The organism is Aurantimonas sp. NFXS3 (genome assembly GCF_049132005.1).
Taxonomy (GTDB): Bacteria; Pseudomonadota; Alphaproteobacteria; order Rhizobiales; family Rhizobiaceae; genus Aurantimonas; species Aurantimonas coralicida.
In genome coordinates, this window is record NZ_JAGDDZ010000002.1 from 225,677 (window position 1) to 283,097 (window position 57,421).

The 57,421-nt window shown below is 66.2% G+C and carries 50 protein-coding genes (1 of these 50 only partly in view); 24 read left to right on the top strand and 26 right to left on the bottom strand.

From position 1 onward, the window contains the following. Positions 1–318 precede the first annotated feature (318 nt). The 4 genes from J3367_RS06260 (at position 319) to J3367_RS06275 (ending at position 3,858) form a co-directional block, all read left to right on the top strand. Positions 319–831, top strand: coding sequence for a hypothetical protein (locus tag J3367_RS06260; RefSeq protein WP_421460503.1), 513 nt, complete (start codon positions 319–321; stop codon positions 829–831). A 109-nt stretch (positions 832–940) separates the two neighbouring features. After that, positions 941–1,705, top strand: a complete 765-nt coding sequence (locus tag J3367_RS06265; RefSeq protein ID WP_421460505.1) for a hypothetical protein — start codon at positions 941–943, stop codon at positions 1,703–1,705. Between the two features lie 227 nt (positions 1,706–1,932). After that, a complete protein-coding gene (locus J3367_RS06270; RefSeq protein ID WP_421460506.1) occupies positions 1,933–2,109 on the top strand; it encodes a hypothetical protein in 177 nt (58 codons plus the stop codon). A gap of 528 nt (positions 2,110–2,637) precedes the next feature. Further along, on the top strand, positions 2,638–3,858 hold the full coding sequence (locus tag J3367_RS06275; RefSeq protein WP_421460508.1) for a hypothetical protein: 1,221 nt from the start codon (positions 2,638–2,640) through the stop codon (positions 3,856–3,858). Positions 3,859–3,948: 90 nt separating this feature from the next. Here the strand turns inward: J3367_RS06275 and J3367_RS06280 are convergent, their stop codons facing one another. Beyond that, the gene (locus J3367_RS06280; protein WP_421460510.1) at positions 3,949–4,425 is read right to left on the bottom strand and encodes a tyrosine-type recombinase/integrase; all 477 of its coding nucleotides are present in this window, start codon (positions 4,423–4,425) and stop codon (positions 3,949–3,951) included. Positions 4,426–4,657: 232 nt separating this feature from the next. Here J3367_RS06280 and J3367_RS06285 point away from each other — a divergent pair, with 232 nt between their 5' ends. Further along, a complete protein-coding gene (locus J3367_RS06285) occupies positions 4,658–5,914 on the top strand; it encodes a helix-turn-helix transcriptional regulator (RefSeq protein WP_421460512.1) in 1,257 nt (418 codons plus the stop codon). A gap of 29 nt (positions 5,915–5,943) precedes the next feature. On the opposite strand, the gene J3367_RS06290 is transcribed toward J3367_RS06285, so the two are convergent. Further along, positions 5,944–6,930, bottom strand: a complete 987-nt coding sequence (locus J3367_RS06290; protein ID WP_421460514.1) for an integrase — start codon at positions 6,928–6,930, stop codon at positions 5,944–5,946. A gap of 167 nt (positions 6,931–7,097) precedes the next feature. On the opposite strand from J3367_RS06290, the gene J3367_RS06295 reads away from it, so the two are divergent. From J3367_RS06295 to J3367_RS06310, 4 genes are all read left to right on the top strand, one after another. Beyond that, entirely contained in the window at positions 7,098–7,523 is a 426-nt protein-coding gene (locus J3367_RS06295) for a hypothetical protein (protein ID WP_421460516.1), read from the top strand. Positions 7,524–7,786: 263 nt separating this feature from the next. After that, positions 7,787–8,752, top strand: coding sequence for a COG2958 family protein (locus J3367_RS06300; RefSeq protein ID WP_421460517.1), 966 nt, complete (start codon positions 7,787–7,789; stop codon positions 8,750–8,752). 340 nt (positions 8,753–9,092) lie between these two features. Then, positions 9,093–9,725: a DUF1326 domain-containing protein gene (locus J3367_RS06305; protein WP_421460519.1), complete on the top strand. Its 633-nt coding sequence runs from the start codon at positions 9,093–9,095 to the stop codon at positions 9,723–9,725. Between the two features lie 66 nt (positions 9,726–9,791). Then, positions 9,792–10,577, top strand: a complete 786-nt coding sequence (locus tag J3367_RS06310; protein WP_421460522.1) for a DUF2182 domain-containing protein — start codon at positions 9,792–9,794, stop codon at positions 10,575–10,577. A 463-nt stretch (positions 10,578–11,040) separates the two neighbouring features. Here the strand turns inward: J3367_RS06310 and hrpB are convergent, their stop codons facing one another. The 4 genes from hrpB to J3367_RS06330 form a co-directional block, all read right to left on the bottom strand. Further along, the gene (gene hrpB / locus J3367_RS06315; RefSeq protein WP_024350777.1) at positions 11,041–13,527 is read right to left on the bottom strand and encodes an ATP-dependent helicase HrpB; all 2,487 of its coding nucleotides are present in this window, start codon (positions 13,525–13,527) and stop codon (positions 11,041–11,043) included. Continuing rightward, positions 13,524–14,186: an ATP-binding cassette domain-containing protein gene (locus J3367_RS06320; RefSeq protein WP_024350776.1), complete on the bottom strand. Its 663-nt coding sequence runs from the start codon at positions 14,184–14,186 to the stop codon at positions 13,524–13,526. The genes hrpB and J3367_RS06320 overlap by 4 nt, the downstream gene beginning before the upstream one ends. After that, on the bottom strand, positions 14,183–15,913 hold the full coding sequence (locus J3367_RS06325; RefSeq protein ID WP_421460524.1) for an ABC transporter permease: 1,731 nt from the start codon (positions 15,911–15,913) through the stop codon (positions 14,183–14,185). Before J3367_RS06325 ends, J3367_RS06320 begins: the two co-directional genes overlap by 4 nt. Positions 15,914–15,980: 67 nt before the next feature. Next, a complete protein-coding gene (locus J3367_RS06330; protein ID WP_024350774.1) occupies positions 15,981–17,222 on the bottom strand; it encodes an ABC transporter substrate-binding protein in 1,242 nt (413 codons plus the stop codon). A gap of 147 nt (positions 17,223–17,369) precedes the next feature. On the opposite strand from J3367_RS06330, the gene J3367_RS06335 reads away from it, so the two are divergent. Next, complete coding sequence (locus J3367_RS06335) at positions 17,370–18,125, top strand: SDR family NAD(P)-dependent oxidoreductase (RefSeq protein WP_024350773.1); 756 nt, start codon at positions 17,370–17,372, stop codon at positions 18,123–18,125. A 9-nt stretch (positions 18,126–18,134) separates the two neighbouring features. Here the strand turns inward: J3367_RS06335 and J3367_RS06340 are convergent, their stop codons facing one another. The 9 genes from J3367_RS06340 to J3367_RS06380 all read right to left on the bottom strand — a co-directional run bounded on the left by J3367_RS06340 (position 18,135) and on the right by J3367_RS06380 (position 28,798). Continuing rightward, positions 18,135–18,782 carry a hypothetical protein gene (locus J3367_RS06340; RefSeq protein ID WP_024350772.1) on the bottom strand — a complete coding sequence of 216 codons (648 nt, stop codon included), beginning with the start codon at positions 18,780–18,782 and terminating at the stop codon, positions 18,135–18,137. 1 nt (position 18,783) lies between these two features. Further along, positions 18,784–19,389, bottom strand: a complete 606-nt coding sequence (locus J3367_RS06345) for an HdeD family acid-resistance protein (protein ID WP_024350771.1) — start codon at positions 19,387–19,389, stop codon at positions 18,784–18,786. A 92-nt stretch (positions 19,390–19,481) separates the two neighbouring features. Beyond that, the gene (locus J3367_RS06350) at positions 19,482–20,066 is read right to left on the bottom strand and encodes an NADPH-dependent FMN reductase (RefSeq protein ID WP_009211266.1); all 585 of its coding nucleotides are present in this window, start codon (positions 20,064–20,066) and stop codon (positions 19,482–19,484) included. Then, the gene (locus J3367_RS06355) at positions 20,063–20,704 is read right to left on the bottom strand and encodes a class I SAM-dependent methyltransferase (RefSeq protein ID WP_024350770.1); all 642 of its coding nucleotides are present in this window, start codon (positions 20,702–20,704) and stop codon (positions 20,063–20,065) included. Before J3367_RS06355 ends, J3367_RS06350 begins: the two co-directional genes overlap by 4 nt. A gap of 30 nt (positions 20,705–20,734) precedes the next feature. Further along, positions 20,735–21,361, bottom strand: coding sequence for a class I SAM-dependent methyltransferase (locus J3367_RS06360; RefSeq protein ID WP_024350769.1), 627 nt, complete (start codon positions 21,359–21,361; stop codon positions 20,735–20,737). A 118-nt stretch (positions 21,362–21,479) separates the two neighbouring features. Next, positions 21,480–22,622, bottom strand: coding sequence for a molecular chaperone DnaJ (gene dnaJ, locus J3367_RS06365; protein WP_024350768.1), 1,143 nt, complete (start codon positions 22,620–22,622; stop codon positions 21,480–21,482). Between the two features lie 150 nt (positions 22,623–22,772). Then, on the bottom strand, positions 22,773–23,855 hold the full coding sequence (locus J3367_RS06370) for an acyltransferase family protein (protein ID WP_421460527.1): 1,083 nt from the start codon (positions 23,853–23,855) through the stop codon (positions 22,773–22,775). Positions 23,856–24,093: 238 nt separating this feature from the next. Next, positions 24,094–26,022 carry a molecular chaperone DnaK gene (gene dnaK / locus J3367_RS06375; protein WP_024350766.1) on the bottom strand — a complete coding sequence of 643 codons (1,929 nt, stop codon included), beginning with the start codon at positions 26,020–26,022 and terminating at the stop codon, positions 24,094–24,096. Between the two features lie 508 nt (positions 26,023–26,530). Further along, positions 26,531–28,798, bottom strand: a complete 2,268-nt coding sequence (locus J3367_RS06380) for a transglycosylase domain-containing protein (protein ID WP_024350765.1) — start codon at positions 28,796–28,798, stop codon at positions 26,531–26,533. 396 nt (positions 28,799–29,194) lie between these two features. On the opposite strand from J3367_RS06380, the gene J3367_RS06385 reads away from it, so the two are divergent. After that, complete coding sequence (locus tag J3367_RS06385; protein ID WP_024350764.1) at positions 29,195–29,989, top strand: SDR family NAD(P)-dependent oxidoreductase; 795 nt, start codon at positions 29,195–29,197, stop codon at positions 29,987–29,989. A gap of 94 nt (positions 29,990–30,083) precedes the next feature. Here J3367_RS06385 and J3367_RS06390 read toward each other — a convergent pair whose 3' ends face one another. From J3367_RS06390 to J3367_RS06405, 4 genes are all read right to left on the bottom strand, one after another. Continuing rightward, positions 30,084–30,917, bottom strand: a complete 834-nt coding sequence (locus J3367_RS06390; RefSeq protein ID WP_024350763.1) for a MipA/OmpV family protein — start codon at positions 30,915–30,917, stop codon at positions 30,084–30,086. Positions 30,918–31,199: 282 nt separating this feature from the next. Then, complete coding sequence (locus J3367_RS06395) at positions 31,200–32,591, bottom strand: M20/M25/M40 family metallo-hydrolase (protein WP_024350762.1); 1,392 nt, start codon at positions 32,589–32,591, stop codon at positions 31,200–31,202. A 169-nt stretch (positions 32,592–32,760) separates the two neighbouring features. After that, the gene (gene fghA, locus J3367_RS06400; protein WP_024350761.1) at positions 32,761–33,597 is read right to left on the bottom strand and encodes an S-formylglutathione hydrolase; all 837 of its coding nucleotides are present in this window, start codon (positions 33,595–33,597) and stop codon (positions 32,761–32,763) included. Beyond that, the gene (locus J3367_RS06405) at positions 33,597–34,706 is read right to left on the bottom strand and encodes an S-(hydroxymethyl)glutathione dehydrogenase/class III alcohol dehydrogenase (protein ID WP_009211254.1); all 1,110 of its coding nucleotides are present in this window, start codon (positions 34,704–34,706) and stop codon (positions 33,597–33,599) included. Before J3367_RS06405 ends, fghA begins: the two co-directional genes overlap by 1 nt. A gap of 636 nt (positions 34,707–35,342) precedes the next feature. On the opposite strand from J3367_RS06405, the gene polA reads away from it, so the two are divergent. From polA to phaZ, 5 genes are all read left to right on the top strand, one after another. After that, positions 35,343–38,273, top strand: coding sequence for a DNA polymerase I (polA, locus tag J3367_RS06410; RefSeq protein ID WP_024350760.1), 2,931 nt, complete (start codon positions 35,343–35,345; stop codon positions 38,271–38,273). Between the two features lie 92 nt (positions 38,274–38,365). After that, on the top strand, positions 38,366–39,613 hold the full coding sequence (locus tag J3367_RS06415) for a PAS domain-containing protein (RefSeq protein WP_024350759.1): 1,248 nt from the start codon (positions 38,366–38,368) through the stop codon (positions 39,611–39,613). Continuing rightward, positions 39,610–40,326 (top strand): orotidine-5'-phosphate decarboxylase, encoded by a 717-nt coding sequence (gene pyrF, locus J3367_RS06420; RefSeq protein WP_024350758.1) that lies wholly within the window; start codon positions 39,610–39,612, stop codon positions 40,324–40,326. The genes J3367_RS06415 and pyrF overlap by 4 nt, the downstream gene beginning before the upstream one ends. Before the next feature lie 72 nt (positions 40,327–40,398). Beyond that, positions 40,399–40,692: a DUF1330 domain-containing protein gene (locus tag J3367_RS06425; RefSeq protein WP_024350757.1), complete on the top strand. Its 294-nt coding sequence runs from the start codon at positions 40,399–40,401 to the stop codon at positions 40,690–40,692. Between the two features lie 256 nt (positions 40,693–40,948). Continuing rightward, positions 40,949–42,919, top strand: coding sequence for a polyhydroxyalkanoate depolymerase (phaZ, locus tag J3367_RS06430; protein WP_024350756.1), 1,971 nt, complete (start codon positions 40,949–40,951; stop codon positions 42,917–42,919). 206 nt (positions 42,920–43,125) lie between these two features. Here phaZ and J3367_RS06435 read toward each other — a convergent pair whose 3' ends face one another. Then, positions 43,126–45,297, bottom strand: a complete 2,172-nt coding sequence (locus J3367_RS06435) for a malate synthase G (protein ID WP_024350755.1) — start codon at positions 45,295–45,297, stop codon at positions 43,126–43,128. A 188-nt stretch (positions 45,298–45,485) separates the two neighbouring features. On the opposite strand from J3367_RS06435, the gene J3367_RS06440 reads away from it, so the two are divergent. Further along, a complete protein-coding gene (locus tag J3367_RS06440; protein ID WP_009211248.1) occupies positions 45,486–46,436 on the top strand; it encodes a TAXI family TRAP transporter solute-binding subunit in 951 nt (316 codons plus the stop codon). Positions 46,437–46,743: 307 nt separating this feature from the next. Next, a complete protein-coding gene (locus J3367_RS06445; RefSeq protein WP_024350754.1) occupies positions 46,744–47,574 on the top strand; it encodes a lytic murein transglycosylase in 831 nt (276 codons plus the stop codon). Positions 47,575–47,656: 82 nt separating this feature from the next. On the opposite strand, the gene J3367_RS06450 is transcribed toward J3367_RS06445, so the two are convergent. Then, entirely contained in the window at positions 47,657–48,388 is a 732-nt protein-coding gene (locus J3367_RS06450; protein WP_421460533.1) for a glutathione S-transferase, read from the bottom strand. Between the two features lie 173 nt (positions 48,389–48,561). Between J3367_RS06450 and J3367_RS06455 the strand changes: the two genes are divergently transcribed. From J3367_RS06455 to vapC, 5 genes are all read left to right on the top strand, one after another. Next, the gene (locus J3367_RS06455; RefSeq protein WP_024350752.1) at positions 48,562–48,780 is read left to right on the top strand and encodes a hypothetical protein; all 219 of its coding nucleotides are present in this window, start codon (positions 48,562–48,564) and stop codon (positions 48,778–48,780) included. Between the two features lie 751 nt (positions 48,781–49,531). Next, a complete protein-coding gene (locus J3367_RS06460) occupies positions 49,532–50,794 on the top strand; it encodes a GNAT family N-acetyltransferase/peptidase C39 family protein (RefSeq protein WP_024350751.1) in 1,263 nt (420 codons plus the stop codon). A gap of 9 nt (positions 50,795–50,803) precedes the next feature. After that, positions 50,804–52,324 carry a RimK family protein gene (locus J3367_RS06465; RefSeq protein ID WP_024350750.1) on the top strand — a complete coding sequence of 507 codons (1,521 nt, stop codon included), beginning with the start codon at positions 50,804–50,806 and terminating at the stop codon, positions 52,322–52,324. 96 nt (positions 52,325–52,420) lie between these two features. After that, a complete protein-coding gene (locus J3367_RS06470; RefSeq protein WP_024350749.1) occupies positions 52,421–52,630 on the top strand; it encodes a type II toxin-antitoxin system VapB family antitoxin in 210 nt (69 codons plus the stop codon). Then, on the top strand, positions 52,627–53,016 hold the full coding sequence (vapC, locus tag J3367_RS06475) for a type II toxin-antitoxin system VapC family toxin (protein WP_024350748.1): 390 nt from the start codon (positions 52,627–52,629) through the stop codon (positions 53,014–53,016). The genes J3367_RS06470 and vapC overlap by 4 nt, the downstream gene beginning before the upstream one ends. Before the next feature lie 15 nt (positions 53,017–53,031). Here vapC and J3367_RS06480 read toward each other — a convergent pair whose 3' ends face one another. Genes J3367_RS06480 through J3367_RS06495 form a run of 4 tightly spaced genes read right to left on the bottom strand, consistent with a single transcriptional unit; the run spans position 53,032 to position 56,162 of the window. Then, on the bottom strand, positions 53,032–53,952 hold the full coding sequence (locus J3367_RS06480) for an SDR family oxidoreductase (RefSeq protein ID WP_024350747.1): 921 nt from the start codon (positions 53,950–53,952) through the stop codon (positions 53,032–53,034). Positions 53,953–53,956: 4 nt separating this feature from the next. Continuing rightward, complete coding sequence (locus tag J3367_RS06485; protein WP_024350746.1) at positions 53,957–54,286, bottom strand: hypothetical protein; 330 nt, start codon at positions 54,284–54,286, stop codon at positions 53,957–53,959. Then, the gene (gene queG / locus J3367_RS06490) at positions 54,267–55,412 is read right to left on the bottom strand and encodes a tRNA epoxyqueuosine(34) reductase QueG (protein WP_024350745.1); all 1,146 of its coding nucleotides are present in this window, start codon (positions 55,410–55,412) and stop codon (positions 54,267–54,269) included. Before queG ends, J3367_RS06485 begins: the two co-directional genes overlap by 20 nt. 57 nt (positions 55,413–55,469) lie before the next feature. Next, a complete protein-coding gene (locus J3367_RS06495; RefSeq protein WP_009211238.1) occupies positions 55,470–56,162 on the bottom strand; it encodes a glutathione S-transferase family protein in 693 nt (230 codons plus the stop codon). A 313-nt stretch (positions 56,163–56,475) separates the two neighbouring features. On the opposite strand from J3367_RS06495, the gene J3367_RS06500 reads away from it, so the two are divergent. Next, positions 56,476–57,369: an undecaprenyl-diphosphate phosphatase gene (locus J3367_RS06500; protein ID WP_024350744.1), complete on the top strand. Its 894-nt coding sequence runs from the start codon at positions 56,476–56,478 to the stop codon at positions 57,367–57,369. A gap of 22 nt (positions 57,370–57,391) precedes the next feature. On the opposite strand, the gene J3367_RS06505 is transcribed toward J3367_RS06500, so the two are convergent. Next, a protein-coding gene (locus J3367_RS06505) for a sulfite exporter TauE/SafE family protein (protein ID WP_029703179.1) crosses the window boundary here: on the bottom strand, positions 57,392–57,421 show its final stretch. Its footprint extends 720 nt past the window's final position; only the last 30 of its 750 coding nucleotides appear in the window; the start codon falls outside the window, past its right edge — the gene reads right to left on this strand; it ends in the stop codon at positions 57,392–57,394.

Genomic DNA, 57,421 nt, shown 5'->3' on the forward strand with positions numbered 1-57,421 from the left:
AACGCGTCGCCGTGACTCAGGAAGGATCGCTGGCGAGCTCTTTAGAGTGCAGGGCTATGATCCTGCATTCTATCCCAAACGCTTGCTGGTGAGTCGCTATGGCGATCCGCTCAAGACCTAGATTGTTCGATCGTTCGCCGTGTTCGAGTGCGGCAATGACGGCGTCCGGTGTGCTCCGTTTGCTGCTGGCCGGAGAGCACGATGGCGAAGGCATCCGCCCAAATCCCAACACGCCGTTATCATTTAGCCAGCTAGTTATTGTTACGTATAACGATAACGAAAACTGACGTATCAACACGCTCAGAAAGGAGCACGGGAATGGCAATGACAAATGCGGAGCGCCAGAGGCGCTATCGGGAAAGGCGGCTGGCAACCCAACGCGATCAAAAGGACTCGGCGGATCGATACTTGAAGCGGTCCTTCGCGACTTTCTTCTTGGCCGACATCGAGGATGACGCCGGAGATTGGAGCAGCGTTCAGCAGACCTTTGACCTCGCCGGCGTGACGCTTCCTGACTTCGAGAGAAACGAGTGGCCTGAGTATGACGAGTTCGAGCTGGAGGGCTCAGGAACTGAAAACCGCTTGTCACTCGGCAAGGCGGAGATGCTCGCGGACGCCATGCAGGATGGTCTCCGAATTCTGGCCGAGAAGATCTCGCGCTTCAAACGGGAGGAGGTCGAGGCCCGCATCGCCGAACTCGAGGCAGCAGAACTACCGGACGCGGCAGCAAGAAAGCAGGCGCTGGACGACATCGTCGAATTGAACCGGATCCAGGCACGACTGGCGAAGAAAGCCCGGCTGACCTTCCCGGCATACGAGATCAAAGGCTGAACAGCCGTTTGAAAGTGGTCCGACCGGCAATCGTGTTTGGAAGCCGCTGCCGATCGGACTTGCCATCAGCGCCTTCGGCAAGCGCATCAACGACGAAAGGATACCATCCATGAATGTTACTTCAACCTCTACCGAGATTCCGGGCCTTCACGCCAGCCTGAAGCCATATGTCTCCAAGACAAGATTCGGCCTCAACATCTCTTCTCCGCTGGTCCAAATTCTGCATTTGGAGCTCGCCGCACGCGAAGCCGGGCTGTCTATGGCTGAACTCGCAAATAGGTTGTTGAAGGACAAAGAGGACAGCTTGCTCCTCGCCAAAGCCCAAGGCGATTGGGAAAATTACGTTTGTCTTCATGAACGTGCATATCGCGTTGATGCCTTGGTCTCAGTTATCGAGCAGCACTCATCCAAAGGAGGGACGCACCCAGAGCTGTCAATCCAACTTGGCGAGATCGCTTCGGAAGTCTGGTATGATGCAAAATATCCTTGGCAATCTCTTGAAGATTGGCGGTTTGTCTTTCAGACGCTCGATGCAAATAAACAGTCATTGATGTCGAAATCAGAGCGCCGTGCGCTTCGTAAAATGCCAAGCGAGTTCACGGTCTATCGTGGCGTGTCGGCAGTCGATCATATGGAAGCTGAAGAAGCAGCATTCGGGCTCTCATGGACAACCCAGCAGTCTAAGGCCGAATGGTTCGCGCGACGTTTTGCGCTGGACGATTCACAAGCCTTTGTCATCGAAGCGACCATCTCGAAGAAGGCAGTCATCGCCTACCTCACAGGTCGTGAAGAAAGCGAGATCCTGATCGATCCGGACAATATCTACGAGATGAAGATTGAGGAGTTGGAGCGGGAGATGGTCGAAGCGGCGTAGGCGGTAGCGGCCGATCGCGTCGAGGTGGTCAGTTTCTATTCTTGAACTGACATGGCCGCGACCGTTACCGAGAATCAGCGAGGCCCTCAGCGGCCTCGCTGACGTCGGCCAACTCGAACGAAGCATCAATTATCCGCTTTGTATGGCGATCTGCGAGCCCAGATAGCTAAATTGTCCCCGTCCATCCGTGCTGCTGTTTAATCTTGGCAGGCACTGAGGAGGCGGCGATGACGAGTAGGATCGAGATCCAGATTGGGCACAGGTTGATGATCCGGGCGGTCGGTAGCTTCGCCGTGCTGGCGACTGTGCTCGGGCTGCTCGCTGTCGTTACGCTCATCGACAAACGGTTAGATCGGGCGAGCCCGATGCTGATTTCGGAGAACGCACGGCAGGCAGCTCGCTGAGGCGTCTCATAGGCCGGCAACCAGGTCATCGGCAGTTCGGGTAGGGACCGCCGGCCGGAGGAAAGGATAGGATCCGGGACCGCCGTGCGCACAGTTTCGGAGCGCCTTTTCGAACGCTATCTCATCCTTCGAGTATATCGAGAAGTGTGGACTTAAGGCGCGCCGTGCAGGCGGCTGAATGTGAACACCTGGAGAAAAAATCCCTCACAGGCCAGAGGGTTAATGTTTGTTAATGCCGAACCCTAGGAACGTGTAACGGACGTGAATGCCGAACGTGAACGAATGTAAACACCCCGACCCCAAAGGCTTGAAGCCGAAGCCAAGGATAGGCGGCCGGAGGTGGGCCGACACAGGACGCATCCCCCTACCGAAATCGCAGTCAACCTAGGACTTCGTTCCTTTTCCCACGCCCCAATCGCTTCAGCTGGAGCTGACACCCATCGGCTGATTCAGCACCCATGTGATGGATCGGCACGTCCAATAGATGATCGTCGTCGATGGAAACGCCAATGCAGCGAGGAATTCGAGTTGCCGAGTAGCACCATCAACATCGAGTTCGCCAAGAGTTCACGACCGCCGGTGCCTCTCGCTTACAATGCGGTCCGAATTCCTGGAACGCAGGCGCGATTCAGGGGCCGGTATGCACTCGCGCCGGCGATCTCCTTGCAGTCCTTTCGTCGCCAGGCCGTCATCGATTGGCTCGACGTCGGGGTGATCCTTCCGGCGCCAAGCCAAGCGATCCACGTCAAAAGGATGGTTGACGCCGCGCTCGGTGGGAATTGCTACGTGGAGCTCTTGCACGAGAACGATGCCGAAGAGGAGGCGCGAACCGGCAAGGCCTTCGCCGTCCGGCTGCAAGAGCCGCGGATCGCGGATGTGGTGAAACTGGAAGCCGCGCTACAAGATGCACGGCAACTGGAAATTCCTTTGTTCCTGCGGAAGATGGAAGTGAGCATCGACTTCTACCCGCGCGCACCGTCAGCAGATGCGCGCTCCCAATTGTTTGCGGTGCTGCACCGGCACCACTGGCCCCATAGAGACGTGCTGACAGACCGGACAGAACGCCCACGCTTTTCATGGGGCGAGGGCAGCGATCGAACAGCCGCTGTCTTACCCATAGCGAAATCGCCGGGACGCGCACGAAACCTCGTGAGCAGCGCTTCTGGCGATCGGACTGCGTTCGGCGACTCGACCTACTACGTGGGCAGCCGAGACGGGCCGGTCCTCTGGAGAATCATGGACAAAGAGGTCGACCGGCAGAACAGATCAGCCGGGAAGGCGCGGAACCTGGCAGAGAGCGAGAAGCGTGTTCGCATAGAGGTGACCCTCGGCTCCAGCGAACTGGACCATCTAGGCCTGATCTGGCCGGATGATTTGATGAGGTTTCGGTTTGAAAAGCTGCAGAGCCGCTATTTCGCTTTCAAGCAGCCAACCTTCAGGCGAACTGGAGCCGGGCAGCCTGTCCCGGCTTGGCTAGAACGACAACGACAAGAGAAGTTTCTAACATCCGGGATCATCGGGCTTCGGGCGATGGACGAAGCAGATGCGCAACAGAAAGCTGCTGGACGACGGGACCTTCTCCGTCATCTGAAAAACGCTGGCCGGAAGCCGCGACCGCTCAGACGCACCGGCACTGGGAGCGCGCTGACTTTTGTTGCCTATGAGGAGATGAACAAGGCTTTCGAGACAGCGCTCCGGCATCTGAGGGAAAGAGAGGAAGCAGAGATGAGGAGAGTAGGGGTCAGGTAGGGTGAGAGTGCTGTGGTTGGCTAGGTAGATGAACAAGTTATTAGACCGACAACCGGGCTTCGACCCGGCGGACCTGAGGCTGCTTGGCCTTCAAGCCCAGCCAGTATCGATCCGGCGCCGGAATTTGGTGGGATAAACTTGCTGTGGATCGGCGCCAGCCGTAGTTGGGCTGAACATCAGCGGCACCTGCCGAGCGCTGCCGTTCTTGGTAAGGTCCAAGGACGCGCCCCCTCGCTCGGGCGCTAGCTCCGACCACCGAAGCCCGAGGAGCTCGCCCCGGCGCATTCCCGAGCCACCAGCGACGATCAAGAGCGCCTTCATGCACGCAATCCATCCAATGTTGCATGCAGCGAGCAGTCGAGCCTCTTCATCATCCTGCAGAAGACGCTCTCGTGCGTCACTGACTTGGGGACGTCTGATGGCCTTCGCCGGATTGCGCGCCAGCCGCATCCCCCAATCACGCATCGCGACCTCAAGGACGTGACTCCGGATTGCGATCTCCCGGAGCGCCGTTGCGGGACTGACCGTCTGGAGGCGTTCATCACGATAGACGGGTCCATACCCCATCTACGGTATGCGTCAGGTAATTGTTTTTGCTGACGTAGTTCCGTTTGCATCACGGAAGATCCGTCATGCAGACCAACAACTGGAACTCGGTCGCTCCCAACGGCCGGGTTCCAGTATCTACCCATACCCGTCTGCCCATCATTGCAAACAATTGATCGGGACAGAGGAGACGAAGAAGGTTGCTAAAGAAACTAATTGTCGATCTAGTGTCGTTTGGCATGACTTGTGTTTCTTGAGCTTGTTCGTCTTCTATCTTACGTTTAGAGATAGGGCATTCGCGGTATTCCGGTGGAGCAAGGTCATCACAGCGCAGCAGGACCCGGATCATGTCATTATTCGGGAAATATACGATAGCGTCGTCAAGCCGGGGCTTTGGCCTAATATATTAGAGCGTGTTGCCGATTCTATCGGGGCGAGAGGCGCGTTCATGCTCGATATACATACCGTATCGAGCGAAAGGCGCGTTGTCCCTAAACACTTCACGTCGAATTATGATGCCGATGCGGTGGGGCAATATTTTCGGGATCACAATCAACGCGAGCTTGCCGATCAGGACGTGCTTACGAGCATTGTTGGGCGTGGGGACGATATCGATCTGGTTCCCGATACCGTTCTGCAGCGGCAAGAAGGCTCAATGAACGATGTATGGCGGACAATTGATAGACGCCTAGACTGGCGCGCAGCAGCTATTCTCACCAAAGACTGTCACGACAGAGGACGATTGGCATTCCAGTTCACAGGCGACGCCAACCGGACTAAGGAATGGCACCTTCGCCGCGCTGCCATTTTCCTTCCCCATATTGCAAAGGCAATGGATCTCGGCAGGTCGATTTCGGAAGCGCAGCAAGAGAAGCGACAGCTCTCGGAGACGCTGGAAAGTCTCTTGGTCGGCGTAGCTATCATGGACGCCCGTGGGCGGATGACGTTCTGCAATACCGAGTTCCGACGTCATCTAGATGCAGCTGGCTCTATTCGCTTGGACAGGCATGGTGGACTACTGATTAGTTTCGGCTCCGAAGTCGCGAGGATTGACCACCTGTATGGGAGCCTTGGATCCCATGGACGCTTCGGAGGCCGCCCACGAAAAGAAGCTGTGATTCTGAACGCTACAGGAGCTCAGCATCTGATTGTCGAGGTAATGCCGCTCTGTAGCGCACCCCAATTAGACCACTCCGACTCCGGCGGACACATTATTTATTCGATCGACATGACGCGGGCTTTTGCAATCGATAGGGCGAGAATGACGCGCCTGTTCGGGCTCACACCTGCGGAGGCCGATGTGATGGCACATCTAGCCGAGGGCTTAACGAGTGAGCAAATTGCAGATCGGCGCGACACGTCAGTGATGACTGCCCGCACGCAGCTGAAATCGATCTATTCGAAACTCGGTGTCTCAGGCCGAATTCAAGCAGTGCGCGTCGCTGCGAATAGCAGCAACGCTTTCATACTATCGGAGAAAGACCGAGATCGGACCGCCGCTGATCGGTAGGGAACCCGTAAGTCCACCAACAAGGTCCATCACCCCAAGCGCTCGACCAAGTCGACTGCCTTCAGGTGGCTGTAGCGCTGCAACATCCGGAGCTCCTTGTGGCCGGAGATCGTCGCGGTCTCGATCACGTTGAACCCGCGCTCCAGCAGCCGGGTCACTGCCTCATGGCGAAGGTCGTGGTAGCGAAGATCAGGGATGCCCGCACGAGTCCTCAGATGGCCCCAGGCTTGCTCTACGGCGCTCTTGGTGGTCTCGACCACCCTATCGCCCGAACGCTCGCTGGCGAGGCTCCTGAGCGTTTCTGTCGCGCGTTGGGACAGGGGAATATCTCGACTGTCGCCATTCTTTGTCATCGGTAAATGGGCGACGCGGCGATCAAGGTCGACGTTGTCCCAGGTCAGCGCCAGGATCTCGCCCTGACGCATCGCTGTCTCAACGGCGAGGATGATCATGGCGCGCATGAACGGGTTACGGCCAGCGTCGGCGGCTTCCAGCAGGCGCTGTTCCTCGCCATCTTCTAGGCGGCGATTGCGGCCGCGCGGTGGGACTGGGCGACGGATCATCCGGCACGGGTTCTGTGCAAGGTGAATGCCCCACTCCTTCCGGCCGATGTCGATCGCGTGCCCGAGCGTGTTCAGCTCCCGGATGACGGTCGCCGGCGCGACTTGGGCGAGACGCTCATCGCGGTATTTCGCGACGTCGGCGGGCGTGAGCATTGCGAGCGTGCGAAAGCAGATCGAGCGCGTCAGCATTCCTCGAATCCGATACGTCTCCGACGAGGCGCTGCGCTTGGCTGGCGTGATCTCGGCGACGTAGCGCTCGAGGAGTTCGCGGACTGTCATCTTTTCGGCGACGCGCGTGTCGGGCAGGTTGCCGCAGCGATCGAGTTCGGCCTCGAGGCTCCGGGCCCACTTCTCGGCGTCTGTCTTGGCGTCGAAGCTCTTGGCACGCGGCTGCAGACCTTTGCGGCGAACCATCGCCTGCCAGCGTCCCCGTAATTTCCGTATCGTCGCCATGAAAGTGCTCCTCGTCTGCACCTCCACGCGTAGGAGACCGGTGACTCGGCGCCAAGGATGAATCCCGGTTATTCCGAGCGGCGCAGGGTTGCAGCCGAGCCTGCGCACCTTCCCGCATCAGTTGCCCTCGGTTAGCTTCGGGCTCTTGGGAAATCGACAGGAGGGTAATGATGCTGATTGGCGGAGTCGTGCTGTATCTTCTCGTGGCCGCAGGCGTGCTGGCTATGGCTGCCAAATACGCTTTCGGGCCAGCCCCGGCCGTGCATCACGCCCAAGCGCTCGAAGCCGACGGGATGGAGCCTACGGTTGCGATGCAGATCGTGCTGCGCGCCGTCTACGTCCCCATGGCGGCAGCCTGCGCGGCCTTAACCGTCGTCGTCGTTGTGCTCGCCCTCGGTCCGATCTGGGATGGCGAGCTTTGGGCCTGCGTCACAGCCACCGTGGCGGCTTTGGTGCTCGGCGTGCCGACTTCAGCGTCTTCGTGGTGGTTTGAAAAGCGCACCGGCGTGCGTGGCCCATATCGTCAGGCGATGGCCCTGACGGCGCTTAACGTCGTGGCCTTCTTGCTCGCAGGCTCGTCAGCAAACGCCTAACGTTAAGAGCTCGGCCAACGTCTCTTCAGTGCCTTCGGCGGTGATGTGCCGCGATTGTGCCGATCCGCTATCGGCGCGAGCACGATCTCATCAATCGACGTCGCGGACGTCTGGCTGGCAAGGATCTCCTGGCGATAGTCAGCCCAGAGAGTGCTGCTCTGTGATGGCAGCCTACGTTCGCAGGCTCACAGCGTTGCGCCTAGCTTTCGTTGAAGGACATGCTCAGCTAGCATTCGAGCAATTGACCTGGAGCTCCGATACGAATGCCAGCGCCGACCCTGCAACTGTCCAAGACCGTCCCGCAGCTCTTGCAGGAGAAGCCGCAGCAACGTTTCAAGGCTCGTGAGTTGGCGCTTATGATTTTTGAGCGCTACCCCGAAGCTTGTCGCACAAAGATGGAGAAAAGTGCGGCGCTGAAAAATGATGATGACCTGATCCAACAGATCGTGGCTGAGATTGGCGCTCAACGTCCAAAAATTCAGGCGAGATATCCAGAAGTCCGAATTACAGAAAGTCGGCCGAGACGATTCTTTTGGTCCGACAAAAGTCTTGAGTCAGAGGTGGAAGACGCTGAAGCTGAAAAATTGCCCCTACCGTCTGCGCCGGTAATTGCAACGATCAAGCCCGAACTTGTCGAAAGCTCTCTCTCGGAGCACGATCTTTACCCCCTGCTGGGCGATTATCTATCGACCGAGTTTTCAGTGGATGTCATGAGAATCGACGAAAGGCGATCTTCGAATAAGAGGGGCTACAACGGAAATCGTTGGCTCTACCCGGACGTTGTCGGCGTTGAGGATCTCACGAAGGGCTGGAATGACGAGCTGAAGCTCTGTGTCACCCAGACCGGCGACCCTCGTGCGCGTCTGTGGTCTGCAGAAGTGAAGCGACTTATCAATCGATCGAACGTCAGAGAGTCTTATTTCCAGGCAGTTTCGAATTCGTCTTGGTCAAACATCGCGTATCTCGTGACCGCAGAGATAGAGGGCACCGACACCATGCAAGAGCTGAGAATGCTCTATGCGCTGCACGGCGTGGGGCTGATCCAGCTAGATACCGAAAACCCCTCCGAGAGTCAGGTCATTATTCCCGCCCGCGAAAAAGCCTCGGTTGACTGGACGACGTGCAACCGACTGGTCCATGAAAACAGCGACTTCAAACTTTTCATCAAACGAGTCCGCCAATTCTATCAAACCGGAGATCGTCAGTCTGGATGGTCGCTCAGAAGCTAACTGGTGGCCGGACGGTGCCGATCAACTAAAATCGACTGAGCTCCGCTCGAAAAATGCGCCGGAAGACTGTAATACAGAAAGAACTGGACCGAATGACGTTACGGGCGTAGGCTGCAGGCAGGCGCTACGGTTGCGGCGGTGGATCATATTGGTTCGTATCATTATGATAATACGACGATATCCATGTCGGAGCGCACAGTAAGAGTTTGTTATTTTTATCTTTAGGAAAGTAACCTAAACGCAGAGGCTGCGATAGGATTCCGATGCGGACAAGTTTCGTATCGATAAAGCAGAAACATGCAGGGTCCGCTCTATTCCGGAGCCAAATGGAGGACCTACTATGGCGAATACCAATTGGCGTCTCGAAGGTGATTGGATCAAGAATTGCAATTGCGCTTTTGGGTGCCCGTGCGATTTCAACGCAAAGCCCACACAGGGTGAATGCGAAGGTCTTTTAGGGATGCGAATAGCCGAAGGACATTTCGGCGATACAAATCTTGCCGGCCTAACGTTTCTGGTGATTGTTCACTGGCCCGGCCCGCTTCATGAAGGCAATGGTCAAGCGCAGCCAATCATTGATGAGCGGGCTACCACAGAGCAGCGCGACGCACTCTTCGCGATCATGTCGGGACAAAACTCCGCAGAAGGGACGCTCTTTCATATTTTCAGTTTGATCGTCAGCAAGCACCACGACCCAATCTTCGCGCCTGTGGAGTTCAAGTTTGACAAGGAAGGTCGAACCGCAAGCGTAATCGTCCCCGGCGTGCTGGAAACCGACGTCGAGCCGATCAAGAATCCCATCACAGGCGCTGAGCATCGCATCCAGGTAGTGATGCCTAACGGCTTCGAACATATCGAAGGCGAGGTAGCCTCCTCCAGCATCAAAAGCACGGGGGCGATCCGTTTCGAGACCAAAAATTCGCACAGCACACTCGCCTACGTAGTGCAGACGCCCGAGGGTGTAGCAGCATAACCCAAAGGAGGCGCTCCGTGCTGCTGGACTAGCGCGAAGGGTTTGCCGGAACCGGGAGAGATTACTATGCTCGGGACCTCTCCACTCATCTTCCTGCTACGCCGCGACAGAGCCGTCGTAATCACCAGCCTTGTGGGTATCATCACGCTGGCTTGGCTCTATATTCTGCACGGTGCGGGGATGGACATGCGAGCGATCGCTGACATGGCCATGCCGACGGCCACGATGGCCTGGCGACCGGACTATTTCGCGCTCATGTTAATCATGTGGGCGGTGATGATGGCGGCGATGATGCTTCCGAGCGCAGCCCCAACGATCCTGCTTTATACCGTTATCGCGCGGAAACGACGAGAACAGGGTGAAATCGTCGCGTGGACTGGGATATTCGCTCTTGGATATGGCGCAGTATGGCTCGCATTCAGCCTTGCTGCTACAACACTGCAATGGCGCTTGGACGCAGCTGCTCTGCTTTCGCCTATGATGATGATCACAAATGCTGCAGTCGCTGGATCGGTGCTGATCGCGGCAGGTTTCTACCAGTGGTCGCCATTCAAGCTGACATGTCTTCGCAAATGTCAGTCGCCCTTTACTTTCTTTCTCGAAAACTGGCGTGAGGGCGCTTGGGGAGCACTTAGTATGGGGCTACGCCATGGTCTGTTCTGCGTTGGCTGCTGCTGGGTGCTCATGCTGCTGCTTTTCGTTGGCGGCGTGATGAATATCGTTTGGATAATCGGCCTCTCACTGTTCGTTCTGGCGGAGAAGACGATGCCGCCAAGCGATTGGCTCCGTCGTGCAGCTGGAACTATATTCATCATCTGGGGTGGCGTGACACTGATGAAGGTCGCCATCTAACAGCGGATCTCAAGTGTCTGAGCCGATCCCAGCCGTCTGCCTGCGGAAAGGCTAGCGATAGAGCGCACCAACATCAGGACGTGTTTGGGTGCCGCTACCGTGGCTATCCGCAATCCGGTAACCGGAATTGGCTCGAAAGGCGAGGGGCGGTAGCTATTTGGAAGATTCCGCTCGGACGCTTCGGAGGGCAGCGCTCTATCCAGCTGAGCTACGGGTGCCCGGGTCGCGGGCGGGATCCGGCGAACGGATCGGCATGACCGAAATCTCCCTAACCGATCCGGGGGCGCACGGCAAGGAGCGATGGTGCGCTGGTGGAGCCTGACGCGGCCCAAGAACGAACTTCGGCTCATCGAGCGATCCGGACGGCGCCGCGCGTCGCCGTCATTCCCTCCCGCTCTTCAGATGCGTCGTGCGCCTGCCGGTTGCCGCGGCACCGTCGCGATGGCTGCAGCGCCCCAGGCTCCTATTGTCCGCGGGGCTTGGCCCGGGCGGTGGGGTGTGCGCTGGCCGGGTCTTCCGGCCAGGCATGGCGGGGATAGCGGCCGCGCAGGTCGGCGCGTACGTCGGACCAGGAGCCGGCCCAGAAGCCGGGCAGGTCGCGGGTGATCTGGATCGGGCGATGGGCCGGCGACAGGAGCTCGACGGTCAGCTTCAGGCAACCATCGGCGATGGTGGGGTGCTGCGACAGGCCGAAGAGCTCCTGCACACGGATCGCCAGCACCGGCTGGTCGGCTTCGTAGCGGATCGGCACGCGCGAGCCGGTCGGCGCCTCGTAATGGGAGGGCGCCAGCGCTTCCAGCCGGTTGGCCGCCGCGTGCGGGACGAGGCTGCGCAGCGCCTCTGAGATCTGCCCGGGCGTGATCTGGGCGAGCCCGGTGACGCCCGGCAGATAGGGCATCAGCCAGTCCTCGAGGCTGGCGAGCAGCGCGGCGTCGGAAAGGTCCGGCCAGGGCGGGCCATAGGCGGCGGCCAGGAAGCGCAGGCGGCGCAGCAGCCGCTCGTTGTCCTTGCCCAGCGGCAGGGCGGCGAAGCCGAGACGGCGCAGGCCGTCGGCCAGCGCGCGCGTCGTCGCCTCTCCGGTCGGGGTCGGCAGCGGCGCTTCGGACAGGGTGGCGCGGCCGAGCCGGCGCACCCGGCGGGCGCGCACCTGCCTCGACGCCGTGTCGAAGGTCACGACGTCCTCGCTGACGCCGCGTTCGGCAACGAGGCGCTCCATTGCGTCGGACGACAGGCGCGCGGCCGAGAGAATGCGCCCGGCCCGGGCCTGGCCCTGAAGTTCGGCGACGACGAGGAATCGTTCGCGGGCGAGACTCGACGCCGCGTCCACGACGCCGCCGCGGCCATTGGCCAGCACGAAATGGCCGTGCGCCCCGCGGGCGATGGCGATGCGGTCGGGATAGGCGAGCGCCAGCAATTCGCCGGGCTCGGTGGCAGGCTCCGCCGAACGCGGCGGCGCGGTCGCCCTGGCATCGCTGGCGATCCGGCCGGCAAGACCGGCGGCGGCCTTGGCGCGCGGCGAGCGGTCGCCGCCCAGCCGGCGCAGGCGTTCGCCGAGATCGATGTCGGTGCCGCCGAGGCCGCGTTCGGTCAGGAGCACCGCCAGCAGCGCCGCGTCGCGTCGCGCCGTATCGCCGGCCGCCACCACCATATGGGCCAGCCGCGGCGGCAGCGGCAGGCCGCGCATGGCCTCGCCCGTCGGCGTCAGCCGACCATCGGTGTCGAGCGCGCCGAGCTCGGTCAGGAGCGCGCGCGCCTCGGCGACGGCGGGGCCGGGCGGGGGATCGAGAAAGGCCAGGTCGGCCGGCTCGGCAACACCCCAGGCAGCGCAGTCGAGGACGAGACCCGACAGGTCCGTGGCGAGGATTTCCGGCCGGTCGAAGGGGGCGAGCGCCGCCGTCTGCTCCTCGCGCCAAAGGCGAATCGCGGTGCCCGGCGCGGTGCGTCCGGCGCGGCCGGCGCGCTGGTCGGCCGCGGCCCTGGAGATGCGCACGGTTTCCAATCGCGACAGGCCTGTCGCCGGCTCGAAGACCGGCTGGCGGCGCAGCCCGGCATCGACGATCATCGACACGCCGTCGATGGTCAGCGAGGTCTCGGCGATGGAGGTGGCGAGCACCACCTTGCGCCGTCCTTCCGGGGCCGGGCGCACGGCGCGATCCTGGGCGGCGCCTTCCATGGCCCCGTATAGCGGAGCGACATCGACCTTTTCTCCCACCAGCGGTCGCAGGCGCTCGGCGACCCGCTCGATCTCCCGCTGGCCGGGCAGGAAGACTAGCAGGCTGCCGCACTCCTCGGTGAGCGCGGCGCGGATCGCGGCGACCACGGCGTCCTCAACGGGCTCGGTGCCCGGCCGGTCGCGATAGTGCAGGGTCACCGGGAAGGCGCGGCCATGGCTTTCGACGACGGCGACCGGGTCGCCCGCCGTATCGCCCAGAAGCGTCGCCACGCGGGCGCCGTCCAGCGTCGCGGACATGACGAGGAGCTTCAGATCCTCGCGCAGGGCCGAAGCGACGTCGATGGCCAGCGCCAGGCCGAAATCGCCGTCCAGCGAGCGTTCGTGGAATTCGTCGAAGAGGACGGCCGAAACGCCGGCGAGCTCCGGGTCCGACAGGATCATGCGGGTGAAGACGCCTTCGGTGACAACCTCGATGCGGGTCCTGCGCGACACCTTCGTGTCGAGCCGCATGCGCCAGCCGATCGTGTCGCCGACCGCCTCGCCGAGAAGGTCGGCCATGCGCCGTGCGGCGGCGCGGGCGGCGAGGCGCCGCGGCTCGACAAGGATGATCTTGCCGTCGCCCAGCCATGGCTCGGCCAGGAAGGCGAGCGGCACCAGCGTCGTCTTGCCGGCGCCGGGAGGCGCGACGAGGACGGCGCGGCCGCGCGCCGCCATCGCCGCCGACAAGTCGCTGAGAACGTCCTTGACCGGGAGATCGGGCAGGGGCACGGGCGTCACGGTGCGGCTCCGGCTCCGGCGCCGAGATCGACGATCGGCCCGCCGGCGGCCTCGGCGTCGGCCCGGTCGTGGGTGACCAGCAGTGCCGGGATCTGCCGCTCGGCGACGAGATCGAAGACCAGCTGCCGCACGGTCTGGCGCAGGTCCGTGTCGAGCCGCGAGAAGGGTTCGTCGAGAAGCAGCGCCTCGGGGTCGGCCAGCAGCGTGCGGGCAAGAGCCACCCGAGCCGCCTGGCCACCCGACAGCGTCGCCGGATCGCGGTCGAGATGGCCGGGCAGGCCGACGCGCTTCAGCATCGCCTCGGCGGCGGCGCGGCGGCGGCTGCGGCCCTTCACCTGCGCCGACAGGCCGAAGAGCAGATTGCCGCCGACCGACATGTGCGGATAGAGCAGCGCGTCCTGAAAGAGCAGGCCCACCCGGCGCCGCTCCGGCGGCAGCCCGGTCAGGTCGCGGCCGTTGAGAAGCGCCCGCCCGGTCGCGGTGAAGGCGGGATCGAGGAAGCCGGCGATCAGCGCGAACAGCGTCGACTTGCCGGAGCCGGACGGTCCCATGACGCTGAGCGTCTGGCCCGGTGGCACCAGCCGGTCGAGGGTGAGGAGCCGGCGGGTTCCAAGGCTGATCTCGACCGCGTCGAGGCGCAATCCTTCGTCTGTGGTCATGGCGCCCTCATGCCGCGACGGCCGCGCGCAAGCAAGACCGGCACGAGACTGGCGGCGGCGAAGGCGAGGAAGGGCAGTGCGGTCTGCAGGAGGGCATAGGCGCCGATGACCCGCCGGTTGCCGCCGGCGGCCAGCGCCACCGCCTCGGTGGTGATCGTCGGCAGGCGTCCGGCGCCGATCAGCACAGTCGGCAGATACTGGCCGATGGAGACGGCAAAGCCGATGGCCAGTGCGGTCAGGATCGGCGCCGTCAGCATCGGCAGGCGGACGCGGAAGAAGATCGCCCGGCGCGACCGGCCGAGCCCGGCTGCGACCCGCTCGTAGCGCGGGTCGAGGGCGAACCACGGATCGGCCAGCGCCAGCGCCGCATAGGGCGCGACGAAGATCAGATGGGCGGCGACCAGCAGCGGCACCGAGGGCGTCAGTCCGGCAACGAGGATCAGCACCTGCAGGCCGAAGACGAAGGCGATCTGGGGGACGATCAGCGGCAGGTAGATCAGGCCGGCGATCGCCGAGGGCAGGCGGACCTCGCCGGCACGCGCGGCGGGGAACCGCCGGCGACGGGCTTCCAGGAGGGTCACGACGAGCCCGAGGGCTATCGTCGTCGCGGCCAGCGCGACGGCGAAGCTCGTCCACAACGGCCCGCTGGCGGCATCGACGGCGCGGCGCCAGCTTTGGAGGTTGAGGGTCGGCGGCAGGAGATCGGGAAAGCCCCAGAAGCCGGCGACCGACCACAGGAAAAGGAGCGCAAGCCCGACGAACACCGCGAGAGCGGCGAGCGGCACGGGCAGGGCGGCAAGGCCGCGCAGCGCCGCGTCGGAGGCATGGCGCCGGCCCTTCGCCGCCTCGCGGCGAATGAGCCAGCCACCGACCCGTTCGAGGCCGAGCCAGGCGAGGATGACGGCGAGCGTCACCACCAGCTGCACCAGCGCGCCGGCTGAGGCCTGGAAGCGCATCGCCAGATCGGGATCGTTCATCCAGCCGATCAGTCGGACGGCGAGCGGCGCTGGCGTCGAGGGTCCGAGGATCAGCGCCACGTCGACGACGGCCGAGGCGAAGGCAGCGACCGCGATCACCGGCAGCCGGATCTGGCGATAGACCGATGGCCAGACGATGAGGAGAAAGGCGGCCATCCGCCCATAGCCGAGCGACCGGCCGAGCCGCTGCCGGCGCTCGGGATCGGCCTGCGGCAGGGCCGCGAAGGCGACCAGCATCAGGAAGGGCATCTCCTTGGCGACGAGCGCCGCCATCATCGACAGGGCCAGCGGATCGCCGACGATCAGAAGGTCCGGCGGACGCTCGAGGCCGAGCGGCACCGCGGCAAGGCGGAAGAGAAGGCCGGAGGGCGCGATCAGGAACAGAATGCCGAAGGCCGCCGCCGCATGGGGAACGGCCAGAAGCGGCGCCAGCGCCTGCCGCACCACGCCCATGCCCCGGCTACCGGAAAAGGCGGCGAGGAACAGCGCGACGCCGACGACCGACACGGCCGTGGTCAGGAGCCCGGCCGCGAAGCTGAGCCCGACGGAGACGCCGATGCCCGGCGCGGCCAGAACGGCCCGCAGCGGTTCGAGGGAGACGGCGTTGCCGCCGAGCGCCGGCAGATAGCCGAAGGCCGGCAGCGCCACCCCGGCCAGCCCGACGGCGACGGGCGCGGCAAGGAGCAGCGTCAGAAGCGCCGGCAGGATCGCCGTGAAGCACAGCCGGCAGGGGGGCGCGTCGCCCTTCATGGCGTCAGGCCGCCGAGCGCCCTTCGAGGCGGACCGGGTGTTCGGGCAGGGGCATCCGTGCGGGTCATCAGCCGCCGTAGCGGCGCTTCCACTCGTCCTCGATGCGGGTCATCCAGGAGGCGTGGGGTTCCGGCAGGACCGGACCGAGCTCGGACGGAGGCAGCGTGGCGACACCCCGGTCGATGGCGGCGAAGGCCTCGCGATCGGCCGCATCCAGCCGGTCCACGGCGAGAACCGTCGGGTCGCCCCAATAGGCGGGGTCTTCCTTGCGCAATTGCGCTTCCGGCGAGATCAGGAAGTCGGCGACCACCATCGCCCCGGCCTTGGCCGAAGAGTTGTAGGGAATGGCAACGAAATGGGTGTTGCCGAGCGTGCCGCCGGGAAAGGTGAAGGAGCGCACGGTGTCCGGCAGTTCGCCGGCGGCGATACCGGCCGAGGCCTCGGACGGGTTGAAGGCGAAGATGATGCCGAGTTCGCCGTCGCCCAGAAGCTGCTTCATGGCCGGGTAGTTCTGCGGATAGTCGCGCCCCTCGCGCCACAGCACCGGGCGGATCGCGTCGAGCCAGGCCCATAGAGGCGCCGTCGTTTCGGCGAAATTCGCGTCGGTCGCGGCCTGCTGCAGGACGGCGGCGTCGGGTGCCTGCTCGATCAGCACCTGCTTCAGGAGGCTCGAGCCGATGAAGTCCGGCGGCGCCGGATAGGAGAACTGGCCGGGATGGGCCTTGGCCCATTCCAGCAAGGCGTCGGTGTCCTGCGGCATGTCGGCGATGGCGCCGCTGCGGGCGGTATCGGCGAAGAACACCATCTTGGCGCCGCCCCAGGGCGATTCCTGGCCCCTGGTCGGCACGGTGAAGTCGGTGGTCACGCTGGGATTGTCGGTATCGACGAATTTCCAGTTGGGCAGGGCGGTGGCGAAGCCATCGGCCAGGAGGCCCTCACCCTGCATGGAGACGAAGTTCTCGCCATTGATCCAGATCAGGTCGACCGAGCCGCCCGTATCCTTGCCGGCGGCCTTTTCCGCAACGACGGCGGCGACGGCGTTGGCGGTGTCGTCGAGCTTGACGTGCTGCAGGGTGACGCCGAAGCGGTCCTTTACCGTGTCGGCGACCCAGCCTATGTAATCATTGATGTTCTGCGAGCCGCCCCAGGCGTTGAAATAGACGGTCTGCCCCTCAGCCGCGTCGAGAACCGCGGGCCAGTCGGACGGATCGGGATCGGCCGCACGGGCAGGCGCTGCCAGCAGCAGGGCCGTCGCCAGAGCAGCGACGCACTGTCTTGCGACGAGACGAGCATTTTTGCCGACACGCATCATCAATTGTTCGTCTCCGCTTCCCGGATCGCCTATGTGCATCGGCGAACGTGCTAGAAGCAACCGCATGTCGCGCGCCATCGGACAAGTTGATCATTCCGTGATCGCCGGGCGCGGGAATTCGAGTTTCGAAGAGGGCCTCTACCAATGGCGGACACCCCGCAGGACGACCGCAAGACGCTGGTTCTGACCGGCGCGTCGCGGGGCATCGGTCACGCGACCGTAAAGCGCTTCTCCCGCGAAGGCTGGCGGGTGATCACCTGCTCGCGTCAGGATTTCTCCGACGACTGCCCGTGGCCGGCCGGCCCCGAGGATCACATCCGGGTCGATCTATCGGACCAGGAGGATGTCGGCTTCGCCGTGTCGGAGATCCGGCGCCGACTGGAGGCGAACGGCTCGGAGCTGCATGCGCTGGTCAACAACGCGGCGATCTCGCCCAAGGGCGAGGGCGGCTCGCGCATGGATTCGATCCGCACGCCCATGCATGCGTGGCGGGACGTGTTCCAGGTGAACTTCTTCGCCCCGATCATGCTGGCGCGCGGCCTGTTCAAGGAATTGTCCAAGGCACGGGGCTCGATCGTCAACATCACCTCGATCGCCGGCGGCCGGGTGCATCCTTTCGCCGGGACGGCCTATGCCACGTCGAAGGCGGCGCTGAACTCGCTGACCCGCGAGATGGCCCATGATTTCGGCCCGGCCGGCATCCGGGTCAACGCCATCGCGCCGGGCGAGATCGAGACGGCGATCCTGTCGCCGGGCACCGAGAAGATGATCGACGACATCCCGCTGCGCCGCCTCGGCCAGACCGCGGAAGTCGCCGACGTGATCTACTTCCTGTGTTCGGGGCAGGCGTCCTACGTCACCGGCTCCGAGCTGCACATCAATGGCGGCCAGCACGTCTGAGGCCGGGGGTCAGCCCTTCGCGATCTCGTCGAGCGCCTTGTCGAGATCGGCCTTGAGAAGCGCGGCCAGGAGCGCCGGAAAGCGTGGCTTCGGCACGAGGCCGGCCAGGGTCTCGGCATCCTTGCCGAGGCCGAGCTCTTCGGCAGCCTTGAGCGCGCGCTTGTCGGCGAAGGGATAGATCTCGTCCCAGGCGATCTGCGCCTCGCGGAAAAAGATGTCGACGCCGACATCGCCGATGCCCTTGAAGGCTTTCAGGAGCCGGCGCTCCTCGGCCGGGTCCTCTCCGGCCGCCGCGCGCAGCTTGCGCAGGTCGCCGTCATATTCGGCGAGGCAATGGTCGGCCATGTCCTGCAGGAAGCGCGAGGTCTTCTCGTCGAAGCGCGCATAGCCGTTGCGGTTGAGGATGACGACGCGCTCCTTCCAGGTCGCGTCGGCCATGTGCTGCGCGGTCGTCAGCCCGGCATCCTTGAGGGCCCTGGCCGCGCGCAGCGCCTGATCGGCGGAAATGCGCGCCGACGACAGGTTCGCGGCGACCAGCCACAGGAACAGCCCCATCGGCTCGTTGCGGCCAAGATCGACGCCCAGATCGTCGGCGAAGGTCGCGCCGCCGCTGCGCTCCAGAAGGCGCGCGACCAGATCGTCCTGCGACCGGCTCATGTCACACCCCCCGGCTGGGCGCGTTGTTGCGCGCGTCGAGCGCCGAGAACAGGAGCGCCATGCCCGACGTGATCAGCGAGATGCCGAGGAACAGGCCCACCGCCCAGACCGCGGTGCCCGGCAGGCCGAGAATCAGGAAGACCGCCAGCACGATGTCGACGAGGCCGGAGACCACCAGCAGCCAGAACCGCCCGGTCGACGGCTGGAAGGCGCGGGCGATGGAGAAGTTGAACACGCCGGACAACAGGAAATAGAAGCTCAGCATCCAGGTCAGGGTGATCGAGCCGGCCACCGGATCGTAGATGATGACGGCGCCCAGCACGACCGCGAGCAGCGACAGGAGGAGGCTCGACCAGAAGCCCGGTGCGCCCTTCGCCCGGAACGCGCTGACGGCACCGACGATGCCGGCGAAGATCAGCAGCCAGCCGAACAGCAGGGTCGTCGCCAGCGTCGCCGCGAAGGGGGCGAGGATCGCCAGGACGCCGACGACCACCATCAGGCCGCCCTGAAAGGCGTAGGATTTCCAGTGATCGTGGAGATGGCGTTCCACCGTGCGCTGGAGATCCTGCGGACGCAGCGTCTGCGGATGGTCCGGGTCGATGCTCATGTCGCGTTCCCTTGCCGTCGCCTGTTCGAACCGGAATTCGCGGCGCCCGTGCCCGGTTCCAAGCCGCAGCGTTCGACGCTCGGCGGAATGAGTCAGCCGCGGCGGCTGAGGCTGCGCGAGGTATCGAGCAGCTTGTCGACCAGCGATTCCAGCGAGGTGCGGGCGATGTCGTCGGACAGGCGGCCGTTCTCGTCGAAGCCATTGGCCGCGTCGGCGACGCTGCATTGCTGGGTGAGCACCTCGGCGCCCAGCGCCCGCATCACCAGCCGCAGCGCTTCGAGGCCCCGCGCGCCGCCGAAGCGGCCGGGCGAGGCCGAGGCAAGGCCTACGACCAGCCCCTTGAAGGGCTGCACGGGCCGGCCCTGCACCTTGCGCACGCGGCTCGCCCAGTCGATGGCATTCTTCAGCACTGCCGGGATCGAGTGATTGTATTCGGGGCTGACCAGAAGCAGCCCGTCCTGCACCGCGATACGGTGGGCGAGCAGCACGGCGTTCTCGGGAATGCCGTTGTCCTGTTCGTGGTCGCCGTCATAGAGAGGCAGCGGATAATCGGCGAGATCGAGCCGGGTCACCACTGCGTCGGACAGCGCCAGCATGCGCGTCGCCTCGGCGGCCAGCTTGCGATTGTGCGAGGCGAGCCGCAGCGAGCCCGGCAGGACGAGGATGTTGGCGCTCACGAAGCCGTCGCCGCATTCTCAGCCGGCGCCGTGTCCTGCGAGTAGATCCACACCCGGGCGGGCGGGATGTTGTTCCAGACCCGCGGCGAGGACGACACCGAGAACACGCCCGGAACCGGCCGGACGGGCGGGGTGAGCATGTAGGACAGTTCCGTCAGGTTTCCGCCGGGCATGAGCCGCGAGAGATAGTCGGTGAACAGCGCCTGGCGCTTTTCCTGCGAGAAGCTGACGATCGGGATGGCCATCAGGATCGCGGCGAATTTCTCGTCCCGGCGGTCGCCGAGGGTCCGGTCAAGGTCGAAGCCGTCGCCGTTGATGACGTTGACGCCGGGAAAGCGGCGCTGGAGCTGCCGGGCGAAATCGGAATCATACTCGATCGAGGTGATGCGCTCGGGCGCGACACCATGCTCGAGCAGGGTGCGGGTGACGACGCCGAGGCCGGGTCCCAGTTCCAGGATCGGTCCGTCGAGATCGATCGTGGCGTGGCGGACCATCATGTTGCAGTAAGCCCGGCTGGACGGGGCGACCGCGCCCATCTTCACCGGATGGCGAACCCAGTTGGCGAAGAAGCGCGCCCAGTCGCCTTCGTAGCGTTCACCTGCCTGCGTCGTCTCGCCCCGTGCGCCGTTGCCCGCCATCTGCCGTCCTCTCCCGTGATGCTGCCGCCGTCAGGCGGATCGATACACCAACACGCGGGCGGGCGGCAGGTTGCGCTTGATCCACGGGCTGGTGATCAGTTCGGCGCCGATCCGCTCGGGTTTCACCGGCATGGTCAGCGCATAGGAAAACTGGATGAAGGGCGCGCCGCGGGCCATGCGCGCCAGCGAACCGCCGATGACGGCCTCGCGCTTGGCGTCCGGCTTGGTGAACAGCGGCAGGCTGGAAACGACGGCTTCCAGGCGCTTTCCCTCCATTGCCCGGCTCACCGCGGCGCTGGGCGCGTAGGCATCGCCCTGGATGACCAGCGCGGCGGGAAAGCGGGCCCGCAGGAGGATGCAGAATTCGGGAGAATATTCGACGAGGACGAGGGCGGCTTCCGGCACGCCCCGGTCGACGAGGCACTGGGTGACGACGCCGGTGCCCGGGCCCAGTTCCAGAACGCGGGAATCGGCGTCGAAACCGGCGGGATCGGGCACATAGGCGGCCATCGCCCGGCCGAGCGTGCGCGAGGAGGGCGACACCGCCCCCATCACCAGCGGCCGCTGCAGCCATCCCCGGAAGAAGCGCGCCTCGTCGCTGACCTTCTTGCGCTTGCGCAACGGGTTGGTCTGACGCGGCTCCGGGGTTCCCAACACTCGTGTCCTCCAGTCCGGCCCGACGGCCGAGGTCCGGCAACACGTGATGCCGTGCCTGTGTAACGGCTTTACGACGCAGCCGTCGATGCGCTCTGCGTCTCACTAAACATGTCGCGGATCAATTTTCACTCAACCCCTCGAAGAACTCCTTCATCCGCGAGAAGAAGCCTGTGGACTGGGGAGAATTGTCGGAAGAGGAAATCTCCTCGAATTCCTCCAGGAGTTCGCGCTGACGACGCGACAGGTTCTGCGGCGTCTCGACGGAGACCTGGATGAACAGGTCGCCGACCTGCGGCGAGCGCAGCACCGGCATGCCCTTGCCCTTCACCCGGAACTGCTTGCCGGTCTGGGTGCCCTCCGGCACCTTCACGCGGGTGGTGTTGCCGTCCAGCGTCGAGACGTCGAAATGGCCGCCCAGCGCGGCCGTCACCATGGACAGCGGCACCTGGCAGAACAGATCGGCGCCGTCGCGCTGCATGAATTCGTGCGGCTTCACCGACAGGAAGATGTAGAGATCGCCCGGCGGCCCGCCGCGCAGGCCCGCCTCGCCCTCGCCGGCGAGGCGGATGCGGGTGCCGTCCTCGATGCCGGCCGGGATGTTGACCGACAGGTTGCGCTCTTCCGGCAGCCGGCCGTCGCCGCCGCACTTGCCGCAGGGGTCGGCGATGACCTGGCCGCGACCCTGGCAGTTCGGGCAGGTACGCTCGATGGAGAAGAAGCCCTGAGCGGCCCGGACGCGGCCGACACCGGCGCAGGTGGGGCAGGTCTTCGGGCTGGTGCCGGGCTTGGCGCCGCTGCCGGTGCATTCGTCGCACTGGATCGTCGTCGGCACGCCGATCTCGGCAGTCTTGCCGTCATAGGCCTCTTCGAGGCTGATCTCCATGTTGTAGCGCAGGTCCGAACCGCGCTCGCGGCCGTTGCCGGGCTGGCGTCCGGCGCGGGCGCGCCCGCCCATCATCTCGCCGAAGATGTCGTCGAAGATGTCGGCCATGGAGGAGGAGAAATCGCCGCGGAAGCCGGCATTGCCGCCGCCGCCATTCTGGAAGGCGGCATGGCCGAAGCGGTCGTAGGCGGCCCTCTTCTGCCCGTCCTTCAGGACCTCGTAGGCTTCACCGAGTTCCTTGAACTTCACCTCGGCGTCCGCGTTTCCGGGATTGCGGTCGGGGTGGTATTGCATCGCGAGCTTGCGAAACGCGGACTTCAGCCCCTTTTCGTCGACATCGCGGGGCACGCCGAGCATCTCGTAGTAATCGGCCTTCATTCAGGACTTCCATGGGTTCTGGACAGACGATTTGCGCGGCAGCAGGGGCTCTCGCCCGCCGCGCCCGCGACAACATGCCTTCGATGTAGGAACGGCTGGGGCGCGATACCATAGCGGCGTCCCGAAAGGAACCGCGGCTTCCTTTGCGGCTCAGGCCGAGGCCATGCGCGCAGGCTTGCCCTCGGGCCGGCGCGGACCGGCGATCCAGCCGCCGAGCCGGCGCTCGACGAAGCGGTCGGAGAGCATCGCCACGGCGACCGTCGCGACCATCGGCAGGGTCCAGTAGACGTAGAAATCGATGATCCCGAGGGGCTCCAGCACACGCTGCCAGATTACCGTCAGGAAGACGAACTCCATGACGGGATGCAGGAGGTAGATCCCGAAGGAGACCCGCGTCACCGGCATCAGCGGCGCCAGCATGGCAGTGGAGTCCGGCCGGGCGGTCTCGGCCAGCGCCGTGGCGGTCAGCGCCAGCGCCAGGAGCAGGAGGGTCGGGTAGGGCGGCGCCTGCAGGATCATCGCCGCGACGGCGGCGACGCTGAGGACGATGCCGGGCCAGTGGGCGGTGATGGAGATCATCCGTCGCCCGACGACGACGGCGATCGCCGAGCCGGCGATGAAATCGGCAAAGGCGCGGTAGGCGCCCATCGTGTCGGCGCCGGTCCAGTGGCCGGAGGGAAAGAGGCCGCGCCAGGAGGCGTATTCCAGCCCGCCGACCCAGACGGCCAGCAGCGCGAACAGTCCGGCGAGCCCCTTCCAGCGGAACGCCAGGAGGATGACCGGGAACAGCGCATAGGCGAAGAATTCCGCACTCACCGACCAGGACGGATAGTTGAGCGCCAGCTCGTCCGTCGTGCCGAGGCCGTGGAGGGCGAGAAGGTGCAGCGGCAGCGCCGCCAGGTCGCGGGCCCAGGGATGGTGGGCCGAGCCGACGAACAGCGCCACCAGCGCGATGGCGGCGAAGAACATCGTGGTCAGGAAATGCAGCGGATAGAGCCGCGCGATGCGCCGGCGCATGAAATTGGCGTAGTCGGCGACCGAGGCGATGCGGGTCGCGTAGCGGCTGGCGATCAGGAAGCCGGAGATCATGAAGAACATGTCGAGCAGCGGCAGCAGCCGGTGCAGGAATTGCGTACCGGCTTCGACGCCGTAGGGCGCGAAGAACAGGAAGTGATAGGCCATGATCAACATCGCGGCGGTCAGACGCCAGCAATCGAAGACACGGAAGTGCATGGCTGCTCCTGTCGCGACCCGATCGGAACGGGCGGGCCTTGCGCCGCGCGCCCTGTCCGCCGTGCCCATAGGCGCGCGAGACACCGCAGCCTGCAAGCCAAGGATGAATTAACGGTAAACGCCGTGCTTGTTGGAGCGGCGCGACCTCAAACGACAAAGCCCCGGCGCGAGGGCCGGGGCTTTGCAGGTCTTGGCGATCGGCGGGCAGGCCGATCCGGCCCGCCCGCTGCCTGTTGGATCAGGCCGACTTCTTCTGGTCCGCGTCGTCGTTGACTTCCTCGAAGTCCGCATCGACGACGTCGTCCTTGGCCGCTTCCGACGCATCGGCGCCGTCCTCGCCCTCGGGCTGTTCGGCCTGGGCGGCCTCGTACATGGCCTGGCCGAGCTTCATCGACGCTTCGGCGAGCCGGTCGCTCTTGGCCTTGATGGCCTCGGCGTCGGCTTCCGGCTTCTCGACTTCGGCCTTCAGGTCCTCGATCGCCGCGCTGATCGCAGCGCGATCTTCCTCGGAGACCTTGTCGCCGTAATCCTCGAGCGACTTCTCGGCCGAATGCAGCAGGCTCTCGGCCTGGTTCTTCGCCTCGACGGCCGCGCGACGCTTCTTGTCGGCGTCGGCATTGGCCTCGGCGTCCTTGACCATCTGCTCGATATCGGCGTCGGACAGACCACCGGAAGCCTGGATGGTGATCCGCTGCTCCTTGTTGGTGCCCTTGTCCTTGGCCGACACGTTGACGATGCCGTTGGCGTCGATGTCGAAGGTGACCTCGATCTGCGGCACGCCGCGCGGTGCCGGCGGGATGCCCTCGAGGTTGAACCGGCCGAGCGACTTGTTGTCCTGCGCCATCTCGCGTTCGCCCTGGAAGACCTGGATGGTCACGGCGTTCTGCGAGTCCTCGGCGGTGGAGAACACCTGGCTCTTCTTGGTCGGGATCGTCGTGTTGCGATCGATCAGGCGAGTGAACACGCCACCCAGCGTCTCGATGCCGAGCGACAGCGGCGTCACGTCGAGCAGCAGCACGTCCTTGACGTCGCCCTGCAGCACGCCGGCCTGGATGGCGGCGCCCATCGCGACGACCTCATCCGGGTTGACGCCCTTGTGCGGCTCCTTGCCGAACAGGTTCTTCACCGCTTCCTGGACCTTCGGCATGCGGGTCATGCCGCCGACCAGAACGACCTCGTCGATGTCCGACGCGGTGACGCCGGCATCCTTGAGGGCCGCCTTGCACGGATCCATCGTGCGCTGCACGAGGTCGTCCACCAGGCTCTCGAACTTGGAGCGGGTCAGCTTCATGGTCAGGTGCTTGGGACCCGACGCATCGGCGGTGATGAACGGCAGGTTGATTTCGGTCTGCGAGGCCGAGGACAGCTCGATCTTGGCCTTTTCGGCGGCCTCCTTGAGGCGCTGCAGGGCGAGCTTGTCGTTCTTCAGGTCGATGCCCTGGTCCTTCTTGAACTCCGAGGCGAAGTAATCGACCAGACGCATGTCGAAGTCTTCGCCGCCGAGGAAGGTGTCGCCATTGGTGGACTTCACCTCGAAGACGCCATCACCGATCTCCAGGACCGACACGTCGAAGGTGCCGCCGCCCAGATCGTAGACCGCGATGGTCTTGCCGTCGTTCTTGTCGAGGCCGTAGGCCAGCGCCGCCGCGGTCGGCTCGTTGATGATGCGCAGGACGTCGAGACCGGCGATCTTGCCGGCGTCCTTGGTCGCCTGACGCTGGGCGTCGTTGAAGTAGGCCGGAACGGTGATGACCGCCTTCTCGACCTTCTCGCCGAGATAGGCCTCGGCGGTTTCCTTCATCTTCTGCAGGATCATCGCCGAGATCTGCGAGGGCGAATATTTCTCGCCGGCCGCCTCGACCCAGGCGTCGCCATTGTCGGCATTGACGATCTTGTAGGGGACCATGCCCTTGTCTTTTTGCGTCGTCGGATCCTGGAAGGTCCGGCCGATCAGGCGCTTGATCGCAAACAGCGTGTCTTCGGGATTGGTCACCGCCTGGCGCTTGGCCGGCTGGCCGACGAGGCGCTCGCCATCGTCGGTGAAGGCCACCATGGAGGGCGTGGTGCGCGCGCCCTCGGCATTCTCGATCACCTTGGCGTTCTTGCCGTCCATGACCGCGATGCAGGAATTGGTCGTGCCAAGGTCGATTCCGATTACCTTCGCCATGCATAGTCTCCTTGTTTAGCGAGCCGCCCGGGACCCTCGAAGAGGCATTCCGGATTGGGCAGCCCCTGGAAATTCTGGGATGAACCGCAGGGCCGAAACGACTGCGTCGCCGGCTTCGGCGGGGCTGGCGGGTATATATGAAGTGGCATTTGGGGGTGCAAGACGGATGGTCGCGCTTTCGTGAGTTCGCGTCCTGCGGGCCTTGCGGGCGGCTGAATCCGAAAATGGTTGGAACCGCAACGGACGGTCGGGACTTACCCCACCGAATACGCCGGCGCGCGGATGGTCCGCCTCCTGCCGGTCTGAAGGAGACAAGCCATGAACAGCATCATCTATCTCGTCGGCCTGGTCGTCGTCGTCGCCATCGTCCTGTCGCTGCTCGGCGTCCTGTAAGGACTCGACGCGACGCGTCCACCTCACGCGGCCCCAAGGGTCGCGGAAGGTCCTCGAACGCGCAGAACCGAGAAAGACAGCCGGCGGACAGGCCGCCGGCCAATGCAAGGGCCGGTCAGCCCCCGAAGATGCTTCTGAACAGCGAGCGGTCGCTGGAGCGGCCCCGGGCCGGCCCCTCGACGGTCACCCCCGGCGGCGGTGCGCTGTCATAGACGCGGCCGCCCCCTTCGGCCGGCAGACCCTGCGGCGGGATAGGCGCCTCGCCGTTCTGACGGTAATAGGGATCGGCCGATTCCCCCTCGTAGAACCCGCCATCCGAATAGCCGCTATCGGCCGTCAGCGGCGCCTGCGCCTCGCCGATCCGGTAGTCGCCGGGCAGCGGGATCGGGTCGAGCCCCTCATGGGCGGCCGTCATGAAATCGTGCCAGGCCTCGGCCGGCAGCGAGCCGCCGGTGACCTTGCGCATCTTGGCGCCATTGTCGTTGCCCAGCCACACGCCGGTGGTGAGATTGGCCGTGTAGCCGACGAACCAGGCGTCCTTGAAGTCCTGGGTCGTGCCGGTCTTGCCGGCGGCCTGCCAGCCGTCGATCGCCGCCCTGCGCCCGGTGCCGGCCGACACGACGCGCGTCAGCATGGCGTTCATCATGCCCACGATCTCCGGTGAGACGACGACAGGCGGCACTTCGGCGCCCCGTTCCCACACCACCTTGCCCTGCTCGGTGACGACGCGGTTCACCAGATGCGGCGTCGCGCGGTAGCCGCCATTGGCCAGTGCCGTGAAGGCACCGGTCAGTTCGACCAGCGAGACTTCCGAGGTGCCGAGCGCGATGGAGGCGTTGTCGACGAGGTCGGACTTGATGCCCATGCGATGCGCCGTCTCGATCACCGCGTCGGCGCCGGCGCTGTCCACCAGCCGCGCCGCGACGGTGTTGAGCGACTGGCGCAGGGCGTCGGCGACGGTGACCGGACCGCGGAACTTGTTGTCGTAGTTCTGCGGCGACCAGTTTCCGATCCGCACCGGGGCGTCGTCGATGATCGATTCCGGCCGCCAGCCCTTTTCGAGAGCGGTGGCGTAGACGAAGGGCTTGAAGGTCGAGCCCGGCTGGCGCTTGGCGTCGACCGCGCGGTTGAACTGGCTCTGGGCATAGTCGCGGCCGCCGACCAGCGCGCGGATCGCACCGGTGCCGTCCACCGCCACGAGGGCGCCCTGGCTGACATTCTGCGAGGCGCCGTCGACGGTCTTGCGCACGACCTCCTCGGCCTTCTTCTCGAGGGCGAGGTCGATGGTGGTCTCGACGATGACGTCCTGGTCGATGTCGCCGACCAGCTGCTTGATGTCGCGCATCACCAGATCGGCGGCGTAATGCTCGCCGCCCGTCCAGTAGCTCTTGGCATTGGTCGGCTTCTGGGCCTTGGCGTCGGCATATTCGGCCTGGCTGATGAAGCCCTCGTCGCGCATCGCCGCCAGCACCACTTCGGCCCGCGCCTTGGCGGCGGCCGGATCGTTGGCCGGCGACAGCCGCGAGGGCGCCTTCAGGAGGCCCGCCAGCAGCGCTGCCTCACCAAGATTCACCTCTTCGGCCGGCTTGTCGAAATAGCGCCGGGACGCTGCCTCGACGCCGGTCGAACCGGAGCCGAAATAGACCCGGTTCAGATACATCTCGAGGATCTGGTCCTTGGTGAATTTCTGCTCCAGCCACAAAGCCAGGATCGCTTCCTGTATCTTGCGGCGGATGGTCTGGTCGGGATTGAGGAAGACGTTCTTGGCGAGCTGCTGGGTCAGGGTCGAGCCGCCCTGCACGGTTTCGCCGGCCGCCATGTTCTGCATGAAGGCGCGGGTGATGCCGATCGGATCGACGCCCCAATGGTCGTAGAAGCGCCGGTCCTCGATGGCGATCACCGCCTGCGGGATATAGGGGCTCATCTCGTCCAGCGAGACTTCCTTGCCGCCGGTCAGGCCGCGATTGGCCATCAGCTCGCCGGCTACCGAGACGATCTTGACGTTGGGCGGCCGGTCCGGGATCGCCCAGGCTTCCTGCGGCAGCTTGACGGCCATGTAGCCGACCACGGCCGCCACCGTCAGCCCGCCGACGACGCCGAGCATCAGGAACAGCCGGAAGACATGGCCGAGGAAGCTGCGCCGGCGGCGTCCTCCGCCACGGCCCGAGCCACCGCCGCCCTGCGTCTTGCCGCGGCCGCGCCGGCTGGAGGCGGCGGGCTTGGCCGTCTTGCGGTCGTTGACGGGTTTCTTCGCGGTCTTGCGGCGCGGACCGCTGGAAGCGTTCGGAACGGCGCGATCGTCGGCGCTGATGCGGAAGTCGTCGTCGCCGAGTTCGGAACCGCCGAAGCTGGGTTCGATGCGCTCGTGCCGTCGTGCCGCCATTCGGACGTCTTTCCCTCACGAACCGGCAGGGCCGGTCCTGTTCGTTACGCGAAGGCCGTTGCGCGTCGCGCGCGGATCGGCCTCCAACCCCAAGTGTCGCGCAGGAGACGTCGCCCGGCCGGATCGCCGACTTGCGTCGGACCGGTCCATGCGCCAACCGACCGGGCCCCCAAGCCCCGTCGCAAACGTCTCCGCAGATCCGCGATGCAGCTTAAATGCGGCGAATTAACGGGGCATTAAGCAATGCGGCAGCGGCCGGAACGCCGCGAACCCCCACCTGCCAGCCGTCGGGCGCGCCCCGAGACCCCATTGATGCGCCCGAAGCGCTGCGCCATGTCCCGCCGAAACGGGGACGCCTGGCGCCCCGACCCGGAGATTTGCGAGAAGGAAGACGCCATGAACATCGACCTGTCCGGCAAGCGCGCCGTGGTCACCGGTTCGACCGGCGGGATCGGTCTGGCCGCGGCCATCGGCCTTGCCCGTGCCGGCGCCAGCGTGGTGGTGAACGGGCGCGGCGAGGACCGGGTGGAGACCGCCGTGCGCAAGGTGGTCGACGCCGTGCCGCGCGCCGACGTCTCGGGCGCCGCCGCCGACCTGATGACCGCCGACGGCTGCAAGGCGCTCGTCCGCGCCGTGCCCGACCCCGACATCGTCGTCAACAATGTCGGGATCTTCGGGCCGAAACCCTTCTTCGAGATCGGGGACGATGTCTGGGAGGATTTCTTCCAGCTCAACGTCATGTCCGGCGTGCGCCTGTCGCGGGCGTGGATGCCGGCCATGATGGAGCGCGGCTGGGGGCGCTTGGTGTTCCTGTCGTCGGAATCGGCGCTGAACATTCCCGCCGACATGATCCATTACGGCTTCACCAAGACCGCGCTGTTGTCGGTTTCGCGGGGGCTCGCCAAGCTGGCCGGCGGCTCCGGCGTCACCGTCAATTCGGTGCTGCCCGGACCGACCATGTCGGAGGGTGTCGAGGGGATGCTGGCGGAGATGGCGTCGGAACAGGGCATCTCGATCGAGGAGGCGGGCGTCGCCTTCGTCAAGGCGGCGCGGCCGAGCTCGATCATCGGCCGACCCGCGACGGTCGAGGAGGTCGCCAACATGATCGTCTATGCCTGCTCGAAGGAGGCGTCGGCGACCACCGGCGCGGCCTTGCGCGTCGATGGCGGCGTGGTCGACACCATCGCCTGACGATTAAGCTACCGGCGCGCGGCGCCCGATACGAAAAGGGCCCGGTCGCTGGCGACCGGGCCCTTGAAGAGAAAAGCGCTGAAAGCCGGCCGTCCTACCAGAGGTCGAGCGAGAAGCGCTTGGAGACGCCGAGGCCGAAGAAATACTGGTTCTCGTCGCCCGCCTGCACGATCGGGGAATCCTTGGCGTCGCCGACCAGCCGGTCGTATTTGGCGTCGGCATTGATGAACCAGTCGGTGAAGATCTCGTAGCGCGCCGAAGCGGCGACGCCGACGCTCTTGAAGCCGCCATCGGGATCGTAGGCGCCAAGGCGGAAGCCGGACGCAACCGATTCGCGGGCGCTGACGCCGAAATAGGAATCCATGTAGTCGCTGGAGGCGAAGCTGGCGGTCGGACCGGCCTTCAGCACCAGGCGCTCGGTCGGCCGGGCGATCAGATTCGCGCCAATGTCGCCGACGAAGCCGTCGGCACCGCCGAAGGCATAGCGCACGGCGCCGTAGACTTCGGCGCTCTGCCACTCGTAGCTGGCCTTCAGGCCGAGCTCGTAGGTGGCATCGAGATCGTCGAGGCCGGTCAGCTCCGAATAGTCGCTCGCGTCGCGGTCGCCGATATAGTCGAAGGAGGGTCCGATCGACAGGCCGAGGCCGTCCTTGCCGCCGAAGGAGCCGATGCCCGGCAGGTTCAGATATTCGACGCTGATGATCGGCGACGGATTGATCTGGTACTCGTCCGAGCCGAGATATTCCGGCGACACGATGCCGGAGATGCCGAGCTCGAAGACGAAGTCGGTATCGCCATAGTCGTTGGCGGCGGGCGCCAGCGGCGCCGGGGCCGGGTCGTAGGGGGCGTAGACGGCATCGGCGGCAGCCGCGCTCAGCGAGGTCGCGAGCAGCAGGGCGAGGGCCGAGGCGGCGGTACGAATGCGCATGTCTGATACTCCAGCCTGTCACGCCATTCTTCGATCCATCGGACCGCGTGGCGTGTTGTTGCCTTCGTTCATACGGGAAATTCGCGATCCATCAATTGCCGGAAGAGCCCCGCCGACGCTTTGCCGGGGCGCCGTTGCGCCGCAGGCACAGTGACGGGATGGCGCAGGCCGGCAGGGGGCGATTGCGCGCCTGGAAAACCCTCGGTCCGACAGGCAAAGGGCGCGGCCGCCGGTTGGCGCCGCGCCCTTTCGTTCGAGCGGTCGGAGAACCCGGGCGAAATCTCAGTCGCCGGCGCCCAGCGCCGCCAGTACGCGGGCCCAGGAGCGCTGGCCCTTGTGGAAGGAGCTCATCTCGTACTTTTCGTTCGGCGAATGGATGCGGTCGTCGCCGAGGCCGAAGCCGATCAGCAGCGATTCCATGCCGAGCCGCGCCTTGAACTCGCCCACCACGGGGATCGAGCCGCCCATGCCGATCATCACGGCGGGCTTCGGCCATTCGTCCGAGAGCGCGGCGCGCGCCTTGCCGAGCCAGGGCGAATCGAAGGGGAGCTGGATCGCCGGCGAGCCGCCATGGGGATGGTATTCGACCGAGCAATCGGCCGGCAGGCGGGCTTCGACGAAGGCGCGGAAGGCGGCGCGGATCTTGTCCGGGTCCTGGCCGGCGACCAGCCGGAAGGAGACCTTCACCATCGCCTGCGAGGCGATGACGGTCTTGAAGCCCTTGCCGGTATAGCCGCCGGAAATGCCGTTGAATTCCGCCGTCGGGCGCGCCCAGACCTGCTCCAGCACCGAGCGACCGGTCTCGCCGGCCGGCACCGACAGGCCGACCGAGCCGAGGAATTCCTCGGCCGAGAAGTCGAGCCCGTCCCAGATGGCGCGCACCTCGTCCGGAATGTCCTGGACGCCGTCGTAGAAGCCGGGGACGGTGACGCGGCCGTCGGCGTCGTGGATGTCGGCAAGGATGCGGGCGAGGACCCGGATCGGGTTTTGCGCGGCGCCGCCGAAATAGCCCGAATGCAGGTCCTGGTTCGCCGCCGTCAGGACGATTTCCTCGCCGACGAGGCCGCGCAGGCCGGTCGAGATCGCCGGGGTCTCGCGGTCCCACATATTGGTGTCGCAGACCAGCGCCACGTCGGCCGACAGTTCGTCGCGATTGGCGTCGAGGAACGGGGTCAGCGAGGGCGAACCGGATTCCTCCTCGCCCTCGAGGAAGATCGTGACCTTGCAGGGCAGGCCGCCGGTCTCGGCCTTGTAGGCGCGGCAGGCCTCGATGAAGGTCATCAGCTGGCCCTTGTCGTCCGCCGAACCGCGCGCCACGATCCGCTTGGTGCCGTCCGGGCCGTCCTTGACGACGGGCTCGAAGGGCGCGGTCTCCCACAACTCCAGCGGGTCGACCGGCTGGACGTCGTAATGGCCGTAGAACAGGACGTGCGGCGCGCCGTCCGGCCCGTCGTGATGGGCGACGACCATCGGGTGGCCCGGCGTCTCGCGCAGCGAGGCGTCGAAGCCGATCGCGTCGAGGTCGCCGACGAGATATTCCGCCGCGCGGCGGCAATCGGCGGCATAGGCCGGATCGGTGGAGATCGACGGGATTTTCAGGAGATCGGTGAGCCGGCCGAGCGAGCGCTCGAGATTGAGGTCGAGGCAGGCAAGGACGCTGTCGAGATTGGCCATGGGAGATCCGTTTCTGCAAGGGAGCGGCCGCGCGGCGGGCGGGGCCGGGTCGTGCCCGTGAAGATGGGGCGCAGGCACGCGATGTCCTTCGTTACGGGAGACATCGGGTGGGGATCAAGGCCGATGCCGGGCGGCGCGTCGTGGTGCCGCCCGGCAGGATGTCGCGCGCTTAGCCCAGCCGTTCGGCGTGCCAGCGCAGATGGTCTTCCATGAAGGTGGAGATGAAGTAGTAGCTGTGGTCGTAGCCCGGCTGGCGCCGCAGCGTCAGCGCGATCCCGGCATCGGCGCAGGCCTTTTCCAGGAGTTCCGGCTTCAGCTGCTCGGCGAGGAAATTGTCGGCCTCGCCCTGGTCGACCAGAAGGTCCTTCACCCGCGCGCCGTCCTCGATCAGCGCCACCGCGTCGTGCTTGCGCCACGCGGCCTTGTCGTCGCCGAGATAGAGCGGCAGGGCCTTGTGGCCCCACGGCACCTGGCCAGGCGCGACGATCGGCGCGAAGGCCGAGACGGCCTTGTAGCGGTCCGGATGGGTCAGGCCGATGGTCAGGGCGCCATGGCCGCCCATGGAATGGCCGAGGATCGACTGCCGGGCCATGTCGGCCGGAAATTCGGCTGCGACGAGCGCCGGCAGTTCCTCGGTGACATAGGACCACATGCGGTAGTTCTCGGCGAAGGGCGCCTGCGTGGCGTCGACGTAGAAGCCGGCGCCGAGGCCGAAATCGTAGGCGCCCTCGGCATCGTCCGGCACGCCTTCGCCGCGCGGGCTGGTGTCCGGCGCCACGAAGATCAGGCCGAGCTCGGCGCAGATGCGCCGGTACTCGCCCTTTTCGGTGACGTTGGCATGGGTGCAGGTGAGGCCCGACAGGTACCAGACCACCGGCAGCTTCGCGCCGTCGGCGTGCGGCGGCACGAACACCGAGAAGGTCATCTCGGTGCCGGTTTCCTTCGAGGCGTGGCGGTAGACCCCCTGCACGCCGCCATGGGCGGTGTTGGTGGAGACGGTCTTCATCAGAACACCACCACCGAACGGATCGACTTGCCCTCATGCATCAGGTCGAAGCCCTTGTTGATCTCTTCGAGCGTCAGCGTGTGGGTGATCATCGGGTCGATCTGGATCTTGCCGTCCATGTACCAGTCGACGATCTTCGGCGTGTCGGTGCGCCCGCGCGCGCCACCGAAGGCCGAGCCCTTCCAGACGCGGCCGGTGACGAGCTGGAACGGCCGGGTCGAGATCTCCTTGCCGGCCTCGGCGACGCCGATGACCACGGAGACGCCCCAGCCGCGATGGCAGGCTTCCAGCGCCTGGCGCATGACCATGGTGTTGCCGGTGCAGTCGAAGGTGTAGTCGGCGCCGCCGCCGGTCAGCTCGACCAGATGCGCGACGATGTCGCCCTCGATCTCCTTCGGATTGACGAAATGGGTCATGCCGAAGCGCTCGCCCCATTCCTTCTTGTCGTTGTTGAGATCGACGCCGATGATCTTGTCGGCACCGACGAGGCGGGCGCCCTGGATGACGTTCAGGCCGATGCCGCCGAGGCCGAAGACCACGACATTGGCGCCCGGCTCGACCTTGGCGGTGTTGACCACGGCGCCGACGCCGGTGGTCACGCCGCAGCCGCAATAGCAGGAGGTCTTGAAGGGCGCGTCTTCGCGGATCTTGGCGACCGCGATCTCGGGCAGCACGGTGAAGTTCGAGAAGGTCGAGCAGCCCATGTAATGGTAGATCGGCTTGCCCTTGTAGGAGAAGCGCGAGGTGCCGTCGGGCATGACGCCCTTGCCCTGGGTGGCACGGATGGCGGTGCACAGATTGGTCTTGCCCGACAGGCACGACTTACACTGGCGGCATTCCGGCGTGTAGAGCGGAATCACGTGGTCCCCGGGCTTCACATAGGTGACGCCAGCGCCGACCTCGCGGACGATGCCCGCGCCCTCATGGCCGAGGACCGAGGGGAACAGGCCTTCCGAATCGAGGCCGTCCAGCGTGTAGGCATCGGTATGGCAGATGCCGGTCGCCATGATCTCGACGAGGACCTCGCCGGCTTTGGGGCCTTCGAGGTCGAGTTCGACGATCTCCAGCGGCTTCTTGGCTTCGAATGCGACGGCGGCGCGGGTCTTCATAGAGGTCTCCAGACTGTCGGTGCCGGGTTCCTGCTAGACGTTTCGGGCCGCGATGCAAATACCCCGAAAGGCGGTCGGCGCCGACAAATGGCAGCCGGCAAGCCGCGACAAACGCTTGCGATCAGCGCCGAAGCGATAGCAGCCGACGAGATTCAGCCTGCGACGATGATGGTCTGGAAGAGGGGTGGGGACGCGAGAAGAGAGCCGCCGCGGCCTGGAGGGGGATACACCGCAACGACTCTCTCGCTTAGTCCGAGCGGCGCGCCCCGGAGAGGGGGAAAGGGGCCGTGTCGCTCTCCATTCCGGCACATAAGCGGGGGACGTGCTTGTGGCCGAACACGACGCTCGGGGCGTCGTTGAACAAGAGATGCGTCGTGGGGTGGGGGAAATCAAGCAATGGACTCGTGAAGGGCGATCACATCGCCGTGATCGCACCATTGCCAAACCGTAACAAACAGCAACAATCGTGTGATTGCAAGGGGGGCGGGCTAATTTGTGCGCCAGCGCGCCGCGCCGCGGCCCGGGAAAGGCGCAGAAACGGCGGCGGCAACCCCGTCTCCGGGCCATGCCGGCAGACGCTTTGGAGAGGCCGCAAACCGGATGGACTCGCGCGAGACGCCAAGCTACGACCGGCCCATGAACAAGGGCGACCATCTCTTCCTCGTCGACGGATCGGCGTATATCTTCCGGGCCTACCACGCGCTGCCGCCGCTGACGCGCAAGTCCGACGGCCTGCCGGTCGGCGCCGTCTCGGGCTTCTGCAACATGCTGTGGAAGCTGGTCGAGGAATCCCGCGATACCTCGGTCGGCGTCGCGCCGACCCATTTCGCGGTGATCTTCGACCATTCCTCGACGACCTTCCGCAACGAGCTCTATGCCGACTACAAGGCCAATCGCGAGGCGCCGCCCGAGGACCTCGTCCCGCAATTCGCGCTGATCCGCGAGGCGGTGCGCGCCTTCGACCTGCCCTGCATCGAGAAGCAGGGTTTCGAGGCCGACGACCTGATCGCCACCTATACGCGCCATGCCGTCGAGGCGGGCGGCGACGTGACCATCGTCTCCTCCGACAAGGATCTGATGCAGCTCGTCGGGCCGCGGGTCATCCTCTACGACCAGATGAAGGACAAGCGCCTCGGCCCCGACGAGGTGAAGGAGAAGTTCGGCGTTCATCCGGACAAGATGATCGACCTGCAGGCGCTGGTCGGCGACACCTCCGACAACGTGCCGGGCGTGCCGGGCATCGGCCCGAAGACCGCCGCGCAGCTGCTGGCGGAATATGGCGATCTCGAAACGCTGCTGGAGCGCGCCGCCGAGATCAAGCAGAACAAGCGCCGCGAGAACCTGATCGCCTTCGCCGACCAGGCGCGGCTGTCGAAGACACTGGTCACCCTCGACCAGAACACGCCCCTCGACGTGCCGCTGGACGACCTGTTCATCCACGAGCCGGATGGCGAGAAGCTGATCTCCTTCCTGAAGGCGATGGAGTTCACCTCCCTGACCCGCCGGGCCGCGGCCCAGCTCGGCACCGATGCCTCCGAGGTCGAGAGCGCGGCGATCGCCGTCGACACGCCGGCGCGCGGGCCCGACCTCGACCCGGCCGGATCGGCCGTTGCTGCGCCCGGTGCCGGCGACGCCGCCCTGCCGCTGACGCCCTCAGCCCTCGTCGAAAGCCGCCGGGCGGCTGCCGCGGCCGCGGTCTTCGACCTCAGCGCCTATGTCACCATCCGCGACGCGGCGACGCTGTCGGCATGGATGGACGAGGCGCGCGAGACCGGCCTTCTCGCCTTCGATACCGAGGCGAGTTCGCTGTCGGCGATGAAATGCGACCTCGTCGGCGTGTCGTTCGCCACGAAAGCGGGCCGCGCCGCCTATGTGCCGCTCGCCCATGTCTCGCCGTCGGGCGAGGCCGACCTCCTGTCCGACAAGGCGGTGGAGGACGAGATCGGTCCGCAGCTGCCGATGGACGAGGCGCTGGCCATCCTGAAGCCGGTGCTGGAGGACGATGCCGTCCTGAAGATCGGCCAGAACGTCAAATATGACTATCTCGTCATGCGCCGCCACGGCATCACCATGGCGCCCTTCGACGACACCATGCTGATCTCCTACGCCCTCGACGCCTCGGCCTCGCTGGCCGGCCACGGCATGGACGAATTGTCGGAGCGTTTCCTCGGCCACAAGCCGATGAGCTACAAGGAGCTCTGCGGCTCCGGCAAGGGCGCCAAGCCGATCGCCGCCTGCGCCATCGACAAGGTCACCGCCTACGCCGCCGAGGATGCCGACGTTACGCTGCGGCTGTGGCAGGTGCTCAAGCCGCGCCTGGTCGCCGAAGGCCTCGCCTCCGTCTACGAGCGGCTGGAGCGGCCGCTGGTCGCCGTGCTCGCCCGCATGGAAGAGCGCGGCATCAAGGTCGACCGGCAGATCCTGTCGCGCCTGTCCGGCCGCTTCGCCCAGAAGCAGGCGGGCCTCGAAGCCGAGATCGCCGAGATCGCCGGGGAAACCTTCAATCCCGGCTCGCCCAAGCAGCTCGGCGAGGTGCTGTTCGGCAAGCTCGGCCTGCCCGGCGGCAAGAAGACCAAGAGCGGCCAGTGGTCGACCGACGTGCGCGTCCTCGAGGACCTGGCCGCCGAGGGCCATCCGCTACCGCGGCGCATCGTCGACTGGCGCCAGCTCACCAAGCTGAAGGGCACCTATACCGACACGCTGCCGGGTCACATGGATGCACAGGGGCGCATCCACACCTCCTATTCCATGGCCTCGACCACCACGGGGCGGCTGTCCTCCTCTGAGCCGAACCTGCAGAACATCCCGGTGCGCACCGAGGAGGGGCGGGCGATCCGCACCGCCTTCGTCGCGCCGGCCGGCCACAGCCTGGTCTCGGCCGACTACAGCCAGATCGAATTGCGGATCCTCGCCCATATCGCCGACATCCCGCAGCTGAAGGAGGCCTTCCGCGAAGGGCTCGACATTCACGCAATGACCGCGTCGGAAATGTTCGGGGTGCCGGTGGAGGGCATGCCGTCGGAGATCCGCCGCCGCGCCAAGGCGATCAATTTCGGCATCATCTACGGCATCTCGGCCTTCGGCCTCGCCAACCAGCTGTCGATCCCGCGCGACGAGGCCGGCACCTACATCAAGCGCTATTTCGAGCGCTTCCCCGGCATCCGCGACTACATGGATTCCACCAAGGCCTTCGCCAAGGAACACGGCCATGTGGAGACCCTGTTCGGCCGGCGGGTGCACTATCCCGACATCCGCTCGCCCAATGCCTCGATCCGCGCCTTCAACGAGCGGGCGGCGATCAACGCGCCGATCCAGGGCACCGCGGCCGACATCATCCGCCGCGCCATGATCCGCATGGAGCCCGCGCTGGCCGACGCCGGCCTGTCGGCGCGGATGCTGCTGCAGGTCCATGACGAACTGATCTTCGAGGTCGAGGACGAGGAGGTCGAAGCGACCATTCCGGTGGTCCGCAAGGTGATGGAGGAAGCGGCCCTGCCGGTCGTCCAGCTCTCGGTGCCGATCGAGGTCGATGCCAAGGCCGCGGCGAACTGGGACGAGGCGCACTAGGTCGGCGGCATCCGGACATTGCCTGACGGGCAATCGGCTTTATCTTTGGCCGACGGCCCGACACGCGGGCAGACGACGGTGAGAGAGGTTCGATGGGGCGTTTCGACGGAGATGCGCATGGCACGCCCGCCATGCCCGAGGACATCAGCACGACTGCCCTCGCCAAGATGCCGCTGGCTCTGGTCCTCACCAATCCCAATCTGGACGACAATCCCATTGTCTATGCCAACCGGGCATTCGAGAAGATCACCCGCTATTCCTCCGACGCGGTGATCGGCCGCAATTGCCGGTTCCTGCAGGGCGACGACACCGACCCCGCGCAGGTTCGCCAGCTGGCGCAGGCCGTGCGCGAGGAGCGTGACTTCTCCGTCGACATCGTCAATTACCGCTCCGACGGCACGAAGTTCCTCAACCGGCTGATGATCACGCCGCTCTATGACGAGGACCGCAATCTCCAGTGCTTCCTCGGCGTCCAGCGCGACATGAGCGAGGGGGCGGATTTCGACCCGTCGCGGCAGGGCGGCGAGGCCGAGCGGATCGACGCGGCGCTCGGCGAGGTCCAGCACCGGGTCAAGAACCATCTGGCCATGGTCGTCGGCATGATCCGCATGCAGGCCCGGGCCAAGACCAGCAAGGAAGCCTTCGACGCGCTGGCACGGCGCATCGAGAGCCTGCAGCTGCTCTATCAGGAGATGACCGAGGCCGGGATCGCGTCGACCCGGTCAAAGCGCGTGCCGCTGGGCGCCTATGTCAGCCGGATCGCGGCGACCATCGGCCATCTCGACGGGCGTCGCTCGATCCGCGTCAACATCGACTGCGACGCCATCGAGGACGACGTGGAGCGGGCGGCGCGGATCGGGCTCCTGTTCTCCGAGCTCCTGACCAATGCGCTCAAGCATGCCTTCGAGGGCCGCGAGGAAGGACTGGTCGAGGCGCGCCTCAAGATGCTGTCCTCCGGCGTCATCCGCATGACCGTGTCCGACGACGGCATCGGCCTGCCCGACGGCAGCCAGTGGCCTTACCGGAGCGACGACCGGCCGGCCGATCGCGCCCGCGCCGCCGATGCGGCGCAAGAGCCCAATGTCGCCCGCCAGATCGCCGAATCCATCGGCCATGGCCGCGCCGGCAGCGACGACGATGCCGATGCAGAGACCGGCAGCGAGGTCGTCGATACCAGCGGCAACGCGCTCGCCCGCCAGCGCCGGACCCAAGCGCAGGGTGGCCTCGGCGGACGGATCACCCTATCGCTCGTGCAAGGGCTGAACGCCCGGATCGATGTCAGCAGCGAGATGGCGGGGACGGTCGTGACCGTCGACATTCCCCCGGAGGATTCCAATTGAATGCAGTGACAAACCGCGCGGCAGCCCGTGACCGGCTGATCGTCGGCCTCGACGTGCCCACCTGGGCGGAGGCGGAGACGATCGTCGATACGCTCGGCGACGAGGTGCTCTGGTACAAGATCGGCTACCAGCTCGCCTATGCCGGCGGCCTGCCGCTGGTCAGCGAGCTCGCCCGCGCCGGCAAGCAGGTGTTCCTCGACCTCAAGCTCCTCGACATCTCCAACACCGTCGCCAAGGGCGTCGAGAGCGCCCAGGCGCTCGGCGCCGCGATGCTGACGATCCATGCCTATCCCCATGCCATGAAGGCGGCGGTCGCGGCGGCCAGCGGATCGCCCCTGACGCTTCTCGGCGTCACCGTTCTGACCTCGCTGGACGATGCCGACCTGGAGGATGCGGGCTACGGCCTCACCGTGCCCGAGCTGGTCGCCCGGCGGGCGCAGCAGGCGCGCGACATCGGCATGGGCGGCATCGTCTCGGCCGCGTCCGAGGCCGGCCCGATGCGCGAACTGATCGGTCCGGACATGGCGATCGTCACGCCTGGCATCCGCCCGGCCGGCGCTGCGGCCGGCGACCAGAAGCGGGTGGCGACGCCCGGCGATGCGCTGCGGGCAGGGGCTTCGCATCTGGTGGTGGCGCGGCCGATCGTGGCCGCCAGCGATCCGCGCCGGGCCGCCATCGCCATTCTCGACGAAATGGCCGCCGCGCTGGGCTGACGACACAATCAAGCCGATGTCACGCATCGCCGCCGCGGCCGCTGGGGACGTGGTGCAACGGGAGGGAAAATCATGGCCAAGGGATACTGGATCGCGCGCGTCGATGTGCACGACGCCGAGGGCTACAAGGGCTATGTCGAGACCGCGGGGCCGGCCTTCAAGGAATATGGCGCGCGCTTCCTGGTGCGCGGCGGCCCCTTCGTCGAGCTGGAAGGTACGGCGCGCAGCCGCAACGTCGTGATCGAGTTCGACAGCGTCGAGACGGCGCGTGCCTGCTATGAGAGCGAGCAGTACCAGAAGGCCAAGGCGATCCGGCAGCGTTATGCCGACGCCGAGATGGTCATCGTCGAGGGCTATGAGGGCTGACAGCGGCCGCAGCGCATGGGACTCGCACCCGAGCTGCATGGCCGGGTGTGACGGCCCCGTGACTGTCTGGCGCAAGCATTTCGGCGCATGCTTGACCGAACGTCGTCGGCGGCTCCGGAACGCCGGGGTCGTCGCTGCGTTGCAACGTGGGAAGCCGCGTCGGCAAGGGCGCATCCCGGCGTGCCGCACCGTGAGCGGATTTGTGCATTGCAGCAATAATTGCTAGATTGCCGGAAACTAAAACGAGCGAGAGCCGATGCTGTACCACTTCTATGAATGGAACCATGCCGCGCTCGTCCCGCTCCGCGCCGCCGCGGACGCCACGAAGCTGTTCTACGAAAACCCGCTGAATCCCCTGTCCCACATGCCGGTGGGCCGCTCCATGGCGGCCGCCGCCGAGTTGTTCGAGCGCACCACCCGCGTCTACGGCAAGCCGGAATTCGGCCTGCACGAGACCGTCGTCGATGGCCAGCGCATTCCGGTGCAGGACAAGGTCGTCTGGCAGAAGCCCTTCGGTCAGTTGCTGCATTTCGAGCGCGAACTGCCCAAGCGGCACGGCAAGGACCCGCGCTTCCTCGTGGTGGCGCCGATGTCCGGCCACTACGCGACGCTGCTGCGCGGGACGGTCGAGGCGCTGCTCCCCTATGCCGAAGTCTACATCACCGACTGGCGCGACGCCCGCAAGGTGCCGCTGGCCGACGGCAAGTTCGATCTCGACGATTATGTCGATTACCTGATCGAGATGCTGCAGTTCCTCGGGCCCGACACCCATGTCATCGGCGTCTGCCAGCCGGCCGTGCCGGTGATGATGGCGGTGGCACACATGGAGGCCGAGGGCGACGATTGCGCGCCGGCCACCATGACGCTGATGGGCGGCCCGATCGACACCCGCATCAATCCGACCTCGGTCAACCAGCTCGCCCAGGAAAAGGGCATCGACTGGTTCCGGGACAATGTCGTGATGCCGGTGCCGTTCCCGCAGCCGGGCTTCATGCGCCAGGTCTATCCGGGCTTCCTGCAGCTGACCGGCTTCATGTCGATGAATCTCGATCGGCACATGACGGCCCACAAGGAATTCTTTTGGCATCTGGTCAAGGATGACGGCGACTCCGCCGACAAGCACCGCGAGTTCTACGACGAATACAACGCGGTCATGGACCTGACCGCCGAGTTCTACCTGCAGACCGTCGACGAGGTCTTCATCAAGCACTCGCTGCCGAAGGGCGAGATGATGCATCGCGGCCAGCGGATCGACCTGACCAAGATCAGGCGCACCGCGCTGCTGACCGTCGAAGGCGAGAACGACGACATTTCCGGCGTCGGCCAGACCGAGGCCGCGCAGCATCTGTGCGTCAACATCCCCGACGACAAGCGCGTCCACTACGTGCAGCCCAAGGTCGGCCATTACGGCGTCTTCAACGGCTCGCGCTTCCGGGCCGAGATCTGCCCGCGCATCGTCGATTTCGCCCTGACCCACGGCACCACCCATTCGGCGGCCTCGCTGCCGAAGCGGGGCCAGCCGGCTAAGGCAACGGGCACGCCCGAGCGTGAAGGCGCCGTCGCCGAGCGCGAGGCCAAGGCAGAAACCCTCGGCAAGGACGTGACCGGTGCCGGCGAGACGGTTCTGGCCGGCGCCGTCGTCTCCGAAAGCGGGGCGGCCAAGTCCGTGGCAGCCGCCGCGCAGGCGGCCGTGACCCCGGCACCGGAGGCTGTTGCCCCGGCTCCGGCCAAGGCGAAGAAGAGCGCGCCGGCCGTAGCGAAGACGACAGCGGCAAAGACGACCGCCAAGTCCCCGGCCACGGCCCGAAAGCCGGCGGCGCGCAAGGTTGCTGCCAAATCCGCGCCCGTGGCGGAAGCCAAGCCGGCGAAGGCGCCTGCGCCGCAGCCGCGCCCCGCCGCCAACGACCAGCCGGCCTCGGCCGGCGCTGCCAAGCCGGCACCTGCGGCCGAGACGAAGCCTGTGGCCGAAGCGGTGACGCCGTCAGTGAAGGTTGAAAAGCCGGCCGGGACCGTCGCTGCCGCCAAGCCGGCAGTCGAAGTCGCAAAGCCCGCCGAGAAAATTGCAGCGGCCAAGCCGGATATTGCGAAGCCCGAACAGGTCGCGGCCTCGGCATCCGCAGGGAACACGGCGCCGGAGGCAAAGGCTGCGGCGCCGGTGGCGGGCAAGCCGGAGACCGGCGGCAACCGCCAGACCCGGCGCGCCGCCGCCACGCGCCGCCGCCGCTAAAACGGCGCCTCGACGGAATGGCATGACGGACGGCGCCGGGGGCGTCGTCCGCGTTGTCTTGTCAGCTCGTCGTGAGCGCATCCGCCTCACCGGCGGGCCGGCGATCGGTGCGCCGGTTTCCGCGTCGGAAACGTCCCGAACCGCTACTCTCCGAAGCACATCGGCCGCGCGGGAAACCGGCGCGGCCGATGTCGTTTCTCTGTTGATCAGCCGGCCTGCTGGGCCTTCTTCTCCAGCCGGCGGCGATGCAGCACCGGCTCGGTGTAGCCGGACGGCTGCTCGCGGCCCTCGAAGACCAGTTCGCAGGCGGCCTTGAAGGCGATCGACGTGTCGAAATGACCGGCCATCGGCTCGTAGGCCGGATCGCCGGCGTTCTGCGCGTCGACCTTCGCCGCCATTTCCTGCATCGCGTCCATGACCTCGTCCTTCGAGACGACGCCGTGATGCAGCCAGTTGGCGATGTGCTGGGACGAGATGCGGCAGGTCGCGCGATCCTCCATCAGGCCGACATCGTTGATATCGGGAACGGTGGAGCAGCCGACGCCCTGGTCGACCCAGCGCACGACATAGCCGAGGATGCCCTGGGCGTTGTTGCGCAGCTCGGCCTTCACCTGCTCTTCCGGCCAGTTGGCGCGGTTGGCCAGCGGGATGGTGAGGATGTCGGACAGCACCGCACGGCGGCCCTTCTGCGCAATCTCCTCCTGCCGGGCGAGCACGTCGACCGTGTGATAATGGGTCGCGTGCAGCGTCGCGGCGGTCGGGCTCGGCACCCAGGCGCAGTTGGCGCCGGCCTGCGGATGGCCGATCTTGGCGGCGAGCATGTCGTTCATCTTGGCCGGCATGGCCCACATGCCCTTGCCGATCTGCGCCTTGCCGCGCAGGCCGCAGGCCAGGCCCACATCGACGTTCCAGTCCTCATAGGCCTGAATCCAGGTGCGGTCCTTCATGACGGTCTTGCGCACGACCGGGCCGGCTTCGATCGAGGTGTGGATCTCGTCGCCGGTGCGATCGAGGAAGCCGGTGTTGATGAAGAAGACGCGGTGCTTGGCGGCGCGGATGCACTCCTTGAGGTTCACCGTCGTGCGGCGTTCCTCGTCCATGATGCCCATCTTCAGCGTGTAGCGCTCAAGACCCAGCGCATCCTCGACCTGGCCGAAGATCTCGTTGGAGAAGGCGACCTCGTCGGGGCCGTGCATCTTCGGCTTGACGATGTAGACCGAACCGGCGCGCGAATTGCGCAGGCCGCCGGTCTTCTTCAGGTCGTGCAGCGCGATCATCGACGTGATCATCGCGTCCATCAGGCCTTCCGGCGCCTCCGAGCCGTCCTTGAGGCGGATCGCCGGGTTGGTCATCAGGTGGCCGACATTGCGGATCAGCAGCATCGAGCGGCCCGGCAGCGTCAGGGTCGAACCGTCGGGGCCGGTATAGTCGCGATCCGGGTTCAGCTTGCGGATGACGGTCTCGCCGCCCTTCTCGAAGCTGTCTTCCAGGTCGCCCTTCATCAGGCCGAGCCAGTTGCGATAGACGGCGGTCTTGTCCTCGGCGTCGACCGCGGCGATGGAATCCTCGCAGTCGCAGATCGTCGACATGGCCGATTCCATCAGCATGTCGGCGACATGGGCGGTGTCGTTCTTGCCGATCCGGTGCTCGGCGTCGATCGTCACCTCGACATGCAGGCCGTTGTGCTTGAACAGCACCGCGGTCGGAGCAGAGGCGTCGCCGCGGTAGCCGGCAAAGGCGGCAGGGGTCTTCAGCCGCGCCGTCTTGCCCGCGCCGAATTCGGCGACGAGCGCGCCGCTGTCGACGGTGTAGCGGGTTACGTCGATATGGGAGATGCCTTCCAGCGGCGCGACACCGTCGAGGAAGCTCTTGGCCCAGGTGACGACGCGCGCGCCGCGGGCGCGGTCATAGCCCTTGCCCTCCGGCATGTCGCCCATGGCGTCGGTGCCGTAGAGCGCGTCGTAGAGCGAGGTCCAGCGGGCATTGGCGGCGTTCAGCGTGTAGCGCGCATTCATCAGTGGCACGACGAGCTGCGGACCCGGCACCAGCGCGATCTCCGGATCGACATTGGCGGTCTCGATGGCAAAGTCCGGCCCTTCCGGCACGATGTAGCCGAGCTGGTCGAGGAAGGCGCGGTATTCGTCCATGTCCTGCGGCTTGCCGCGACGGGCCACGTGCCACTCGTCGATGGCGCGCTGCATGTCCGCGCGGATCTGCAGCAATTCGCGGTTCTTCGGCGCCAGGCCGTTCAAGAGGTCCGAGAAGTTCTTCCAGAAGGCGTCCGGCTCGAGGCCCGTGCCCGGCAGGGCTTCACTGTCGATGAAGGTCTTCAGGGTCGTCGCGACGCTCAAACCGTGGACGTCTGTCATTTCAGGCATGCGCTTCCTCCAGAGATGCTTTGCGATCGACATCGGACATGGCATCGGCGAAGTCAATCGAGGCACGGCCCCGCGCCCGGGCAAGTTGCCACCGACGATGGTCGGGGTACCGGACCCTTGAGCTTTCCCGTGCGGCTGGTACTTATTGGCCGAACGGGCCCGTCGGCCCGCCACTGGGAGGACACTTCATGAAGCTTTTCCACCGCATCGCCGCCTCTGCCGTGGTCGCGGGCCTGGCCTTCGCGCCGGCCACCGCCTCGGCCCAGCAGTTCATCAACGTCCTGACGGGCGGCACCTCGGGCGTCTATTATCCGCTGGGCGTGGCGCTGGCCAAGGTCTATGCCGACAACATCGAGGGCGTGAAGACGCAGGTCCAGTCGACCAAGGCCTCGGTGGAGAACGTCAACCTCGTCACCCAGGGTCGCGGCGAGATCGCCTTCGCCCTCGGCGACACGGTGAAGGCCGCCGCCGAAGGCAATGCCGACGCCGGCTTCCAGCAGCCGGTCGAGAACCTGCGCGCCATCGCCGCGATCTATCCGAACTACGTGCAGATCGTCGCCTCGCAGGAATCCGGCATCACCGATCTGGCCGGCCTGAAGGGCAAGGCCCTGTCCGTCGGCGCACCGGCCTCGGGCACCGAGCTGAACGCCCGGGCGATCTTCGGCGCCGCCGAGATGAGCTATGACGATCTCGGCAAGACCGAATATCTGCCCTTCGCCGAATCCGTCGAGCTGATCAAGAACCGGCAGCTCGACGCGACGCTCCAGTCCGCCGGTCTCGGCGTCGCCTCGATCCGCGATCTGGCCTCCTCGCTGCCGATCACCGTCGTGGCGGTCCCCGCCGAGATCGCCGAGAAGCTCGGTGCGCCGTTCGCTGCGGCCGAGATCCCGGCCGGCACCTATGACGGCCAGGACGCCGCCGTTCCGACCCTGGCGATCACCAACATTCTCGTGACCTCCGCGGAAGTCGATGAGGAACTCGCCTACCAGATGACCAAGCAGCTCTTCGAGAACCTGCCGGAGCTCATCGCCGCCCATAACGCGGCCGAGGGCATCGACCCGAAGACCGCCGGCAAGAACCTGCCGGTGCCGCTGCATCCGGGCGCCGAGCGCTACTACAAGGAAGCCGGCCTGCTCTAGTCGGACGATGTGCGGCGCTTTCGGGCGCCGCATACCTGTGACGGCCGTGTCGCCCCCGGGGGGCGGCGCGGCCGTTCGCGTTTGGCGGCCGGGCTGCGGCCCGAAGAGCGCCCGCGCGGCACTTCCCGGCCCCCGTGTCGCAGTGCTGCACTACGCAGACACCGCGCAATCGGTTAGGAAAGTGGGTGATAGGATGCACCCGGACGGTGTCCGCCGCCGATGGCCATGCGCCCCGGCGCCGCCGATCACCCCATTCGACGCAACGCGGCCCGCGCGGCCCCACGACCTGAAACGAGGAAGCAGACCCATGAAGGTACGCCTGACGTCCCTGCGGACGCACGCCGCATCGCTCGCCCTGACCATCGGCCTCGGCGCCGCCGCTCCGGCCCTTGCCGCCCAGTGCGGCAACAGCGCCGGTGGCTTCAACCAGTGGAAGCAGGAATTCGCCCAGGAAGCCGTGCGCGCCGGCATCTCCCAGGGCACCGTGCAGTCGGCCCTGATGCCGACCAGCTATTCCAACCAGGTCATCAAGCTGGACCGCAACCAGCATTCCATGAACATCTCGCTCGAGGCGTTCATGCAGCGCCGCGCGCCGGCCTCCTTCGTCAAGAAGGGCAAGCGGATCATCCAGCAGAATGCCGGCCTGCTCAACTCGATCGAGAAGAGCTACGGCGTCCAGAAGGAGATCATCGTCGCGATCTGGGGCATGGAAACCGGCTTCGGCGCCAATTCCGGCTCGATGAACATCTTCAGCTCGCTGGCGACGCTGGCCTATGACTGCCGCCGCTCGGCCTTCTTCACCGAAGAGCTGCTGGCGGCCCTGGCCATCGTCGATCGCGGCGACATGAAGCCGAGCCAGATGAAGGGCGCCTGGGCCGGCGAGATCGGCCAGACCCAGTTCCTCGCCAAGAACTACCTGCGCTTCGCCGTCGACGGCGACGGCAACGGCCGCCGCGACCTGATCAACTCCAAGGCCGACGTGCTCGCCTCCACGGCGAACTTCCTGCGCCAGCACGGCTGGCGTCCGGGCGCCGGCTACCAGCAGGGCGAGCCCAACTTCGCCATCCTGCGCGACTGGAACCGGGCCGGCGTCTACCAGAAGGCCCTGGCGCTCTTCGCCTCCAAGCTCGCCAACTGATCGGCCTGCCGCCCGGACCAGGGTCCGGCCCCTTGCTGCGTTTCGCGCCCCGGCTTCTCGCCGGGGCGTTTTCGTTTGGTGGTCAGTCCGCGTCGAGTTCCGGGTAGTTTCGGAAGATGCCGTCCTCGTTGAAGGCCATGCGGCGGTCGCTGGCGAGATACGCTGCGACGCGCGGCTCCGCGGCGACCCGCTCGACCAGCGCCGCGATGCCCGGATAGTCGGGGGCGAGCGTCTGCATGCGCCGCGGGAAGGCGTAGCGCAGGCCCGCCATCGTCTGGAACAGGCCGAGATCGGCATAGCTGATGGCTTCCCCGACGAGGACGCCGGAGCCTGCCGGGTTGCCGGCCAGGATCCGCTCGTACCAGCCGAGGAACTTCGGCAGCCGCTCCTCGTGGAAGCCGAGGGCGCGTTCGCGCGCCGCATCCCTCTGGTCCTCGTAATAGAGACCGACGCCGAGCGGGTGATGGACGTCGTGGGCCTCGGCGACGAGATCGGCCGTGGTGAGCGCGATCGAGCGGGCGAACAGCCGCTCCGCCTCGCCCTTCGGCGCCAGCCCATGCCGCTCGCCGACAAGGATACTGATCTCCGCGGCCTGCGAGACGACGCGATCGCCATCGACCAGGAAGGGTGGCGCGAATGGCGGCAGATGCCCCTTTTCACCGGCGAGGAAGGCCTGCATCGCGGCGATGCCGCCACCCTCCGATTCGGGCAGGCGGGCGACGTCGCGATAGGCGACACCGGCAGCTTCCAGGACCAGCCGCGGATATTCCCCGCGGCCCGGGATCATCGGCCAGTAATAGAGATCATAGGCCATTGTCGCTCCTGCCAGAGGTGACGCGAGCGAGCGATCTCTCGCCTGTCCATCGCCGTGACTATAGGGGCCGCGGGCCGCGTCTGAACCCCTGTCCCGCAATCGTGCCGCAGGCCTCGTCGGGGCGCTCTGCGTCGCGTATCATCGCCGGCGTCTGACATTCGAGGAGGAAGCGTATGAAATGCCCGATCTGCGAGGGTGAGGCGACATTGCTGGAGCCGGAAAAGCCGGACCAGCGCGCGATCCATTGCGAGCGCTGCGGCGAGTACCGGGTCTCGACGGAGGCGGAGGCGAAGCTGCACTCCCTGACGCCGCATCAGCGGCTGCAGGCCCTGCGCTATGCCGAGACGATCACGCCGACTGGGCGCCGGCCTTTCATCGCCGGTTTGGGCTGACGGCGGCGCGCCGATAAGGCGGCCACCCCTCGATGGGCATGGCGCGAGCCTTGGCCGGAACTGACGGAGCGGCAACCGATTTTGCTGTCATGGACTTGACGCACAGCCCTGAAGGCGTAGGCTGATAACTGCGTCAATGACGCTGCGGGAGGTGTCGAATGGAACCACCTATGCATGTCGCCGCACGGACTGCCGAGGTTGTTGTACGGGCCTCCGCATAGCGGCGTTTTCACTGACAGGCCTTGGGAGCGGCTGACGGGCTGTTGCACTCGTCGAAGGCCCGAACCATAGCTGCTCCCAAGTCTCCATCACGCCCGTCCGCATGATTGCGGGCGTCTGAGCCGAACCAATTCCCAGCGCCGGTTCGCGTGTTCTGCGATGCGGATGCTTGTGTGTGAGCCTGCGGGGCGCCGTCTCCGAGGATGCTGCGACGTTTGCTCGCCTGGCGTCTCGTTACCGCGCGCTGAGGGCCGCTGGTTGCCTTGCCGCGATGGCTGCGGGCCGGACTTGCGCGACGGCACGAACCGGTTGGCCGAGATGCCTCTGCGAGGCCGCAATTCACCGCCCTCGGACACCTCTATGGCAGGCAGAGTCGTGCCGATGGCGACGCTGTGCGACGCCCATCACCAGCGCGTCACCGCCGCCGATTCCCGTCGCATTCCCTCTGGCAGAGGCCTATAAGCGATAGCCTATGAAGGGACAGGCGGCGGCATCGTGTCGTTTGCGTCACCTCCCTGCCGATGACGCCCCGATGCTGCACCAGCCGTCGCCCAGCTCCGTCTCCCCGCGGGAAGTCGGGCACCCCGGATCAAGCCATCATCAACCCGAAGCCGCCGCACACATCGGATATGTCATCCGTCCCGCGCGGCCGGGCGATCTCGAGCCCCTCGTGGCCATCGAGACCGCCGTCTTCGAGGCCGACCGGATCTCCCGGCGCTCCTTCCGCAACCTCATCGCCTCGCCCAGCGCCGTCGTTCTCGTCGTCGAGGCGGCCGCCACCGGCGACGGGGCCGTCGACACGACGGCTGGCGCGCCGCGTGCGGCCTACGACGCGCCGCGGTCCGGTCCGATCCTCGCCTATGCCGCGCTCCTCGTGCGGCGCGGCACCGGTCTCGCCCGGCTCTATTCCATCGCGGTCTCTCCCCATGCGGCGGGACGCGGCATCGGCCGGGCTCTCCTGAAGGCGGCCGAGGCCGCAGCCTTCGACCGCGATCGCATCGCCCTGCGGCTGGAAGTGCGCGCCGACAATGCCGCCGCCATCGCTCTCTATCGCGGCGAGGGTTTCCGCCCCATCGGCACCTATCTCGACTATTACGCCGACCACGAGACGGCGCTGCGCTTCGAAAAGACCCTGCGCGGCGATCACCCGATCGACACCGGCGTGCCCTATTACGAGCAGACCACCGATTTCACCTGCGGCGCCTGCTGCCTGATGATGGCCATGGGCCGCGACATTCCCGGCTTCGTGCTGGAGCCGGTGACCGAGATCCGGCTGTGGCGCGAGGCGACGACCATCTTCATGATGTCGGGGCCGGGCGGCTGCGAGCCCTATGGCCTGGCCGTCGCCGCCCACGAGGCGGGTCTTGCCGCCGAGATTCACGTCTCCGAGCCGGGGGACCTGTTCCTTGAGGGCGTCCGCAGTCCCGAGAAGCAGGTGGTGATGGGGCTCGCCCAGGAGGATTTCCGCCGCCGGGCCGAGCGCTACGCCATCGACGTGACCATCGGGCGCTTCACCCTCGACGATCTGCGCGCCGCGATCGCCGCCGGCAAGACCGCCGTCGTCCTGATCTCGGGCTATCACATGTTCGGCAAGAAGGTGCCGCACTGGGTGCTCGCCCATGGCGACGACGGCCGCCATATCGTCATCCACGACCCCTGGGTCGCCGACGAGCGCGGCGAGACGGTCGCCGACGCGGCCAATCTTCCGATCCCCTATGAGACCTTCGACCGGATCGCGCGTTTCGGCAAGGTCGGCCTCAGGGCCGCGGTGTTCCTGTCCAGGCGCGAGGCTTAGCCGACTTCCATGTCCCAATGGGTGGTTCTCGTCGGACGCCTGTCCGATCTCGACAACGGCGCGACGCCGCACAAGGTCATGACGGTGCGCGACTATCTCGCGCGGCCGGGCCTGTTCCGCGGCCAGCGCCCCAAGATCATCAATCTGTCGCGCTCCTACGCCTATCAAAGCCGCGCCTATTACGGCTCGCTGCTCGCCGAGGCACGGGGCCATCGCATCATCCCCTCGGTCGAGACGATGATCGACCTGTCGGAGAAGAAGCTCTACGAGAACGCCCTGCCGGAACTGGACGCCGCCCTCGCCAGGGCACTGGAAAAGGGCGAGCGGCCGACATCGCCGATCCGCATCTATTTCGGCTACACCGACGATCCGCGTCTGGAGCGCTTCGCCAAGCTGGTCTTCGACTGGTTCCGCGCCCCGGCGCTGGAGGTGCATCTGGACGGCGCCGAAGCCACGGAGCGACCGGCGGCCTCGGCATCGCCGGCGCGGCGCACGAGCCAATCGGCACCGCTCGACCGCCGGGCAAAGATCAGACGCATCGGCTTTGCCGCGCCCGCCAAGCTGGACGCGGTCGAGACCGGCCGGCTGCTGGCCGCCATGCAGCGCTACACCGCCCGCGAGTGGCGCGCCGCCAAGGCGAAGACGCCTGCGAAATATGCCTTCGCGACGCTCTACGATCCCAACGAGGCGCTGCCGCCATCCTCCGTGGACACGCTCAAGCACTGGGCCCGCACGGCCGCCCGGCTCGGCGTCGACGTCGAGCCGATCACCCGCCGCGACCTGCCGCGGCTGGCCAATTTCGACGCGCTGTTCATCCGCGAGACGACCTCGATCTCCAACCACACCTATCGCTTCGCAAGGCGCGCCATGCAGGAGGGCATGCCGGTCATCGACGACCCGATCTCGATGATCCGCTGCACCAACAAGGTCTATTGCAACGAGCTGATGGCGGCGAACGGGGTGGCGACGCCGCCCTCGGTGATGATCGGCGGCAAGGAGGATTTCCAGAAGGCGGCCGACGAGCTCGGCTTCCCCATGGTGCTGAAGATCCCCGACGGCTCCTTCTCGCGCGGCGTCAAGAAGCTGGACGACATGGCCGGGCTGGTCAGGCTGGCGGGGGCATGGCTGGAGGATTCCGACCTTCTGATTGCCCAGAAGTTCATGCCGACGAAATTCGACTGGCGCATCGGCGTCCTCGGCGGCGAGCCGCTCTTCGCCGTCCAGTATCTGATGGCCGGCGAGCACTGGCAGATCATCAATCACGAGACCGGCGGCCGGCCGATGGAGGGCGGCTTCCGGCCCTTCGCGCTGGGCGAGGCGCCGCCGCATGTGCTGGACGCGGGCCTGCGCGGCGCCCGCTGCATCGGCGACGGCCTCTATGGCGTCGATCTGAAGGAGACCGACGACGGGGTCTTCCTGATCGAGGTCAACGACAATCCGAACCTCGAACATGGCGTCGAGGATTACGCCGAGAAGGACGAGGTCTGGACCCGGCTCACCCGCTGGTTCATCGACCGCATCGAACGCTAGGCCTTCGCCTGGAATCGCCCGGCCAGCGGCACGCGGCTTGAAGCGGTCAGGGGCGATGTGTAGACCGCTGGGCCTGTCTGCACATCGGAGCGGGTCATGCGCACCAATATCGAGATCGACGACCGGCTGATGGCCGAGGCGATGGCCGCCGCGGGCCTGTCGACCAAGAAGGCGACGGTCGAGGAGGCCCTGCGCCGGCTGATCGCCCAGGAACGTCGCCGCCGCGCCCTCGCTGACATGCACGGCATGGGCTGGCCGGGGCCCGGAAAGGACGGACCCGGCCAGACGGACGCGGCCGGCGGATGATTCTCGTTGATGCCTCGGTCTGGATCGCCAACCTGAGGGGCGCGGACACGCGTGAGATCCGCCTGCTGCGGGAGAGCCCCGATCTGTCGGAGATCGGCATCGCCGACCTGACCCTCTTCCGGCTGCTGGCTGGAGCGGCGGACGATCGCGACGCCGACCGCATCGGCCGCTATCTGCGCCAGTTTCCGATCCTGTCCGTCGCGGGCGAGCGGTCGGTCGGGCGGGCTGCCGGTCTCGCACGCATTCTGCGAGACAAGGGCGTCGCGCTGCAACGGCCCGAAGCGGCGCTGATCGCCGCCCATGCTATCGACCGGGGACATCGCGTCCTGCACGCCGACCCGGACATGGCGGCGCTGGCCGCCCATTGCTGGCTGCAGACCGCCTGAGGCGGAGGGCCCCCCTTAGCTCCCGCCGCCGATCAGCGCCGCATCGGCCCGCACGCTCTCCAGTCCCTCGCGATAGGTCGGATGGCGGAACCGGTAACCCGCTTCCTTGATCCTTGCGTTGGAGACCCGCTTGTTCTCGCCATAGAAGCTGCGCGCCATCGGCGAGAGTTCGGCGGCGTCGAAGGGAATTTCCGGCGGCGGTGCGACGCCTGCCATCGCCGCGGCGTGGGCAACCACGTCCTGGGGCGGGGCCGGCTCGTCGTCCGTGACGTTGTAGATGCCGCCGAGCCGCTGTTCCGCCAGGAGGCTCAGCGCCCCGGCAATGTCGTCGACATGGATCCGGTTGAACACCTGGCCGGGCTTCACCAGCCGCTTGGCCGTCCCCTTCGCCAGATTGACGAAGCCGTTGCGGCCGGGGCCGTAGATGCCGGACAGGCGCAGGATCGCAAGCGGCACCCGCCGCGTCGCCGCCGCTTCCTGCCAGGCGACTTCAGCGGCGATGCGGGCCTTCGATCGCTCCGAGACCGGCCGCGTCTCGCTGTCCTCGTCCACCCAGCCGCCGTCGTGGTCGCCATAGACCCCGACGGTGGAGAGATAGCCGATCCATTCGAGCTTCGGGCAGCCATGGGCGATCGCGTCGCCATACCAGCGCAGCACCGGGTCGCCGGGCCGCGCATTGGCGCCCCCAACGCTGGCGCCCTTCGGCGCCGCATGGCCCGGCGGCACCGAGACGAGCAGATGCGTGGCGCGATAGAGCGCCGGCGAGATGCCGTCGGTCGGGTGCTCGCCGTCGAAGACGAAGGGCTTCAGATGATGCGCCGCCAGCCGGCTCGCCTTGTCCGCCGTGCGCACCGTCACACCGGTGACGTCGTGCGGATCGAGCGTGTCGACGAAGTGCCCGGCCGAATAGCCGTGGCCGAAGACGAAGAAATGCATGGGGTCAGTCGCTCCAGGGTTCGGCGGGATCGTGCGGCCGGGCCATCTCGCCGAGCTCCAGCCGGCCGATCCGCAGCCTGCCGATGTCGGCCGTTCCGATACGGGCGCTCCCGACGGACAATCGCCCGATGGCGAACGCGCCCACCGCCACCGATCCGATCGCCAGCGCGCCGATGGCCAATGCGCCGATTGCGCCGGCACCGAGCGCCCCGGAACCCGTGGCCGGTGTCGCCGGCATTCCGTGACGCAGCTGGCCGACGGCCCGTCGCACCTTGGTCTCGACCTCGGCAGCGCGGGCACCGGATCGGGATACCTTACGGTCCTTGAAGAGCATGCCATTCGCTCCTGACGACGGGATCGTCTTCCCTATCAAGCGCGGCGGGCCGGCGCTGCAAGGCATCTTCGGGGGACAGCCGGGCAAGCGCCCAGATCGCCATGGCCCGCACGAGGGGCGCCGCGTCCGCGAGACGGTTCCTCACGGCGCCGAGCAGCGCCGGATCGCCGGAATTGCCGGCGGCGATCAGGCAGTTCGACACGAACTTGTCGCGCCCGATCCGCTTGATAGGTGAACCGGAAAACAGGGTACGGAAGGCGGCATCGTCGAGGGCCAGAAGATCGGCGAGTTTCGGCGCGTTCAGATCCTCGCGGGCGATCAGCTTCGCCTCGCTGGCTTTGCCGGCAAACTTGTTCCAGGGGCAAACGGCGAGGCAATCGTCGCAGCCATAGATGCGGTTGCCCATCGCGGCCCGGAACTCTTGCGGCACCGGCTTGCGGGTCTCGATGGTCAGGTAGGAGATGCAGCGTCGGGCATCGAGCTTGTAGGGCTCGGGGAAGGCGTCGGTGGGGCAGACGTCCTGGCAGGCCCGGCAGGAACCGCAGAGATCGCGGCCCGGCGCGTCGGGCGTCATCTCCAGCGTGGTGAAGATCGAGCCGAGGAACAGCCAGGAGCCGTGCTCGCGGGAGACGAGATTGGTGTGCTTGCCCTGCCAGCCGAGGCCGGCCATCTCGCCCAGCGGCTTTTCCATCACCGGCGCGGTGTCGACGAAGACCTTGGCGTCGTGCTCGCCAAGCCCGGCCTGGCGGGCCCTGGCGACCATGCGGCCGGCCAGTTCCTTCAGCCGGCCCTTGATGACGTCGTGATAGTCGCGGTGTCGGGCATAGACCGAGATCGCGCCGCGATCCGGGCGCTCCAGGATCGCCAGCGGATCCTCCTGCGGGCCGTAATTCATGCCGAGAACGACGATCGAGCGCACCTCGGGCCACAGCGCCCGGGCGGAACGGCGACGCTCCGCCGTCTCGGGCATCCAGCCCATCGTGCCGTAGCGGCCCTTGGCGATGAATTCGTCGAGGCGGGGTCCGGCCGCGACATCGCCGGCGCCGGGCGCGATGCCGACCGCCGAAAAGCCCAGCCGGCCGGCGTCCTTGCGGATGAAGTCGGTCAGTGTCTCGCGCGCGGTCATGGTGCCGATATAGGCGGTTCGTCGGTCCGGCGCACGCCCCGGGGGCCGCGTTTAAACTCAGAAGTCGAGTTGGACGTAGTGATGCACCGGCGGCAGGCCGCGCACGCGCTCGGTCAGGAGTGGGCGGAAGGACGGGCGCGACTTGATCCGCATGTACCAGTCCTTGGCCGCCGGCTCCTTCTCCCAGGGAATCTCGCCGAGATAGTCGAGGATCGAGAGTTCGGCGGCAGCCGCCAGATCGGCATAGGACAGCCGCGGGCCGGCCAGCCAGTCGCGGCTTTCGGCCAGCCAGCCGAGATAGCGCAGATGATGCTTCAGATTGGCCCGCGCCGCCCGGATCGCCGAGGCGTCCGGTGGTCCGCCGCCGGCATCGGCGCTCATTTCCAGCTTGAACACCCGTTCGCGGACGAGATAGCGCGTGACCTCGCTGTCGAGCTTGCCCAGGAACCACTCGGTCAGCCGCCGCACCTCGGCCCGCTCCAGCGGCTTTTCCGGCAGGAGCCGCTTGTCGCGCTGGAAGACGCCGCGGGTCTCGTCGAGATATTCGCCCGCCACCGTCGCGCCGACGATCGCCGGACCGTCATCCTCGAGCATCACCGGCAGGGTCGCGGCCGGATTCAGCGCCAGGAAGTCGCGGCGCTTCTCCCACGGACGCTCCTCCAGATATTCGGCGCGCTCGCCATATTCCCCGAGGACGAGCCGCACGAAACGCGAGGCGGCGGACATCGGATGATGGTGTAGCTTCAGCATGCGGTTGGATCGGGTGCTCTTCGGATGGATCACCCGCGCGCGGGCTGCCCCTGTTTGAAATGATCGACGGCGCGCCCGAAAGGACGTCCCTGCGCGTCATGATGGCAGACACTCGTCAATGGACCGTCAACGGGTCTGCCTTTGCTTTGAGCGACATAGCCGGAATCGCCCCGGCGGCAAGCGGCACGGGCTGCGCCGCGAACGGGCGCACTCGCCACACTGGCCGAGGATTCCGGCCATCGGATGGCCGCCCCCGTTTCCCTTCGTCGGCAGATCGGGTAGACGCCGCGCTGGAACGGGGCAGGGGATTGTCATGGATTTCGCAGCAGTCGGCGACGCCGTCATTCTGGGCATCACCGAGGGACTGACGGAGTTCCTTCCGGTTTCCTCCACCGGGCACATCCTGCTGCTGGGCCATTTTCTCGGCTTCCAGTCCACCGCCCGCAGCTTCGAGGTGCTGATCCAGCTCGGCGCGATCCTGGCCATCCTGATCCTGTATTTCGGCCGGCTCTGGCGGATCTTCGTCACCCTGCCGACCGACGCCCGCAGCCGCCGCTTCACCGCCGGCATCCTGCTCGCCTTCCTGCCGGCGGCCTTCGTCGGCGTTCTGGCGCACGACTTCATCAAGACCATCCTGTTCGAAACGCCGATGGTGATCTGCGTCGCGCTGATCGTCGGCGGCATCCTGCTTCTGGTCATCGACCGCATGCCGCGGATCGTGCGCTACGACGACGTCATGGATTATCCGCTGTCGCTCTGCCTGAAGATCGGCATCTTCCAGTGCCTCGCCCTGATCCCGGGCACCTCGCGCTCCGGCGCCACCATCGCCGGCTCGCTCCTGATGGGCACCGACAAGCGCTCGGCGGCCGAGTTCTCCTTCTTCCTGGCCATGCCGACCATGCTCGGCGCCTTCACCTACGACCTGATGAAGAATCGCGACCTTCTATCGGTCGATGATGCCGGGCTGATCGTCATCGGCTTCGTCATGGCCTTCGTTTCGGCGCTCTTCGTCGTCCGCTTCCTGCTCGACTTCGTCTCGCGGCACGGCTTTGCCGTCTTCGCCTGGTGGCGCATCGGCGTCGGCCTCGTCGGCATGGTGCTGCTGCTGGCCCTGCCGGCCGAGGATGGCGGCGAGGCGGCGACGCCCGTGCCGGCCTCCGTCTCGCAGCCGCTCGCCACCGACGGTGGAACGCCGCCCGCGCGCTAGACTAGGAGATGGATGCCCGGGCTCACATGAGGCTGGTCAGGCCGCGGCGCAG

Coding starts and splice junctions, on each gene's coding strand:
- J3367_RS06260 (WP_421460503.1), top strand. CDS start 319: ATGGCAATGACAAATGCGGAGCGCCAGAGGCGCTATCGGGAAAGGCGG.
- J3367_RS06265 (WP_421460505.1), top strand. CDS start 941: ATGAATGTTACTTCAACCTCTACCGAGATTCCGGGCCTTCACGCCAGC.
- J3367_RS06270 (WP_421460506.1), top strand. CDS start 1,933: ATGACGAGTAGGATCGAGATCCAGATTGGGCACAGGTTGATGATCCGG.
- J3367_RS06280 (WP_421460510.1), bottom strand. CDS start 4,425: ATGGGGTATGGACCCGTCTATCGTGATGAACGCCTCCAGACGGTCAGT.
- J3367_RS06290 (WP_421460514.1), bottom strand. CDS start 6,930: ATGGCGACGATACGGAAATTACGGGGACGCTGGCAGGCGATGGTTCGC.
- J3367_RS06295 (WP_421460516.1), top strand. CDS start 7,098: ATGATGCTGATTGGCGGAGTCGTGCTGTATCTTCTCGTGGCCGCAGGC.
- J3367_RS06300 (WP_421460517.1), top strand. CDS start 7,787: ATGCCAGCGCCGACCCTGCAACTGTCCAAGACCGTCCCGCAGCTCTTG.
- J3367_RS06305 (WP_421460519.1), top strand. CDS start 9,093: ATGGCGAATACCAATTGGCGTCTCGAAGGTGATTGGATCAAGAATTGC.
- J3367_RS06310 (WP_421460522.1), top strand. CDS start 9,792: ATGCTCGGGACCTCTCCACTCATCTTCCTGCTACGCCGCGACAGAGCC.
- J3367_RS06320 (WP_024350776.1), bottom strand. CDS start 14,186: ATGACCACAGACGAAGGATTGCGCCTCGACGCGGTCGAGATCAGCCTT.
- J3367_RS06325 (WP_421460524.1), bottom strand. CDS start 15,913: ATGAAGGGCGACGCGCCCCCCTGCCGGCTGTGCTTCACGGCGATCCTG.
- J3367_RS06330 (WP_024350774.1), bottom strand. CDS start 17,222: ATGCGTGTCGGCAAAAATGCTCGTCTCGTCGCAAGACAGTGCGTCGCT.
- J3367_RS06335 (WP_024350773.1), top strand. CDS start 17,370: ATGGCGGACACCCCGCAGGACGACCGCAAGACGCTGGTTCTGACCGGC.
- J3367_RS06340 (WP_024350772.1), bottom strand. CDS start 18,782: ATGAGCCGGTCGCAGGACGATCTGGTCGCGCGCCTTCTGGAGCGCAGC.
- J3367_RS06345 (WP_024350771.1), bottom strand. CDS start 19,389: ATGAGCATCGACCCGGACCATCCGCAGACGCTGCGTCCGCAGGATCTC.
- J3367_RS06355 (WP_024350770.1), bottom strand. CDS start 20,704: ATGGCGGGCAACGGCGCACGGGGCGAGACGACGCAGGCAGGTGAACGC.
- dnaJ (WP_024350768.1), bottom strand. CDS start 22,622: ATGAAGGCCGATTACTACGAGATGCTCGGCGTGCCCCGCGATGTCGAC.
- J3367_RS06370 (WP_421460527.1), bottom strand. CDS start 23,855: ATGCACTTCCGTGTCTTCGATTGCTGGCGTCTGACCGCCGCGATGTTG.
- dnaK (WP_024350766.1), bottom strand. CDS start 26,022: ATGGCGAAGGTAATCGGAATCGACCTTGGCACGACCAATTCCTGCATC.
- J3367_RS06380 (WP_024350765.1), bottom strand. CDS start 28,798: ATGGCGGCACGACGGCACGAGCGCATCGAACCCAGCTTCGGCGGTTCC.
- J3367_RS06385 (WP_024350764.1), top strand. CDS start 29,195: ATGAACATCGACCTGTCCGGCAAGCGCGCCGTGGTCACCGGTTCGACC.
- J3367_RS06390 (WP_024350763.1), bottom strand. CDS start 30,917: ATGCGCATTCGTACCGCCGCCTCGGCCCTCGCCCTGCTGCTCGCGACC.
- J3367_RS06395 (WP_024350762.1), bottom strand. CDS start 32,591: ATGGCCAATCTCGACAGCGTCCTTGCCTGCCTCGACCTCAATCTCGAG.
- fghA (WP_024350761.1), bottom strand. CDS start 33,597: ATGAAGACCGTCTCCACCAACACCGCCCATGGCGGCGTGCAGGGGGTC.
- J3367_RS06405 (WP_009211254.1), bottom strand. CDS start 34,706: ATGAAGACCCGCGCCGCCGTCGCATTCGAAGCCAAGAAGCCGCTGGAG.
- polA (WP_024350760.1), top strand. CDS start 35,343: ATGAACAAGGGCGACCATCTCTTCCTCGTCGACGGATCGGCGTATATC.
- J3367_RS06415 (WP_024350759.1), top strand. CDS start 38,366: ATGGGGCGTTTCGACGGAGATGCGCATGGCACGCCCGCCATGCCCGAG.
- J3367_RS06425 (WP_024350757.1), top strand. CDS start 40,399: ATGGCCAAGGGATACTGGATCGCGCGCGTCGATGTGCACGACGCCGAG.
- phaZ (WP_024350756.1), top strand. CDS start 40,949: ATGCTGTACCACTTCTATGAATGGAACCATGCCGCGCTCGTCCCGCTC.
- J3367_RS06435 (WP_024350755.1), bottom strand. CDS start 45,297: ATGCCTGAAATGACAGACGTCCACGGTTTGAGCGTCGCGACGACCCTG.
- J3367_RS06440 (WP_009211248.1), top strand. CDS start 45,486: ATGAAGCTTTTCCACCGCATCGCCGCCTCTGCCGTGGTCGCGGGCCTG.
- J3367_RS06445 (WP_024350754.1), top strand. CDS start 46,744: ATGAAGGTACGCCTGACGTCCCTGCGGACGCACGCCGCATCGCTCGCC.
- J3367_RS06450 (WP_421460533.1), bottom strand. CDS start 48,388: ATGGCCTATGATCTCTATTACTGGCCGATGATCCCGGGCCGCGGGGAA.
- J3367_RS06455 (WP_024350752.1), top strand. CDS start 48,562: ATGAAATGCCCGATCTGCGAGGGTGAGGCGACATTGCTGGAGCCGGAA.
- J3367_RS06460 (WP_024350751.1), top strand. CDS start 49,532: ATGCTGCACCAGCCGTCGCCCAGCTCCGTCTCCCCGCGGGAAGTCGGG.
- J3367_RS06465 (WP_024350750.1), top strand. CDS start 50,804: ATGTCCCAATGGGTGGTTCTCGTCGGACGCCTGTCCGATCTCGACAAC.
- J3367_RS06470 (WP_024350749.1), top strand. CDS start 52,421: ATGCGCACCAATATCGAGATCGACGACCGGCTGATGGCCGAGGCGATG.
- vapC (WP_024350748.1), top strand. CDS start 52,627: ATGATTCTCGTTGATGCCTCGGTCTGGATCGCCAACCTGAGGGGCGCG.
- J3367_RS06480 (WP_024350747.1), bottom strand. CDS start 53,952: ATGCATTTCTTCGTCTTCGGCCACGGCTATTCGGCCGGGCACTTCGTC.
- J3367_RS06485 (WP_024350746.1), bottom strand. CDS start 54,286: ATGCTCTTCAAGGACCGTAAGGTATCCCGATCCGGTGCCCGCGCTGCC.
- queG (WP_024350745.1), bottom strand. CDS start 55,412: ATGACCGCGCGCGAGACACTGACCGACTTCATCCGCAAGGACGCCGGC.
- J3367_RS06495 (WP_009211238.1), bottom strand. CDS start 56,162: ATGCTGAAGCTACACCATCATCCGATGTCCGCCGCCTCGCGTTTCGTG.
- J3367_RS06500 (WP_024350744.1), top strand. CDS start 56,476: ATGGATTTCGCAGCAGTCGGCGACGCCGTCATTCTGGGCATCACCGAG.